At 63.6% G+C, this 55,608-nt stretch carries 54 protein-coding genes (1 of these 54 only partly in view); 30 read left to right on the top strand and 24 right to left on the bottom strand.

Translation table 11 applies throughout. The features are described 5' to 3' along the window. Positions 1 to 130, top strand: the 3' portion of a protein-coding gene (flgM, locus tag ACOQFS_RS12320; RefSeq protein ID WP_421563150.1) for a flagellar biosynthesis anti-sigma factor FlgM. The gene continues 194 nt to the left of window position 1, outside the view; only the last 130 of its 324 coding nucleotides appear in the window; its start codon lies off the left edge, out of view; it ends in the stop codon at positions 128 to 130. A gap of 46 nt (positions 131 to 176) precedes the next feature. Next, the gene (locus tag ACOQFS_RS12315; RefSeq protein WP_421563149.1) at positions 177 to 527 is read left to right on the top strand and encodes a hypothetical protein; all 351 of its coding nucleotides are present in this window, start codon (positions 177 to 179) and stop codon (positions 525 to 527) included. 187 nt (positions 528 to 714) lie between these two features. Here ACOQFS_RS12315 and ACOQFS_RS12310 read toward each other — a convergent pair whose 3' ends face one another. The 9 genes from ACOQFS_RS12310 to motA form a co-directional block, all read right to left on the bottom strand. Beyond that, positions 715 to 1,431, bottom strand: coding sequence for an RNA polymerase sigma factor FliA (locus ACOQFS_RS12310; protein ID WP_421563148.1), 717 nt, complete (start codon positions 1,429 to 1,431; stop codon positions 715 to 717). Between the two features lie 28 nt (positions 1,432 to 1,459). After that, positions 1,460 to 2,257, bottom strand: a complete 798-nt coding sequence (locus ACOQFS_RS12305; RefSeq protein ID WP_421563147.1) for a hypothetical protein — start codon at positions 2,255 to 2,257, stop codon at positions 1,460 to 1,462. Beyond that, positions 2,250 to 3,782, bottom strand: a complete 1,533-nt coding sequence (gene flhF / locus ACOQFS_RS12300) for a flagellar biosynthesis protein FlhF (RefSeq protein ID WP_421563146.1) — start codon at positions 3,780 to 3,782, stop codon at positions 2,250 to 2,252. Before flhF ends, ACOQFS_RS12305 begins: the two co-directional genes overlap by 8 nt. Continuing rightward, positions 3,779 to 5,860, bottom strand: a complete 2,082-nt coding sequence (gene flhA / locus ACOQFS_RS12295) for a flagellar biosynthesis protein FlhA (RefSeq protein WP_421563145.1) — start codon at positions 5,858 to 5,860, stop codon at positions 3,779 to 3,781. The genes flhF and flhA overlap by 4 nt, the downstream gene beginning before the upstream one ends. Beyond that, positions 5,857 to 7,011, bottom strand: a complete 1,155-nt coding sequence (locus tag ACOQFS_RS12290; RefSeq protein WP_421563144.1) for an EscU/YscU/HrcU family type III secretion system export apparatus switch protein — start codon at positions 7,009 to 7,011, stop codon at positions 5,857 to 5,859. The genes flhA and ACOQFS_RS12290 overlap by 4 nt, the downstream gene beginning before the upstream one ends. Positions 7,012 to 7,241: 230 nt before the next feature. Then, positions 7,242 to 7,868 (bottom strand): protein phosphatase CheZ, encoded by a 627-nt coding sequence (locus ACOQFS_RS12285; RefSeq protein WP_421563143.1) that lies wholly within the window; start codon positions 7,866 to 7,868, stop codon positions 7,242 to 7,244. 4 nt (positions 7,869 to 7,872) lie between these two features. Further along, positions 7,873 to 8,259: a chemotaxis response regulator CheY gene (gene cheY / locus ACOQFS_RS12280; protein WP_421563142.1), complete on the bottom strand. Its 387-nt coding sequence runs from the start codon at positions 8,257 to 8,259 to the stop codon at positions 7,873 to 7,875. A gap of 72 nt (positions 8,260 to 8,331) precedes the next feature. Next, complete coding sequence (motB, locus tag ACOQFS_RS12275; protein WP_421563141.1) at positions 8,332 to 9,264, bottom strand: flagellar motor protein MotB; 933 nt, start codon at positions 9,262 to 9,264, stop codon at positions 8,332 to 8,334. Between the two features lie 45 nt (positions 9,265 to 9,309). After that, positions 9,310 to 10,170, bottom strand: coding sequence for a flagellar motor stator protein MotA (gene motA, locus ACOQFS_RS12270; RefSeq protein ID WP_421563140.1), 861 nt, complete (start codon positions 10,168 to 10,170; stop codon positions 9,310 to 9,312). Positions 10,171 to 10,398: 228 nt separating this feature from the next. Between motA and ACOQFS_RS12265 the strand changes: the two genes are divergently transcribed. Together ACOQFS_RS12265 and ACOQFS_RS12260 are read left to right on the top strand one after the other, a co-directional pair. Beyond that, positions 10,399 to 12,048, top strand: a complete 1,650-nt coding sequence (locus ACOQFS_RS12265) for a glycosyltransferase (protein ID WP_421563139.1) — start codon at positions 10,399 to 10,401, stop codon at positions 12,046 to 12,048. Further along, the gene (locus ACOQFS_RS12260) at positions 12,045 to 13,211 is read left to right on the top strand and encodes a DegT/DnrJ/EryC1/StrS family aminotransferase (protein WP_421563138.1); all 1,167 of its coding nucleotides are present in this window, start codon (positions 12,045 to 12,047) and stop codon (positions 13,209 to 13,211) included. The genes ACOQFS_RS12265 and ACOQFS_RS12260 overlap by 4 nt, the downstream gene beginning before the upstream one ends. A 46-nt stretch (positions 13,212 to 13,257) precedes the next feature. Here ACOQFS_RS12260 and ACOQFS_RS12255 read toward each other — a convergent pair whose 3' ends face one another. The 6 genes from ACOQFS_RS12255 to ACOQFS_RS12230 all read right to left on the bottom strand — a co-directional run bounded on the left by ACOQFS_RS12255 (position 13,258) and on the right by ACOQFS_RS12230 (position 19,711). Beyond that, a complete protein-coding gene (locus tag ACOQFS_RS12255; protein ID WP_421563137.1) occupies positions 13,258 to 13,845 on the bottom strand; it encodes a class I SAM-dependent methyltransferase in 588 nt (195 codons plus the stop codon). Positions 13,846 to 13,989: 144 nt separating this feature from the next. After that, positions 13,990 to 14,724, bottom strand: coding sequence for a hypothetical protein (locus ACOQFS_RS12250; protein ID WP_421563136.1), 735 nt, complete (start codon positions 14,722 to 14,724; stop codon positions 13,990 to 13,992). Beyond that, positions 14,721 to 15,485, bottom strand: coding sequence for an FkbM family methyltransferase (locus ACOQFS_RS12245; protein WP_421563135.1), 765 nt, complete (start codon positions 15,483 to 15,485; stop codon positions 14,721 to 14,723). Before ACOQFS_RS12245 ends, ACOQFS_RS12250 begins: the two co-directional genes overlap by 4 nt. After that, on the bottom strand, positions 15,478 to 16,926 hold the full coding sequence (locus tag ACOQFS_RS12240; protein ID WP_421563134.1) for a hypothetical protein: 1,449 nt from the start codon (positions 16,924 to 16,926) through the stop codon (positions 15,478 to 15,480). Before ACOQFS_RS12240 ends, ACOQFS_RS12245 begins: the two co-directional genes overlap by 8 nt. Then, on the bottom strand, positions 16,923 to 17,933 hold the full coding sequence (locus tag ACOQFS_RS12235; protein WP_421563133.1) for a radical SAM protein: 1,011 nt from the start codon (positions 17,931 to 17,933) through the stop codon (positions 16,923 to 16,925). The genes ACOQFS_RS12240 and ACOQFS_RS12235 overlap by 4 nt, the downstream gene beginning before the upstream one ends. Beyond that, positions 17,930 to 19,711, bottom strand: a complete 1,782-nt coding sequence (locus tag ACOQFS_RS12230) for a class I SAM-dependent methyltransferase (protein WP_421563132.1) — start codon at positions 19,709 to 19,711, stop codon at positions 17,930 to 17,932. The genes ACOQFS_RS12235 and ACOQFS_RS12230 overlap by 4 nt, the downstream gene beginning before the upstream one ends. A 351-nt stretch (positions 19,712 to 20,062) precedes the next feature. On the opposite strand from ACOQFS_RS12230, the gene ACOQFS_RS12225 reads away from it, so the two are divergent. Beyond that, entirely contained in the window at positions 20,063 to 20,758 is a 696-nt protein-coding gene (locus ACOQFS_RS12225) for a WbqC family protein (RefSeq protein ID WP_421563131.1), read from the top strand. A gap of 40 nt (positions 20,759 to 20,798) precedes the next feature. Continuing rightward, positions 20,799 to 22,046, top strand: coding sequence for a hypothetical protein (locus tag ACOQFS_RS12220; protein WP_421563130.1), 1,248 nt, complete (start codon positions 20,799 to 20,801; stop codon positions 22,044 to 22,046). Between the two features lie 29 nt (positions 22,047 to 22,075). On the opposite strand, the gene ACOQFS_RS12215 is transcribed toward ACOQFS_RS12220, so the two are convergent. The 5 genes from ACOQFS_RS12215 to ACOQFS_RS12195 all read right to left on the bottom strand — a co-directional run bounded on the left by ACOQFS_RS12215 (position 22,076) and on the right by ACOQFS_RS12195 (position 28,716). Further along, positions 22,076 to 23,074: a radical SAM/SPASM domain-containing protein gene (locus tag ACOQFS_RS12215; RefSeq protein ID WP_409834027.1), complete on the bottom strand. Its 999-nt coding sequence runs from the start codon at positions 23,072 to 23,074 to the stop codon at positions 22,076 to 22,078. 55 nt (positions 23,075 to 23,129) lie between these two features. Then, entirely contained in the window at positions 23,130 to 25,220 is a 2,091-nt protein-coding gene (locus tag ACOQFS_RS12210) for a glycosyltransferase family 2 protein (protein ID WP_421563129.1), read from the bottom strand. 20 nt (positions 25,221 to 25,240) lie between these two features. After that, the gene (locus ACOQFS_RS12205; protein WP_421563128.1) at positions 25,241 to 26,524 is read right to left on the bottom strand and encodes an ATP-grasp domain-containing protein; all 1,284 of its coding nucleotides are present in this window, start codon (positions 26,522 to 26,524) and stop codon (positions 25,241 to 25,243) included. Beyond that, on the bottom strand, positions 26,521 to 27,255 hold the full coding sequence (locus ACOQFS_RS12200) for a class I SAM-dependent methyltransferase (RefSeq protein ID WP_421563127.1): 735 nt from the start codon (positions 27,253 to 27,255) through the stop codon (positions 26,521 to 26,523). The genes ACOQFS_RS12205 and ACOQFS_RS12200 overlap by 4 nt, the downstream gene beginning before the upstream one ends. 237 nt (positions 27,256 to 27,492) lie before the next feature. Beyond that, entirely contained in the window at positions 27,493 to 28,716 is a 1,224-nt protein-coding gene (locus tag ACOQFS_RS12195; RefSeq protein ID WP_421563126.1) for a flagellin, read from the bottom strand. 380 nt (positions 28,717 to 29,096) lie between these two features. On the opposite strand from ACOQFS_RS12195, the gene ACOQFS_RS12190 reads away from it, so the two are divergent. From ACOQFS_RS12190 to ACOQFS_RS12175, 4 genes are all read left to right on the top strand, one after another. Further along, the gene (locus ACOQFS_RS12190; RefSeq protein ID WP_421563125.1) at positions 29,097 to 30,311 is read left to right on the top strand and encodes a flagellin; all 1,215 of its coding nucleotides are present in this window, start codon (positions 29,097 to 29,099) and stop codon (positions 30,309 to 30,311) included. 159 nt (positions 30,312 to 30,470) lie between these two features. Further along, on the top strand, positions 30,471 to 31,901 hold the full coding sequence (fliD, locus tag ACOQFS_RS12185) for a flagellar filament capping protein FliD (RefSeq protein WP_421563124.1): 1,431 nt from the start codon (positions 30,471 to 30,473) through the stop codon (positions 31,899 to 31,901). A 96-nt stretch (positions 31,902 to 31,997) separates the two neighbouring features. Beyond that, complete coding sequence (gene fliS, locus ACOQFS_RS12180; RefSeq protein ID WP_421563123.1) at positions 31,998 to 32,435, top strand: flagellar export chaperone FliS; 438 nt, start codon at positions 31,998 to 32,000, stop codon at positions 32,433 to 32,435. 5 nt (positions 32,436 to 32,440) lie between these two features. Further along, on the top strand, positions 32,441 to 32,740 hold the full coding sequence (locus tag ACOQFS_RS12175) for a flagellar protein FliT (RefSeq protein WP_409834115.1): 300 nt from the start codon (positions 32,441 to 32,443) through the stop codon (positions 32,738 to 32,740). Positions 32,741 to 32,945: 205 nt separating this feature from the next. Here ACOQFS_RS12175 and fliE read toward each other — a convergent pair whose 3' ends face one another. After that, the gene (gene fliE, locus ACOQFS_RS12170) at positions 32,946 to 33,260 is read right to left on the bottom strand and encodes a flagellar hook-basal body complex protein FliE (protein WP_421563122.1); all 315 of its coding nucleotides are present in this window, start codon (positions 33,258 to 33,260) and stop codon (positions 32,946 to 32,948) included. Positions 33,261 to 33,437: 177 nt separating this feature from the next. Here fliE and fliF point away from each other — a divergent pair, with 177 nt between their 5' ends. The 13 genes from fliF (at position 33,438) to fliR (ending at position 44,609) form a co-directional block, all read left to right on the top strand. Beyond that, positions 33,438 to 35,156 carry a flagellar basal-body MS-ring/collar protein FliF gene (gene fliF / locus ACOQFS_RS12165; protein WP_421563121.1) on the top strand — a complete coding sequence of 573 codons (1,719 nt, stop codon included), beginning with the start codon at positions 33,438 to 33,440 and terminating at the stop codon, positions 35,154 to 35,156. A gap of 24 nt (positions 35,157 to 35,180) precedes the next feature. Further along, positions 35,181 to 36,176 carry a flagellar motor switch protein FliG gene (fliG, locus tag ACOQFS_RS12160; RefSeq protein WP_421563120.1) on the top strand — a complete coding sequence of 332 codons (996 nt, stop codon included), beginning with the start codon at positions 35,181 to 35,183 and terminating at the stop codon, positions 36,174 to 36,176. Continuing rightward, positions 36,160 to 36,888, top strand: a complete 729-nt coding sequence (locus ACOQFS_RS12155) for a FliH/SctL family protein (protein WP_421563119.1) — start codon at positions 36,160 to 36,162, stop codon at positions 36,886 to 36,888. Before fliG ends, ACOQFS_RS12155 begins: the two co-directional genes overlap by 17 nt. Next, positions 36,878 to 38,272, top strand: coding sequence for a flagellar protein export ATPase FliI (fliI, locus tag ACOQFS_RS12150; RefSeq protein WP_421563118.1), 1,395 nt, complete (start codon positions 36,878 to 36,880; stop codon positions 38,270 to 38,272). The genes ACOQFS_RS12155 and fliI overlap by 11 nt, the downstream gene beginning before the upstream one ends. A 26-nt stretch (positions 38,273 to 38,298) precedes the next feature. Beyond that, the gene (gene fliJ / locus ACOQFS_RS12145) at positions 38,299 to 38,763 is read left to right on the top strand and encodes a flagellar export protein FliJ (RefSeq protein WP_421563117.1); all 465 of its coding nucleotides are present in this window, start codon (positions 38,299 to 38,301) and stop codon (positions 38,761 to 38,763) included. Positions 38,764 to 38,765: 2 nt separating this feature from the next. After that, entirely contained in the window at positions 38,766 to 40,109 is a 1,344-nt protein-coding gene (locus ACOQFS_RS12140; protein WP_421563116.1) for a flagellar hook-length control protein FliK, read from the top strand. A gap of 201 nt (positions 40,110 to 40,310) precedes the next feature. Further along, positions 40,311 to 40,892 carry a flagellar basal body-associated FliL family protein gene (locus ACOQFS_RS12135; RefSeq protein WP_421563115.1) on the top strand — a complete coding sequence of 194 codons (582 nt, stop codon included), beginning with the start codon at positions 40,311 to 40,313 and terminating at the stop codon, positions 40,890 to 40,892. Positions 40,893 to 40,910: 18 nt separating this feature from the next. Further along, the gene (gene fliM, locus ACOQFS_RS12130; RefSeq protein ID WP_421563114.1) at positions 40,911 to 41,915 is read left to right on the top strand and encodes a flagellar motor switch protein FliM; all 1,005 of its coding nucleotides are present in this window, start codon (positions 40,911 to 40,913) and stop codon (positions 41,913 to 41,915) included. Beyond that, a complete protein-coding gene (gene fliN, locus ACOQFS_RS12125) occupies positions 41,905 to 42,357 on the top strand; it encodes a flagellar motor switch protein FliN (protein ID WP_421563113.1) in 453 nt (150 codons plus the stop codon). The genes fliM and fliN overlap by 11 nt, the downstream gene beginning before the upstream one ends. Positions 42,358 to 42,364: 7 nt before the next feature. Next, positions 42,365 to 42,739 carry a FliO/MopB family protein gene (locus ACOQFS_RS12120; protein ID WP_421563112.1) on the top strand — a complete coding sequence of 125 codons (375 nt, stop codon included), beginning with the start codon at positions 42,365 to 42,367 and terminating at the stop codon, positions 42,737 to 42,739. Then, complete coding sequence (gene fliP / locus ACOQFS_RS12115; protein ID WP_421563111.1) at positions 42,732 to 43,511, top strand: flagellar type III secretion system pore protein FliP; 780 nt, start codon at positions 42,732 to 42,734, stop codon at positions 43,509 to 43,511. Before ACOQFS_RS12120 ends, fliP begins: the two co-directional genes overlap by 8 nt. A 12-nt stretch (positions 43,512 to 43,523) precedes the next feature. After that, positions 43,524 to 43,793, top strand: coding sequence for a flagellar biosynthesis protein FliQ (fliQ, locus tag ACOQFS_RS12110; RefSeq protein WP_421563110.1), 270 nt, complete (start codon positions 43,524 to 43,526; stop codon positions 43,791 to 43,793). A gap of 45 nt (positions 43,794 to 43,838) precedes the next feature. Next, positions 43,839 to 44,609, top strand: coding sequence for a flagellar biosynthetic protein FliR (gene fliR, locus ACOQFS_RS12105; RefSeq protein ID WP_421563109.1), 771 nt, complete (start codon positions 43,839 to 43,841; stop codon positions 44,607 to 44,609). A gap of 103 nt (positions 44,610 to 44,712) precedes the next feature. Here fliR and ACOQFS_RS12100 read toward each other — a convergent pair whose 3' ends face one another. Continuing rightward, a complete protein-coding gene (locus tag ACOQFS_RS12100) occupies positions 44,713 to 45,342 on the bottom strand; it encodes a response regulator (RefSeq protein ID WP_421563108.1) in 630 nt (209 codons plus the stop codon). Then, positions 45,339 to 46,454: an ATP-binding protein gene (locus ACOQFS_RS12095; RefSeq protein ID WP_421563107.1), complete on the bottom strand. Its 1,116-nt coding sequence runs from the start codon at positions 46,452 to 46,454 to the stop codon at positions 45,339 to 45,341. Before ACOQFS_RS12095 ends, ACOQFS_RS12100 begins: the two co-directional genes overlap by 4 nt. A gap of 185 nt (positions 46,455 to 46,639) precedes the next feature. On the opposite strand from ACOQFS_RS12095, the gene ACOQFS_RS12090 reads away from it, so the two are divergent. The 7 genes from ACOQFS_RS12090 (at position 46,640) to ACOQFS_RS12060 (ending at position 53,154) form a co-directional block, all read left to right on the top strand. Beyond that, positions 46,640 to 47,086 (top strand): hypothetical protein, encoded by a 447-nt coding sequence (locus ACOQFS_RS12090; protein ID WP_421563106.1) that lies wholly within the window; start codon positions 46,640 to 46,642, stop codon positions 47,084 to 47,086. A 50-nt stretch (positions 47,087 to 47,136) separates the two neighbouring features. Beyond that, positions 47,137 to 47,499 (top strand): response regulator, encoded by a 363-nt coding sequence (locus ACOQFS_RS12085; RefSeq protein WP_421563105.1) that lies wholly within the window; start codon positions 47,137 to 47,139, stop codon positions 47,497 to 47,499. A gap of 40 nt (positions 47,500 to 47,539) precedes the next feature. Continuing rightward, positions 47,540 to 49,696: a chemotaxis protein CheW gene (locus tag ACOQFS_RS12080; protein ID WP_421563104.1), complete on the top strand. Its 2,157-nt coding sequence runs from the start codon at positions 47,540 to 47,542 to the stop codon at positions 49,694 to 49,696. Between the two features lie 54 nt (positions 49,697 to 49,750). Next, positions 49,751 to 50,239, top strand: a complete 489-nt coding sequence (locus ACOQFS_RS12075) for a chemotaxis protein CheW (protein ID WP_421563103.1) — start codon at positions 49,751 to 49,753, stop codon at positions 50,237 to 50,239. 113 nt (positions 50,240 to 50,352) lie between these two features. Beyond that, the gene (locus ACOQFS_RS12070; protein WP_421563102.1) at positions 50,353 to 51,261 is read left to right on the top strand and encodes a CheR family methyltransferase; all 909 of its coding nucleotides are present in this window, start codon (positions 50,353 to 50,355) and stop codon (positions 51,259 to 51,261) included. Between the two features lie 30 nt (positions 51,262 to 51,291). Then, positions 51,292 to 52,041, top strand: coding sequence for a chemoreceptor glutamine deamidase CheD (gene cheD / locus ACOQFS_RS12065; RefSeq protein ID WP_421563101.1), 750 nt, complete (start codon positions 51,292 to 51,294; stop codon positions 52,039 to 52,041). Positions 52,042 to 52,056: 15 nt separating this feature from the next. Continuing rightward, positions 52,057 to 53,154, top strand: coding sequence for a protein-glutamate methylesterase/protein-glutamine glutaminase (locus ACOQFS_RS12060; protein ID WP_421563100.1), 1,098 nt, complete (start codon positions 52,057 to 52,059; stop codon positions 53,152 to 53,154). Between the two features lie 109 nt (positions 53,155 to 53,263). Here the strand turns inward: ACOQFS_RS12060 and ACOQFS_RS12055 are convergent, their stop codons facing one another. Beyond that, positions 53,264 to 55,162, bottom strand: coding sequence for an ATP-binding cassette domain-containing protein (locus ACOQFS_RS12055; RefSeq protein ID WP_421563099.1), 1,899 nt, complete (start codon positions 55,160 to 55,162; stop codon positions 53,264 to 53,266). Positions 55,163 to 55,608: the final 446 nt, after the last annotated feature.

Raw genomic sequence — 55,608 nt, 5'->3', positions numbered from 1 at the left:
CTTCGATGCCGGCAAAGTGAAGGCCGTGCGCTCGGCCATTGAAAACGGCACGTTCTCGGTCAACGCCGACGCCATCGCCGACAAGATGCTGTCCAACGCCCAGGAAATCCTGGCGCGCGCTCGCGGCTGAGCCCGCTTTGTATTTCGGCCCCTTCCCCCATTTCTGAAACCCCCGCATGGATCTGGAAACTGCGCTGAGCCATGTCGAAGAGCAGGTGCAGGCCGTCTCGGCCGCTCTTCTGGCCACGGATGCGCCGGCGCTCGAGCGCAGCGGCACCGCGCTGCGCCATGCGGCGTCCGATCTTGCCCAGGTGCTGTCACGCACCGACCCCGCCTCGCTGCCCCCATCGCTCGCCCAGCGCCTGCAGGCCGTGAGCAGCAGCGTCGCCATGCAGCGCGACAATCTGGCGCGTGTGGCCGCCCTGACCGACCGCCAGGTGGCCACCGTGCTGCCGCCCACGGACGCCAGCACCTATGGCGCCCGCCCCGGCAACGGCGCGGCCCGCATCTACAAGGCAGCGGGCTGACCCGCCGCATTCCTTCAGTGTTTTGGGGTTTTTGCTCCTGAAAACAGAGCTGCCAGCGCTTGTCAGGCAACGGTTTCAGGTGAAAAACATCTGAATCCATTGCACAGCAAGCGCTGGCAGCTCTGTTTTGTATAGCAAACGGTGTGGGTGCCCGCCATCTTCGGGCTTGCCGCGCGGCGGCGCGGTTTCAATGCGCGCGCATCTTGGCGCGCAGCCGCGCGATGGACTGGCTGTGCAGCTGGCACACGCGCGATTCGGTCACGCCCAGCACCGCGGCAATCTCCTTGAGGTTCATGTCATGTTCGTAGTACATGCCCATGATGTGCTGCTCGCGTTCGGGCAGGCTCTTGATGGCGCTCACGAGCGACATCTTCAGCCGCTGGTCCCGCAGCAGCTCCAGCGGGTCGGCGTCGGCATCGGCCACATGGCGGTCCAGAAAACCGTCGTCATCGTCGTTGCCGTGGGTCATGTCCTCCAGGTACACCAGCTGCGTGCCGCGCACCTTGCCCAGCAGGCTCTGGTAGTCGGCCAGGCTCAGGCCCATCTCGTTGGCAATCTCTGATTCGAGCGGGCTGCGGCCGAGCTTCTGTTCCAGGCGCTGCACGGCGTGCTCGATGTCCTTCTGGCTCTTGCGCGAGCTGCGGCTCATCCAGTCGCCTTCGCGCAGTTCGTCGAGCATGGCGCCGCGGATGCGCTGGGTGGCAAAGGTTTCGAACTGCACGCCCTGGGCCACTTCGTAGCGCGAGAGGGCTTCTGCCAGGCCCATCATGCCGACCTGGATGAGGTCATCCAGCTCCACATTGGGCGGCAGCTTGGCGATCATGTGGTGCGCGATCCGGCGGACCAGCGGCACATGCTGGCGGATCATCGCGTCACGATCAAGCTGGCCTTTGGCGGTGTACATAGAGAGCGTGTGATGCACCGGGTGAACGTCAGTGGCTCCGGACAAGGTGTGCGGAACTGCCCTTGGGGGCGTAGGAGTGCAGCGCGGGCAGCGATTCGGCGATGGTGCCCGCATTTTCCAGCAGTTGCAAGGCCAGGCGCTGAAGCTCCTGGGGGTTCTGCGTGGCGATGGTGGTGGTGCTCAGCGCGCTGCCCAGATGGCGTTGCACACAGCCTTGCAGCGTGTGCAATGCTGCCTGGGTCTTGCGCCGCTCGGCCGCTCCGGTGCCGCGCAGCAGGGCGGCCACCATGCAGGGCAGGCCGGTGTCCACGGCGATCTGTTTCAGGCTCTTGTAGCTGCCCATCACCCCGGCGGCGCCTTCGCCCATCACCACCAGTGGCACCGTGGCTGTGTGGGTGAGCAAGGGGCCCAGCGTGGCTGCCGGGGCATGCAGCACCACGATGCCGTAGGTCCTGAAGTACGGCAGCAGGCCGTGCAGCGGCGGCGCATCGCTGCGCTCGGCGGCGCGGCACATGCGCAGCATGCCCTGCGCGGCCGGAATCACGGCCAGCGATGCGGAGGAGGCGCCCAGGTTCAGCTGGACGTCGTCGCGCCACGAGGCCTGCTGCAGCAGGTGCAGCAGCCCCGGGCTGTGGTCGGTTTCGTGGGCCGTGCCGTCCAGCACCACCACCGGGTAGCCCAGGCGCTGCAGGCTGGCGCAGATCTGCCACAGGGCTTCCAGCCCGGTGGGGCTGTTGCCCTGGCTGGCCACGGCCACGACGCGCAGGTCGGCCTGGGGGGTGAAGCTGTGCAGGCCTGCGGCCTGGTGGAATCCGATATCAAGCATCGACCAGCCCCCTGTCTGCCACGGTGTCGGGCGAGTGTGAGAAGAAGAAGTTCAGGTCGGCCGCCTTGGGGTCGAACGCCGACTTGACGGGCGAGCGCATGGAGGTCGAGATCAGCCGGTGCGCGTCGGCGCGCTCCCAGTCTTCGGGCACGCGCTGGCCATTGGTCACGCCGCGCAGCACCATCTGGTGGCGGATCAGCGCGTCGATGGCCGGGCCGAGCTTCACGGCCTCGTCCACCTTGGAGAGGATGGCCTGCGGCCCCGTTCCCTGCGTGCCGGTGGTCTTGAAGGCGGTGAGCACGTCGTCCAGCGTGTCGCCATGGCAGCCCGCATTGAGCACCAGCAGGCGGTTCACATGGGGCAGGTCCAGCACATCCAGCATGTCGCGCTTGCGCGGGTCGCGCGGGGCGATGCCGGTGGTGTCGATGAGCACCATCTTCTTGCCGCTGAGCAGGCCCAGCAGGTCCTGCAGTGCGGCGCGGTCATGCGCCAGGTGGGCGACGATGCCCAGCATGCGGCCGTAGGTGCGCAGCTGCTCGTGCGCGCCCACGCGGTAGGTGTCCAGCGTGATCAGGCCGACGCTGCCGGGGCCGTGGATGCGCGCGCACATGGCGGCCAGCTTGGCTGTGGTGGTGGTCTTGCCGACCCCGGTGGAGCCCACCAGGGCGAAGATGCCGCCTTGCTCGTACAGCGGGGGCTCGGCCTGGTCGGTCTTGAGGTTGCGCTCCAGCACCTCCATCAGCCAGCGCACCGATTCGCCCGCCGACAGGTCTTCGGGCATGCGCTCCAGCACGGCGCGGGCGAGCGAGGGCGAGTAGCCCGCGCGGATCATCTTGAGCATCAGATTGGACTGGATCGGGTCCTGCCGCGCCTGGCCCAGCCAGGCCAGGGTGTTGAAGCGGTCCTCGATCAGCTCCTTCATGGCGTGCAGCTCGTTCATCACGCTTTGCTGGCCCGCGGACTGGGCGAGGCTGCTGCTGGCACCGGCTGCGGCGTCCTGGCGGCGGCGTGGTGGCTCGGGCGGAATGTCCATGGGGATGGTGCGCAGCGGGTTGTGCCGCACTACGGCGGGGGCGGGCATGCGCTCACGGTCGCGTTCGCGATGGCGCTCGGGTTCCTGGTCGCGGCTGCGCTCGGCCAGCGTCTGGGGCTCGGCCGCACCGTGCAGCGCCTCGTGGCGGCGGCGCAGCATGCGCTCGCGCACATAGTCCTGGAACGACAGCGTGCTCATGGCCAGCTGCTCCGTGTCCTCTTCCACCGCATTGCGGGCCTGGGGCGCCGATGCCGGCTGGCTGGCGCGCGGCGCAGCGCTGCGCGCCGGCGTGGGCGCCAGCAGGGGCGGGTTGGCCGAGGCACCGGCGCCGCCGCCGTCCAGGGACGACAGCGTGTCCTCGGCCGTGGCCATCACCTCGACGCCGTTGGCCGTGGGGCGGTTGGACAGGATCAATGTGCCGTCGCCAAAGGCCATGCGCGCCTTGGCCAGAGCCTCCCGGGAGGTGGGGGCGGTAAAGCGTTTGATGTTCATGCTGATGCACCTTTAAGGATCGGCCCAATGCGGATGGTGTGGGTCTCGGGGATTTCACTGTGCGCAAGCACCTGCAGGCGGGGCGCGACGCGGCGCACCAGGCGGGAGATGGCGTTGCGGATCTGGTCGGGCACAAGCAGGCAGGCGGGCAGGCCCATTTCTTCCTGCTTCATGGCCACTTCGGCGGCTTTTTGCGTGAGGATGTCGGCCACGCCCGGGTCCAGCGCGGGGCCTGCGGCGTTGCCCAGGGCCTGCACCAGCAGGCGCTCCAGGCCCGGCTCGATGGCGATGACGTTGAGTTCGCGCGAGGGGCCGTAGATCTGCTGCACGATGGCCGGCGACAGGGCGATGCGCACGCGGCGGGCCAGCTCGACGGGGTCGGACACGCTGCCCGCGTGCTCGGCCAGGGTTTCGATGATGGTGCGGATATCGCGGATGTGCACAGACTCTTCCAGCAGCAGCTGCAGGACCTTCTGGAACGTTGCGATGGAGACCATTTTCGGAACCACTTCTTCGATGAGCTTGGGGGCCAGCTTGGCCACGTGTTCCACCAGCTGCTGGGTCTCTGTGCGGCTGAGGAGCTTGGCGGCTTGCACTTGCATCAAGTGTGACAAATGGGTGGCCATCACGGTTTCGGAATCAACGACGGTAAAACCGGCCATTTGTGCGGCTTCCTTCTGCCGGTCGTCGATCCAGTGTGCTGGGAGCCCGAACGCGGGGTCGGTGGTGGGCGTGCCGATCAGCGGCGTGCTGATGCCGCCGGGGTTGATGGCCAGGAACATGCCGGGGAAGGCCTCGCCTTCGCCCACCACCACGCCGCGCAGCGTGATGCGGTAGCCGCTGGGCTTGAGTTCGAGGTTGTCGCGCACGTGCACGGCCGGGGGCAGGAAGCCCACCTCCTGCGCAAACTTGCGGCGCACGCCCTTGATGCGGGTGAGCAGGTCGCCCTGGCGGCTCTTGTCCACCAGGCTGATGAGGCGGTAGCCCAGCTCCAGGCCCAGCAGGTCCACGGGCTGCAGGTCGTCCCAGGTGGCTTCGCCGTCGCTGACCGGGGCCGGGGGCGCTTCCACGGGCGGCGGCACCTTCTGCCGTTCGTGCATCAGCCAGGCGCCATAGGCCAGCAGCGCGCCCATGCTCAAAAACACCAGGTTGGGCATGCCCGGGATGAGGCCCAGCAGCAGCAGGATGCCGGCCGTCACGCCCAGCACGCGCGGCGAGGTGAACAGCTGCTGCACGATCTGGCGCCCCATGTCGTGTTCCTTGCCCACGCGCGAGATCACCATGGCCGCCGCCACCGAGATCAACAGGCCCGGAATCTGCGCCACCAGCGCATCGCCGATGGCCAGCAGGATGTAGCTGTTGGCGGCCTGGCTGACCGACAGGTTGTGCTGCAGGATGCCGATGGCAAAGCCGCCCACGATGTTGATGATCAGGATCAGGATGCCCGCGATGGCGTCGCCGCGCACGAACTTGGAGGCGCCGTCCATGGAGCCGAAGAAGTTCGCTTCTTCCTGCACCTCGGCACGGCGGCGCTTGGCTTCCTTCTCGTCGATCAGGCCCGCGTTCAGGTCGGCGTCCACCGCCATCTGCTTGCCGGGCATGGCGTCCAGGGTGAAGCGCGCAGACACCTCGGCGATGCGCTCGGCCCCCTTGGTGATCACCACGAAGTTGATGACCACCAGGATCGCAAATACGATCAGGCCCACGGCGAAGTTGCCGCCGATCAGGAAGTGGCCGAAGGCCTCGATCACCGCGCCCGCAGCGCCGGGGCCCTGGTGACCTTCGAGCAGCACCACCCGGGTGGAGGCCACGTTCAGCGACAGCCGCATCAGCGTGGTGAGCAGCAGCACCGACGGAAACGCGGCAAAGTCCAGCGGGCGGATCATGTAGGCCGCCACCATCATCACCATCAGCGCCACGGCGATGTTGAGCGTGAAGAACGCGTCCAGCATCCACGGCGGGATGGGCAGCACCATGAGCGCCAGGATGGCCACCACCAGCAGCGGGGCCGACATCCCCTGCAGGGCGCCGGCGTTGGACCCCGCCCATTGCTGCAAAGACTTTACGGAGTTGTTCATGCTTCTACACCTTGCACCGTCGTGCGGTTCAGCGGATCAAGTTCGGGCGGCACATACGGGTCGACCATGGCCTCCGGCATGCGGCCTTCGCCCCGCATGGCCGCCTTGAGGCGGTACACATACGCCAGCACCTGGGCCACGGCGGTGTAGAGCGTGGCGGGAATGGCCTGGTCCAGCTCGGCATGGGCGTACAGCGCGCGCGCCAGCATGGGCGACTGCAGCACGGGCACGCCGTGTTCCTTGGCCAGGTCGCGGATGCGGAACGCCGTGAGGTCCGTGCCCCGCGAAATCACCTGCGGCGCGCTCATGGTCTTGTCGTCGTATTTCAGCGCCACCGCATAGTGGGTGGGGTTCATCACCACGAAGTCGGCCTTGGGCACGGCGCCCACGCTGGCGCGGTCGGCAATCTCGCGCTGCTTCTGGCGGATGCGGCCCTTGGTGTGCGGGTTGCCGTCGGCTTCCTTGTGCTCCTGCTTCACTTCCTCGTGCGACATCTTGAGCCGCGACTTGAAGAAGAAGGCCTGCAGCGGCACGTCGATGAGCGCCGCCATGAACACCACCAGCAGCATCAGGCTCACGCCGGCCGTGAGCCATTCGGCCACCTGGCTGAGGGCGAGCGGCGAGGGCTGCAGCACCAGCATGGCCACCTGTTCGAGGCTGCTGCCCAGGAACTTCCAGGCCACAAAGGTGATGATGGCCGTGAGCAGCACCATCTTGGCCACGTTGGCCATCTGCTGCTTGGAAAACAGGTTGGCAAAGCCCGAGATCGGATTGAGCCGGCTGAACTGCGGCGTGACGGGCTTGAAGCTGAAGATCCAGCCGCCGGCGCCAATCGCGGCCACCATGGCCGCCGCACCAGTGAGGACGGCAAACACCGCGCTGGCGATCACCCCGATGGTCACCATGTCCGACAGGCGCGTGAGCATGCTGGCCGGCGACATCACCACGGCGGCGTTGAACGCCAGCTGCTGGCTCATCGCCAGCTTCATGCGTGCCATCAGCTCGGGCGCCAGGAGCAGCATGCACACCGCACCGGCACCCAGGATGGCCAGGTGGGACAGGTCCCGCGAGCGCGCGCCCTGGCCGTCTTCGCGTGCTTTTTGCAGCTTGCGCTCTGACGCGGGGAGGCTTTTTTCTTGGCTGGATTCCATGGTGGCATGACGGCGGCTGGTGCCATGCCATTGTCGTGAGCGACCCGGAAATCTAAAGCGGGATAAGGGGGCTGCGGCCCCCCCTTTTCAAGGCCGACCTTGCGGGGTGGCCGCAACGCTGCGCTCGCCGCAGAAAGACTGGGGAGGCGAAGCGATTGCTTCAAAAATGATAGCTGCCAGCGCTTGATGGTAAAGCGCTGGCGGCTGTTTTGGCTGAAATTCTGCCTTGATCAGAAGCCGAGGCTGGCCAGGAGGTCGTCCACCTGCGACTGGTCGGTCACCACGTCGGGCGTGTTTTCGGGGTCCACCACGGGGCCCTGCAGGTGGGCGGGCTTCGCCTCCACGGCTGCGACCTGCGCGTTGGCCGGGGCGGTCTGGATCAGCAACTGCACCAGCTGCTCCTCGATGGTGGCGGCCAGGTTGACCACGCGGGCGATCACCTGGCCGGTCAGGTCGTGAAAATCCTGCGCCATCATGATTTCGGTCAGGTGCGTGTCCGCCTCCTGCGTCACGCGCTCCACGTCGGTGAGGAAATTCATGATCTCGCCCTTGGCCACGGCAGCCACCGGGTCTTTGACCAGTGAGGTCACCACGCGGCGGGTCTCCGACGCGATGAAGTCGTGCTGCGCCTTGGCCTGCTCGACCCGGTTGAGCACCTTTTCGGCCGCCTCGCCCGTGAGGCGGGCGATGTACGAGAGGCGGCTTTGGGCATCCGGCAGCTCACCCATGGAGCCGCGCAGCTTGTCGGCATAGCCCAGCTCGTTCAGGGAGTCGTGAAGCTGGCGGGTCAGCAGCCCGATCTTGTGGTGCACATCGGCTTCAGCGCCGGGCTGGCTGGTGTCCGGAGTGGCGTCCATGGTGTCATAGCCCCATCTTCTTCAGGATCAGCGTCACCTTCTCTTCCAGGGTGGCCTTGGTGAAAGGTTTGACGATGTAGCCCGCAGCGCCACCCTGGGCCGCGGCCACGATGTCTTCCTTGCGCGCTTCGGCGGTCACCATCAGGACGGGCAAGTGCTTGAGCTTGTCGTCCTTCTTGATTTCGGCCAGCAGCTGAAAGCCGTTCATGTTGGGCATGTTGATGTCGGTCACCACGAAGTCGAACTTGCTGGTGCGCAGCTTGTTCAGTGCGGCGACGCCGTCTTCCGCCTCGTCCGCATCCGAAAAACCGCTCTCCTTGAGCAGGTTGCGCACGATGCGGCGCATGGTGGAGAAGTCGTCAACGATCAAAAAACGAAGGGCTGTGGTCACTTGTGACCCTTTCGGTCGAGAGGTTCTGTAAGTATTGTCATGGGCGACAGGGGCGGTGACAAGTCGTAACCGTCATCTGCTTGGGGGGGGATTTTCCCGCTTTTCGTTCAACAGTTCCGTGGATGTAATTTCGGGGATCCCCTTGCCGAGGAGCCGCTCTTCGGCTTCGCGGGTCAGCACCGTGATGGTGATGCGCCGGTTGGCCGGGGAGCGGGGGTTTTGAGGTTCCAGCAAATCGCTGGCCGCCAGGCCCACGACACGGCCCAGTTTAGCGTCTGGCATGCCGGCCGACACCAGTTCGCGGCGCGAGGCGTTGGCGCGGTCGGCCGACAGCTCCCAGTTGCTGTATCCGCGCTCGCTGTTGCCATACGGCACGGCATCGGTGTGGCCTGCCAGGCTGATGCGGTTCTCCACCCCGCCCAGCGCCGCGCCAATCTCGCGCAGGATGTCGCGCATGTAGGGTTTTACCAACGCACTGCCACTGTCAAACATGGGGCGGGCCTGGTCGTCGATGATCTGGATCTGCAGCCCGTCGGGCGTGATGTCGATGCGGATCTGCGACTTGTATTCGTTGAGGCGCGGGTTCTGCGTGATGAGCGCGTCGATCTTGGCCTCCAGGGCCTTGATGCGTTCCTGGTCCTGCTTGGCCCGCTCCGCGCGCGCGGCGTCGATGCTCATGCGGCGCTGCTTGGCCTCCTCCATGTCCGAGCGCCGCACCTGGCCATGCACCTTCGACAGGTCGTTGCCGCCCCCCGGAATCACGCTGGAGCTGTTGCCTGCGCCGTCACCCCCAGTCATGGCCACCTTGAGCGGCGAGGAAAAGTGCGCTGCGATGCCCTGCAGTTCTCCCTTGGCTGTGGAGCCCAGCAGCCACATCAGCAGGAAGAACGCCATCATCGCCGTCACGAAGTCGGCATAGGCAATCTTCCAGGCACCGCCATGCGCTGCATGGCCGCCCTTCTTGACACGCTTGATGATGATGGGTTGGAGCTTTTTCTCAGCCATGGCGCTGCACAGTGGTCGCAGTCGGGCTCATCCCCGCCTGCCTGCTCACTTCTTGCCTTTCACGTGTCCCTCCAGCTCCGAGAAGCTGGGTCGGTCGCCAGAGAACAGCACCTTGCGGCCGAACTCGATGGCTGTGGCGGGGTTGTAGCCCTGCATGCTGGCCAGCAGCGTGGCCTTGATGCACTGCAGCTCTTTGGCCGCGTCTTCCATCTTCTGCTCCACCAGCCCGCCCAGCGGCTCCACCACGCCATAGGCCAGCAGAATGCCCAGGAAGGTTCCCACCAGGGCCGAGCCGATCATCCCGCCCAGCACCGACGGCGGCTGGCCCACCGAGCCCATGGTGTTCACCACCCCCAGCACGGCCGCGATGATCCCGAAGGCCGGCAGCGCGCCAGCCAGCCGGGCAATGGCGGCCACGGGCGCGTGTGCCTCCTGGTGGTGTGTTTCGATCTCGCTGTCCATCAGCGCCTCGATCTCGTGCGAGTTGAGGTTGCCCGACACCATCATGCGCAGGTAGTCGGTGGTGAATTCGATCACATGGTGGTCGCTGCCCACCGCGGGGTACTTCTTGAAGATCTCCGATTCGTGCGGCGCTTCCACGTCCTTTTCAATCGCCATCAGACCTTCCTTGCGGGCCTTCTGCAGGATGTCGTAGAGCATGGCCATCAGCTCCATGTACCGTGCCTTGGTGTACTTGGAGCCCTTGAACGCCATCGGCACCGCCGCCATGGTCGCCTTGAGCACCTTGGGCTGGTTGTTGACCACGAAGGCCCCGATGGCCGCCCCCAGAATGGTCACCGTCTCGAACGGCAGCGCCTTCAGGATCACCTGGATGTTTCCGCCGTGCAGGATGTACACCCCGAAGATGCAGCCAAAAACTAGGATGTAACCAATGATGACGAACATGATGGCGGTATTCTGTCAGAGGCCTCGGTGGATGGAGGCAGGATGAGGCGGGATCTCGCCAGTTGAACGCATTGTGCGGTGCTTCGCGCGACTCGCAAATGGGCAATAGACCATTAAACGGGGCTTTTATATCGGGATGTCGATAGCTTGCCGCGCCTACCATGTGAGCAGACACTCCTCGCGCGCCTTTTGAGTGTTTATACACAGGATCCAATCAGACACATATTCATGATTGACAAAAGCAACACGTTGGAGTCGGGGGAAGAAGTGGATCTGCTGGTCAATCTGATCCAGGCGGAGCAGAGCGAGCGGGATCAGGATCTGGTGGGCGCAATGACAAGGCTTACCGCGGCTTTGGCCATCGAACCGCGGCGCGCGGACCTCTGGGTGCAGGTGGGGCGCATTTTTGCCAAGATGTCCAATTGGGGCCAGGCCGTGCCAGCGCTGGAAACCGCCTTGCAAATTCGCCCGGGGCTGCCGGAGGCGCAACACCTGCTGGCCCTTGCGCTGTACAGCACGGGGCGGCAGGAAGAAGCCTGCACCATGATCGATTCGGCGTGCCGCAAACGCAACGAGTCGGCCCTTTGGGCGATGCGCGCCTTCATCCACAGCCATTCGCACCGCGACCCGATCAAAGCGCTGGAGGCCTACCAGGACTGGGGCAGGCGCTTTGCCGATCCTCTGACGCGCAAAGCAGCACCGCTGGTCGTGAAGGACCGTGGTCCGCGAAAGCGCCTCAAGGTGGGCTATGTCACGGCCGATTTCCGGGAGCATTCCGTCGCCTTCTTCATGCTGCCGATCCTTCGCCATCATGATCCCGACGCCGTTGAGGTGCATGTGTACTCCAGCGGCCGCGCCGATGGCGTCACCGAACTGATCCGGCAGTGCGTGCCCCACTGGCACGACGTGATGCACGAGTCCGATGAGGCGTTGCTGGCGCGCATCCGCGCGGATGGCATCGACGTGCTGGTGGACCTGTCGGGTCACACGTCAGGGCACCGGCTGCTGGTGTTCGCACGCCGCGCTGCTCCAGTGCAAGTGACGTGGCTGGGTTTCATGCTGCCTTTGGGCATGAAGGCGATGGATTACCGCCTGATCGGATTCGACAGCGCCCCCCGAGGCCATGAAAAGTACTACAGCGAAACACTGTTCCGCCTGCGCGGGATGGCAAGCTACGCGCCACCCGAATATGCGCCGCTGAGCGAAGAGCAGCCCATGGTCCGCAATGGCTATCCCACACTGATCTCGCTGAACAGCTCAGCCAAGATCACCGATGCCATGCTGGCAGTGTGGGCGCGCATTCTGCATCTGCGGCCCGATGCGCGGCTCGTCATCCTGGTCAAGGAGTTCACCGCCGACGCTGCGCAGGCCAACATGCAGCCGCGCGTGGAGGCGGCCGGCATGCCGCTGGACCGCGTTTTCGTCCTGCACCAGCAGCCGCTCAACCAGTTCATGGAACTAGGGCACATCGCCGACGTGATGCTGGACACCTCGCCCATCTCCGGCGGCACCACGACGCTGCACGCGCTGTGGATGGGGCTTTCCATCGTGGCCATGGACGCGGAGCGCAGCGTGGACGCATCGACGGCGCTGACCCTGCGTGCGCTGGGGGGCGGGGGGGAGATTGCGCAGGACGCAGAGAGCTATGTGCAGGCCGCACTGCGCCTGATGGACGACCCGCAGCGGCTGCAGCGACAACGCCTGGGCGCGCGCGAGTTGATGCGCAACAGCTTTTTCATGGACTACGCCGGGCGCACCGCCGAGCTGGAGAGGGCGTACCGGCTCATGTGGCTCAATTGGCTGCGCGGTGACCTCCAAGCCCGCAGCGTCGGCTCCAACGTCGACCACTGGCTGGCCCTGGCCGAGGCACCCGCATGAAGTCCCCGCGAACCTGTCCCCCACAGGATTGGGTGCCGCTGCTGGTGCCCGACATGCCCTCGCCCCAGGCGCTGCTGCCGTGGCTGGAGCGCATGCACGCCGCGCGCCACTATTCCAACTTCGGCCCGCTGGTCAAAGAGCTGGAAAGCGCCTTTGCCGAGGGCTTCCAACTGCCCATCGGTCAGGTCACCACGGTGACCAACGCCACCTTGGGGCTGGAGCTGGTCCTGCAGGCCCTGGATCTTCCCCCGGGCTCCCGGGTGCTTGTGCCCGCATTCACCTTCGTTGCAACGGCAACGGCGGTCTTGCGCGCCGGCCATGTGCCGGTGCTGGCCGACGTGGATGCGCATTCGTGGATGCTGACGCCCGATATTGCTCGCGCTGCCTGCGCCGTAGCCCGCGTGGATGCCGTGTTGCCTGTCGCGACGTTCGGCATGCCCCATCACATGCCGGCCTGGCAGCAGTTCGAGCATGACACCGGGCTGCCGGTGGTGATCGACGCCGCAGCCGCCTACGGCAGCCAGTGGCTGGCCGGCGCCGAGGGCACGCTGGTTTTCAGCCTGCACACCACCAAGAGCCTGCCCGCGGGCGAGGGAGGGCTCATCGTCTCCACGCGCCCTGGCCTGGCCGCGCGGGTGCGCGAGCTGTCCAATTTCGGCATCAATCTGGACCCGGCGGCCGATGTCCCTCTGGGCGCACTGGCCGGTGTCGGGACGAACGCCAAGATGAGCGAATACCATGCCGCAATCGGTTTGATTTCGCTTCAAAATTGGGAGCATAATTCTCAATGCAGAAGAGCGCTGAGGGCAGATTTAATGCAAGATATTGCGCAGGCAAGCCCGGGACCGCTGGTATGGCAGCAGCAGGGCCACGGGGGCGAGCTCATGGCGCCCACCCTGCTGTGCGCCCGTCTGCCCAGCGAAGCGGCGCGCGCGGCGCTTGAAAAGGCCTGCCACCGCGGGCGCATCATGACGCGGCGCTGGTACCAGCCGCTGCTGACGAACATGGGCGTGCTGCGGCATTGCTGCACGCCTCTGGACACGCCGAACGCGCAGGCCCTGGCTGCCACGCTACTGGGCCTGCCGTTTTTTCTGGGCATCACGCACGAACAGCGCCAGCGGGTGTGCACAACACTTGCACATGCGCTGGCCAAGTTCGCCTAGGAGTCTGCGCGGCAGAAGGCATCAAAGCGAAACGCGCGGCGGATGCTCAGTTGGCCTCGGGCTTTGTCGTCACCCAGGTGGGGTAGCGCGACCACGGATCGTCGGTCTTCTGAAAATTCAGGATGGCGATCTCCAGCTGCAGATCTGCCGCAAAGCGGTCAACAGCCTGAATGACCAGCGGCCATTGGGGCGAATAGTCGTCACCGGCCATGACGCCGCCCGGCTTGAGCTTGGGCCACCAGTGGCGGAATGTCCGCCCTTCTTCTTCACCCGTGTGCGCGTACCCATCAACGTAGATGAAGTCGAAATACGCGTCCGGAAACAGGTCCAGCGCTTCGTCAAAGGTCATGCGCAAGGTGGTGTTCTGCTCCTTGAAGGGCAGCAAGCGCCGCAGGGCCATCTTGTATTGTGCGGTGTCGTGGTTCCGGTCGCCCGCCCACATGTCGATGCTGAAGAGATGGGCGAAGCGTCCTGTGTGCAAAAGGCTTTCCGAAAACCTGCCCTCCGCCACCCCCAGCTCGACCCCCACGGAGCCGGGCGCGAGCAGCTTCACCACGTCCGTTCTGAGCTGAAAGTGGGGGACGTCTGCCAGGGTGTTGCGCATGTTGCTTGTGCCTGCTGCTTGTGGTTGCATGGGATGTGTCGATGGAGGGCCCGGCCGGGCTAAGAGCGGCAAACAAAAATCTTCTGGCGCCGTTGCCGCGTCTTGTCGTACTACCCGTACTGCCTGCGACGCTGCGCCTGGCCAGAACCGCTGCGCTGAGTTCTGTTAGCCGCTCTAAGCCTTCTGGTAGCCAAGGGTGTTCTTGTATTGCGAACCCTTCACGTAGATCGTGATGGCGACGGAGTTTCGCTCGTTTTCGTCGGGGCCCATCGGGTCCACTCCGTGCCAGCTGTCGTCGGTGCGGACAAAGGCATACCCGGAATTGGGCTTGAATGCGTTGCGCTTGAGCCTGGCAAAACCGTCGCCGTCCTTGCGGTAGAAGCAGGTTCCCAGATGGGTCTGGGAATCGTCCCGGGGCAGGTAGATCTGCAGCGTCGCAACCTTGATCGGATGGTCCTGGTGGATGCGGATGAAATAGCCGGGGAAGTCCTTGTAGAAAATGGGAATCGCCTCCGTTTCAGGCATCTCCTCGCCGAATCTCGCGTGGATCCGGTTTTGGAATTTTTCAAGGATCGCATCCTTCAACGCATCGGACGAGAAGACCCGGGCCATCTCGGTCCAGAAGACGCGATCGGCCCCCTCCAGCCGCTCCAGCGTCGCCTCGGTGAGATCGAGCATGAGGCGCGTGTACCTTCCGTCGGGGAGCCTGGCATCCGCGTGGTTGAGTATCTCGTAGGCCTCCTTGGGCGGCAGCCGCTTCTGGATCTCGCCGTAGAGCTGCGGCTCCAGCAAATCTTCCATGTAGATATTCTCGGAGGGTGCAGGGTCTATGTCGGCGGCCCGGATTTTCTCCACCAGCCTGCTCACCGTTTGCGCGGCGTCGAGTTGATAGGTCTGAGCTTCAGTCACAGCGGCCTCTGATAAAGATAGTTGAGAACACCTTCGATCTGGTGATAGGGGTAGATGGTGCTTTGCTTCTTGTGCATGAATTCCAGGCCGCCATCACGCATGATCTCGTGCACACCGTCCACCTGTGCGGGCAGCCGCTCGACAAGTTCAACGGACACAGACCTGAGGCGGGGATCGCCCAGGGTCTTGCGGGCGCCTTTGACGATGTCGAGCTCGATCCCGTCGACATCAATCTTGATGTGCTCTGGCACCTGCATGCCAAACAGCTCCACGGCCTGGTCGATGCTGCAGCCCATCATTCCCTGCCGGAACACCGGGCGGTAGGGGTTGCCGAGATAGTCGAGATCGCAGTTGAATGAGCTCATGGCGGTGCCCATGCCGACCGAGGACAGGTTGATGGTGCCCGCCGCCATGTGCTCTGACAGCGCAAAACAGTAGGCCTTGATTTTGTCCTGCAATCCGTTCATGTGGATGTTGGCGCAGAGCTGGAAGTAGTTTCCAAAATGCGGCTCGAAGGCGATCACGTTCACCCCGCGTAACGCCGCGTAGATGGAATACATCCCGATGTTGGCGCCTATGTCCCACAGGGTGGCGTTCTCTGCAAAGCCGTCGATCCACTCCAGTGTTTCGGGCTCCTTGGTGTACAGGGTGTCGAAGCGCCAGGCGTTCTTGCCCTGGTGGCTGAGCAGGTAGCGGATGTCCGTGTTGCCGATGCGGCACACGCCGACGCCGTCGCACAAGAAGGGTTGGGCTTCATTCATCATCGGTAGTCTCGGCAGAAGTGTTCTCGGGACGGATGTATTCGAGCGGAAGGTTGGGAGAGGGGGTGATTTTTGCCAACAGCCGGCCGTGCCGCTCGAAAAACTGCCTGGCGATGCCGAAAGACGCCGCGGCGCGGTCCACGGGCATGTCTCCCGCAGACCGTTCGCCAAAGAAGTACGGCTGCGAGTAATCCAGATCCACTCCGCCGATCAGCACCTTTCGGTAGCCCATGTAGAACGCGAACTGCACCGCATTGAGCACCACGGTGAAGCCCCGAAAGATAGCGTGCGCAGGATCGTGGGAAAAATAGCCTTCATCCATATACGGCGACTCCGTGAGCGGGAACGTGATGACGTTCTGCCGGTCCAGCATTTTTGGGTGCGACGCCCGGGCCTTCTGCTCGACATCGGAGCGCAGGAACTTGATATCGGCATGGACCCCCATGATTTCGTCGGGGTATTGATCAAATGCCTGCGGGTCGGCCACGAAATAGTATTTGGGTGTGAAGCGAAGGCCGGGATACCTCCGGGTGATCTCCCAGGCCCGGTTGCACCAGAAGGACTCCTTGTGCAACAGCGCCTTGGCGTCAAGCCCGTTCAGCGAAGGCCCGTTTCCGAGGATGTAGGCCGTCTCTCCCTGCTTGCTGTCTTTGAGGCTGCGGATCTTTTCCTGCATCGCCGCATGAACGGCCACGTGGACGCGGGACGCAGGGGGCGGCGAGCGAAGTGTGTTCGCATCGATCGTGGCAGGGGCGAACGGCTGGAGCGAGCCTTCAGCAACCCGTGCTTCGATTTTTTCCAGCGTGGCGTGGATGTTGGAGAAATCCACAGCGCCAAAGTCCGGGAGCGCGTAGCGCCACCACTCGACCGCAAGCAGCCGCTTGATGATGTCTGGAGGGAAGCGCATTCTGATCAGCCGTGCGGGGTTTCCCGCCACGATGGCATAGGGGGCGACGTCACGCGTCACCACGCTGCGAGCGCCCACGATAGCCCCATGGCCGATATGCACCCCATCCTGCACGAAGACGCCGTTGCCAATCCAGACGTCTGAACCCACCGTGGTGTGACTTGCCCATTCGAAGGGGCTGGTACTGGGCACCGGCGGCAGCCCTGCCGCATGCTGCCAGCCGCGGTAACCCTGGCTGTACTGAAGGGGAGAAACGGACAGCCAGTCCACCGGGTGGCGGCCATGGCCTATCTGCACGTCCCGGGCGAACGAGCAGTAGCGGCCGATGGTCGCGTTCTGGATGAAGCCGCCGTTGAGGTGGCTGAAGGCTCCGATGCGCAGCGGGTAGTCCAGCCCGAGGAGGGCATTGGTGCTGGAGGGCGTTTCGATGCACAGATCGGCCGACACCGCGGCACCGGCGAAGTTGCCGTCCATGAAAAATCCGCGCTTGCGCAGAGCTTCGCGCAGCGCGGGGGTGAGCTGGACCATGCTCATCGAAGGCTCCTGGTGGCGAGCAGTCCGGCGAGCTGGACGGCCTGCTCCGCCGTGGGGCGCTCTTCGGCAAAGTGGCAGTTGCTGCACAGGCCTTGCTTGACGCCCTCCTGGATGAGGCTGGCGCGAAAGTCTGCGGCGAAGCGGCTTGCGTACTGCAGGAAGAGGTCAGGCTGCCTAGCCAGATTGCCGATCACATACTCCGCATGGGCCGGGATGTCGGAGCGGAAGTTGCAACACGGTACGGTGGAGCCATCGTGATCGATGTACACGGCCCAGAAAGGGATGAGGCAAGGCGAGGTGCGGCGGTATCCCAGGTGAATGGGCACCTCGCCCGCGCGGCTGGTGCCGCCGGTTTCAAAGTTGCGGCCATACAGCCGGATCGCCATGTCTTGGTAGTGCAGGCGGTGCTCATACCATTCGCCCGGAATGTCGCTGACCAGCGTGTGGGGAAGCTGCACACGCCGCAGCGTCCTGTCTCCCGCCGCCTTGATCTTGGCGTGGTCATAGCGCTCGTTGTTCCCCAGATAGATCTGGATGTTCAGGTTGCGCAATCCAGCGGCATACAGCTGTTCGACATACTCGTGATTGAGGTAGTCGCCATTGGTGTTGCTGTGCAGCTGCGCCCGCGGCAGCATGCGGCTGGCCTGCGCGATGCGCTCCAGGATGACCTTGTCCGCCAGTGGCTCGTTGTAGCGGCTGTAGGTGATGCCGCCGTCATAGTCGATGGACGCCAGTTGCGCGAGGATGGACGAGTACATTTCAGCCGGCATCAAGGTGTTGCCGGAGATGCGGTCATGGGTGGCGTTGGGGCAGAACCAGCACTTGCGATTGCAGTACGAGAACACCTCGATCTCCACGAGCCTGACACTGCGCTTGAACAGCTCGGCCGCACGTTCTGGGCTCGGCTGCTCGACCAGATGCTCTGGGACGAGATTGGCCCAGCGCTGCGAACCCACTGCAGCGGGCGCATTCGTGGAGCCTCCGGGGATGCTGGTCGGTGTGGTCATAGTGCGGCAGAAGGCTTGTAAGCCAGGATGTTGAGGTGCCACGGCTCACTGTCGGCACCGGACGTGCGGCGCCGCACGGTGGTGAACCCTGCCGCGAACAGCGTCTCGCTCAGGCTGCGCTCGGTGTAGCCCCACCTGTGGGCGTCTTCCCGGTTTCCTCCTCGTGCTTCATCCCGCCACCCCCAAAGGCTGGCGAAGGCGTGATCCATCTGGTTCTCGAAACTGCTGGTCGCGAGTCCGAGAATCTGGCGCGCGTGGAACTCCACATCCGGCACGATGAGGTGCAGCACGCCCCCAGGCGCCAGCAGGTCGTGCCAGTGGCGCAGGGTCGCGCGCGCCTCCTGGGGGTCCTGGTGCTCCAGCATGTGGCGCGAGTAGATCTCTGTGACGGTTCCGGGCGCTGCAATCTGGATGTCGCCGGCTTGGCACACATGGTCGGTCGCTTCGGTCGCGCGGCAATCGATGTTGATGTAGCCCTCCAGCCGTGTGCTTGCGCAGCCCACGTGCAGCCTCAAAGGCTCGATCGATGAAGCAACGCCTGCCCGCAGCGGCAGCACCGGCCGTGTGGTGTGGATCTCTTGCGGCTTCTTGTGCCATGTGTCGAGCCGCTGGCGCAGCTGGCTCCCGCCGCCGCGTTCGAAGGCCTCCCGGGTGATGCTGCGCTCCCAGGTGGCCACCTTGGCGTAATCCCCCCAGCGGTCCAGCGTTGTCCTGGCATGGTGGTGTGCCAGATCCGGCAGGGCCGCCACGCTCGGCGCCGGGCGCTCCGGCGCCAGCACCTGGTGCCAGAACGCGGGGGAGAGCACTGTCCTGAAGTGCAGCTGATGGAAGGCTGCGGCAGACGGCGCAGACTCATGCGCCAGCGGAACGGCGGGGGCGTGCAGCATGTGCGCCTTCTTGCCGAACCAGACAGCCTCCTGGAGCAGTGCCGAAGACATTCCCGCGAGTTCGAAATCCTCAGGCGCGCTGAGCAGCTGGTAGGCGCTCTGGTGGCAGGGCTCCACCGGCTGGCCGATGATGCGGGCCAGTTCCGCGCATTCCAGCGCGGTCATCCCGGTGGCCATGGGGTGGCTCTTGAAGAACACGCGCCGCCCGGCACTCAGCGCGCGCAAGGGTTCGGCGAAATTCGCCCAGCGCAGTCGCTGACCGTCGGGAGTCAGCAGCGAGGTGTCGCCGGGCGCCTGGCCCACAAGAACCAGGCTGCCCGCCAGATCCTGAAACACATGTCGGCCTGCGACTTCCAGCTGCGTTCGGTGCATCCGCACGTTGGCGGCAAGCGTGGCGGCTTCGAGCCGGACTTCATCGGGCGGCACGGCGCGGGCGGCAATCCTCTCGGACAGGGTGTCGTCCGAGCTGCGCATGGCGACGTAAAGGTCGCTGCCGAAGCGCAGCGGAGACAGGCGCACATCGAGAAAGGGCGTTCCGCGCTGCTCGCTCACCTGTCTGAGCCATGGCGGCATCTCATACGACAGCACCGTGCCCCGCGTCGGCCAATGTTGCGCTAGCTCGTCGAGGGCAGCTGCGGGGAGGTGGTGAAAGCACGCTGCCGATTGCGCCCCGTGCTGGGCACTGGCGCTGTCGACATCGGCCAGCGCGCGAAAGCGTGCGAGGTCGAAGCCGGCGGCAAGCCCGTAGCCGGACTGAACCGCATGGGCGCTGGGCAGTTCCACGCCGCAGCCCTGGCGTATGGGTTCGCGCACCAGGTCGAGAAACCCCTGGCACAGCGCCTGGGGCTGCTGAAGAAGATCGGGCAGGCAGATGATGGGCAAGGAGGCCATGGTCTTACCGTGCGGCAGGGCTGCGCAGGTTCGCGCTCGCAAGGGACGGACGTCGGTCCACCCAGCCGGGCCCCGTACGGACGTCCGTTGCTTCAAAAATGAGAGCGGCCAGCGCTTGCCATGTAATCATTTCAGGTGCTTTCTTTTGGAAGTCCAATGTGATCCAGCGTGAGGCGCTATCTTTTTCGTAGCTTTCGGGTGTTGCGCGTGCGGGGGGCGGTGCGGTGCAGGGCGGTGAAAGCCGGTGTGGCCGAGGAATCCCGTGCCAGAATATTCCGCAGACCGTCCCCATGTCCTCGTGCTCAAGCCAATGAGCGATCCCGAACAATTTGCTTGTTGCACCACGGAAATATGACTAAAACAGTCGCCATCATGCAGCCGTATCTTTTTCCCTATTTGGGATATTTTCAGCTGCTGGGGATGGTGGATGAGTATGTGGTCTACGACGACGTCCATTTCATTCAGCGGGGATGGATTGCGAGAAACAATATCTTGTTGGGCGGGCAGCGAAGGCGTTTCAGCATATCGCTTTCGCAAGCCAGCCAGAACCGGCTGATCAACGAGATCGTGATTGCAGATGATTTCAGAAAATTTCTCAAGACGGTCGAACAAGCCTACCGCAGGGCACCCCATTTTTCGCGGGTGATGCCGCTGCTGACGCGGATATGCGATTTTCCCGATAGAAACCTCGCCCGGTTTGCAACCCACGCCCTTGGGCAGATCGCTGCCGAGCTGGAGATTGAAACTCGCATCGTGGTGTCCTCGCTCCTCGCAAAGGACAACACCCTTCGCGCCCAGGAAAAAATACTTTCCATCTGCAAGACGTTGGAGGCCGACGTTTATGTCAACCCGGAAGGAGGGCAGACGCTCTATGACCGTGAGGCCTTTCGATCGCATGGGATTGAACTGCGGTTTTTGCATTCGGATACGAAGGACTACTTGCAGTTTGGGGAAACCTTTGTGCCGCATTTGTCGATTATTGACGTCATGATGTTCAACGAGATTGGTGCGATCCGGAAAATGCTTGGAAACTACCGGTTGGTTTGAGAATCGGATCGCGATCGCCAGTCCACATCATGTTTATTAAATGAAACCATACGACAAGATCGTTTGCCTGCCCGATCTTCTGCGTGGCACACGGGCCTTTCCTGAGGCGTGTTTTGACCTTGCCCGCGAGCCCATCCTGCAAGGTTGCGGGGTGGACATCGGTTACTCGCCCGAGGTCAGGACAAGGAATTCGGCGTGGACCGATGGCGGTTTCGATCCGGACGAGTTTCGCAGGCTGGCTGGCATGGACGGCGAGAGCGCCGAAGCCCGGAAAGCGCTGTGGGCCGCCCTGTACCACGCGGTCCCTTCGCGTGCGGTGGATTACCTGTTTACCTTCATCTCTGCGGACACATTGCTGCTGACGTGTGAAATCCCTCCATGGCTGAGAGATGCCTGCCGGGACCGTGGAATCCATTACGTGGATCTGCGCCTGTCTCCCTTGCGTTTCGGGCGCGACTTCTATGTCTGCGTGCGCAGCTCGGACGCCGACATAGGCCGCCGGGTCGCTGAATTCGCCGTGGCCACCGAGGAAATCCGCATGGAGGCGGCGATGCTGGCAGCGAATGTGCGCATGCACCAACGTGAACTCCAGGACTATGGGCGCTACCACTTCGACGACCTGAACGGAGCCCTGCTTTTCGTGGGCCAGACACCCCTGGACGCTTCGCTGCTGGGTCCGGAGGGGCGGTCGCTGCGCTGCAGTGACTTTGCCGACCGCCTGCGCTTGCTGTGCCAGGGGCGCCGTCTTCTCTACAAAGGGCATCCTCTGGCGACCGAGTTTGCCGAGGAAGAGCGGGCGCAGCTTGAACGTATCACGGGGCAGGCTGCCGCGCCCTGCCCCCTCAATGCCTACCAGATTCTCAGCACGCATGACGATGTGGAGCTGGTGGGCATTTCCTCGGGCATGCTGCAGGAGGCACCCTGGTTCGGCAAGACGGCCCATGTGCTGTTTCGCCCGTTTGTTCCTGTGGACGTCCCTGGCACCCCAGAGGCCCCAGGGGCGCCAGCCGATTGCGAGGGCTACCAGCAGGTGCATTTCCAGACCTTCCTGGCGCCGGCATTCTGGTGCCAGTCCATCACGCCCGGCCGCCCCCTGCCGCGCCCTGTTGCAGCGCTGACGCCGGTGCCCCACCACCATGGGCGGGAAATTTTCAACCAGTACTGGGACTACGCCAAAGTCATGATCTGGCAGCGCAACCTGTGGATGGAAGGCTTCGAGCGGTCGGGCGGCGGACTGCTGCGCCAGCGCATCGAGGCCCTTGAGCAGGGCGCTGCCCGCGGGCAATGACCGGCACGGTGCGCGCTGCACGGGCAACCTCATCGGGAGAACGTCTTTCCAGACCAATGAAAGACCTTCGGGTGCTGGCACACAGGATGGTTCATGACGCTCACAAACTCCGCATGGTCAGGGTGCTTGGGGTTGGTAAGGTCTTGCTGGCTGAAATTGACATCGTGGAACAACGTGAACCAGGGCAGCAGAGGCCGTAGCTGAATCTTGTCTGCCTTGAATCGGTCCAGGCAGGTTTGAACGAATGAGGGAACCTCCCGGAAGTTCGCAGGCTGTACCACCATCGTGATGATGAGGTTCTTGAGCCGCTTGGCCTGCCGGAGGCTGCAAAGAAAGTCCAGGCTTTCGAGCGTCACATCCAGGTTGTCAAAACCCCCGCTCAGTTGTGTGTAGGTGGCCCGCTCGAAGCTGTTGGGCGTCACGATGACGGTGAGCTGGTATTCCTCCAGATGCTGAACCTTGTCCCAGTTTCTCTTGACGAGCACTCCGTTCGTCTCCAGCGAGATCTCGCAGTTCCTGTCGGAAGGTTTGACCTTGGACAGCATGCTCATCATGTACTTGCTGGAGAACACGTCTCCGTTCCCGCAGGCCTCCATGAACTTCGCGTTTCCGAGATAGGGAAGAAGTTTTTCTTCCATGACACCCATCAGATCGCGATAGCTGGAGTCTGTCTTGAACAGACCGTTGCGGCAGCTGGGGCAGGCGTGGTTGCAGGTGTAGTCGTAGGCAATGTTGAAGTTGGTGGGCGGCTTGCCCGCGCGGGATTCAACTTCCTTGCGAAAGTCCTCGGGCGACAGGTCTGGCAGGGTGTCGTTGCTGAGGAAGGGGCATGAGGTCTTCAGGCAATACTCAAAACTCTGGTTCTCGATGGATTCCCGCAACGCCTGGGCGTCGGGGCTTTCGCAAATTTCCTGCACGGACTGGCGCGAGAGGTTGCCAATCTCGCGCTTGGACGCCCAGCTGCAGCAGTAGGTTTTGCCGCCGTGTGTGAGATGCAGATGATCGTAGGGGCGGTTGCAAAATCGCATGATGGTTTCCTTGCGGGGGCGTTCTGAGCGGTAGGGGTGAGCCGGGAGAAGGACTTCAGACAGGCGCAGGGCGTGCACCCGGCGTGCCGAAATCGGATTCGCCTTGCAGGATGGCGAGAACCTCCTGGGCGACGCGATGCGTTTCTTGCTCGCTGTACCGGTGGTCGCAGGGCAGAAGAAGCAATCGTTTGAGAAGTTCAGTCTCTTGTCCCAGCGTGGGGTCGTACTTGTCGTCCAAAGCGAGGGCGGGGACCGTGCACAGGACGCCTTTTCGGTTCAGGGCCGTTCGGAGAAAAACGGGCGGAATCGATGCGGGCAGCACCAGCGGAAAGGCGGACGGTGCGAAGTCCACCGTTGAGGACTGAGGCCACAGCGCCCACTGGCGCAACAGGCCGTGCAGCACCGCCCAGTTCGCTCGACACCGCGCTGCAACCAGCGGCATCGGTATGCGCGCCAGCATCTCCGTGGACAGGCGGCTCATCGCGCCTGCGGGCGAGGGATGGCCGAACCGGACTGCCTTTTCGCGCGCCACGAGGTCGCTGCTGACGATCGGGTGTTCAAGGCGCTCCAGCAGGAGGTCCCTGCGCTGGGTCGCGAACGTGTTTTCCTGGGTGGAGCGGGGCTTCAGCGTGCCGACGCCGGCGCCGACCAGAATTCCCCCGTCTGGCACGCCCAGCACATCGGAGGGGCTGTAAAGCGTGGCATCGGCTTCCAGGGGTGTTCCAGGCCAGAGTGCGTCGCTGCGATCATCGATCCAGAGAACATCTGTGCGCTGGCGCAGCGCTTGTCGCAGGGCAGAGGCGGGCGGTCGCCCCATCCATGAAACCGTCAGTACCGCATCGCCCGGCAGCGTATGCGCAACGAAATCGGCAGAGGGCGTGAAGTCGCTGCCTACGGGATAGAACTGGTGGGGAAACCACAGGTTCTGCAGCTCGTCCCGCAGAGTTTGCGAAATGATTGCCGGCAGCCACAGCCGCCGAACACGGCGGTGGTAGACCCATGCCAGAAGCGCTGCCAGCGGGGTGGCGAAGCAAGCAAACTCCTGATCGGCGGTCCAGTGGTGCCAGACGCTGTCGGGCGTCGGCGGAATGCTCTGCAGTTCAAACTCTTTGAAGCCGCCCATGGATGGCGCCGGGGCTGTCTCACCGTCCTGACCTGGTCTGCCTGTCCACGGAGGCACGCGGTCCACTTGCTCCGGCATGGCCAGCCTGACTGCGTCCAGCAGCGGCGCATTGTCTTTGACGAGCTTCAAGAACCATTGCTGATGGTCCGCGATGATCTTGCGCGCTTGGTCAAGGTCTCCGGTTTCCAAGCAGTTGGTGATCATGCCGCGCAAGGCAAGCAGAACACGTTCTCTGATCTGCAGGTGAAACCGGCCCGCGAAGAAGGTATCCATTTCCTCATAGAAGCGAATCCAGCCGTCGCCTTCCTTCTGGAAGAAAACGCCTTTGTCCACGTTCTGCAGCCATGAATAGCCGCTTTCGTTACGCCGCCACACGCTCATCGCGTCGTCGAAATACTTGATCTTGCCCTCCACCGCATGCAGCATCATCAGTGCATGGTCGTAGAGCATCCACTTGCGGAACCAGGGTGGAAGACCTTCTCGGAACCGCCAGCGGAACACGAAGGAACTCGTTTGAAAGTAGTAGTTGGCGATGGCCTCGTCGGCGTGAAAGATGCCTTGCCGGATCCGCTCGTCGTCGGCTGAGCAGTCCTTGTAGATGTACTGCTTCTTCTCGTCGCCCGGCCGGTTGTCGAACTGCATTTCCACGCGGTGGCAGCAAACGGAAAAATCCGGGTGGTCTTCCAGGAAGCTCACCTGCTTTTCGAGCTTATGGGGCGTTTTCCAGTAGTCGTCGCCTTCACAGAATGCGATGTACTTGCTGCGAACGTAGCGAAGCCCGTCCATGCAGTTGTTGAGGCCACGCCCGTTCACCGGCTGCCTCAGAAGAACGAGGTTGGCATGTTCGCGCGACCATCGTTCCACAATTTCAGCGGTGCCGTCGGTCGAAGCGTCGTCGCACACGACCAGCTCGAAGGGAAACGAAGTCTGCTGCGCGAGGCAGCTGTGCATCGCCTGTTCGATGTACGGCGCGTGGTTGTAGGTGAGCATGAAGATGCTGACCAGCGGTGTTTCGGTGCTCATGGTGGGGCGTGCATCGGAACTCAAAGCAGTCCTTCTACGGCATCGACGTCAAACACGGGGATTCGCGTGCGAGCAAGGACTTCTTCCCGCTCGACGAATAGGTTGTCGATCAGGATTGCACTGGATTCGGTCACGTAGTCCGACTTTTTCTCGGTATCTGCAATGTGGTGAATCTGATCGAAAAGCTCCGGAAACACCCTGAACGCGCGCATATGGGCCTTGAGGTCCCCCGCATGGCGGCTGATCAGCACCAGTTTCTTCTTCCGGTTGCGGCAGGTGTAAAGAAACTGCATCAGCGCGGCGTTCACCTCGCCATCCACGATGACGGTATCGTCATAGTCGACATACACGGTGTGAAAGCTGTGCTCGATTTTGTAGCTGCTGAGCAGCCGGCGGCGCAACGCGACCGGAAACTCGTTCTTCATCACACGAACATCCAGGCCCAAGGCGTCATACGCTGCAAGCAGCGGCAGGTTGACGCCTTGCTGCCGGTATACGCCCATGGTCCCGGCAGCGCGGCACGATACTTCCAGCAGCTTCAGCGCGCCGGTGTCGCTGCGCTTGGTCTGGAAGAACCAGAGGCCCCGGGGCTTGAGCTTTGCGTTGAGGATCTCAGCGATATGCTGCGTTGCAGCATCGAGTGCCACCGTGTGTGACTCGAACGCAATCCCCATTTTGACGACATCACGGGACCGAGGGCCAGCAAACAGGAGACGCCCGTGGCGGTCGGAAAAGCAGTCGATCGTGAACTCTTCGCCGGGCAGGTATTCGCTGATGACCGGCTCGGATGTTTGAGACCACAGGTGCAACAGTGTCTGAAGGTCGTTTGCACGTGCGCCTCCTACGCCACCCTGGCCCCGGCTCGGCTTGATGAACACCGGCCACTGTTCCACTGCCTGCGGGTGCGTATAGGTGCGTGGGCAAAAGGCTTCCTCTGCGAGCGTGGCATACAACAGACTCTTGTCACGGCATAGCCGTGCGCACTCGACGCCGGAACCCACCAACGTGGCTTTCAATGCACTGCCTTGTTCCGCCAGAAACAGCGCGACCTGATCGTGCGTGGCGAACACCAGGGAAATCTGGTGGGTTTGCACGAAGAGGTTGAATTCCGTCAGGAAGTTCTCTTCGTCAATATTGGGCAGGTCGTCGCGATAGCGCGGGAACAACCAGCTTCCGTAGCCAGGCCGGCTGGACGCTCCCCACACTTCGAAACGGGTGGAGTAGCGCAGCGCCTGGAAGAGCTCGAAGGCGTTTTCCGCTTCCCCCGGGAAAACGAGCACCCGTGTTTTCGAATGGGGCGTCATGACTGGGCTTCCGGTTCAGCCGCCGCAATGCGGTACACCCCTGCCCAGCTTGCGAGAGGCCCGAGCCTGCCCGCTGAAACGACATGCAGGCCGGCCAACGCGGTATTGGCCGCGGAAATCAGTTTGCTGTTCCACCGCGCGCCGGGCGCATGGTCTTGTCGCAGGGTGCTGGGGTAGTAGTGGCGGCTATGGCGGATTCGCCAACTGTCGCGAAAGAACCGGATCTCCTGCAGTTGCATCCGAACCTTTGGCCTGAACGCCGCTGGCGCACCAAGAATGCCGAACATCATGCCCAGACTCTGCGGCGTGTAGGGGCGGACATGGGTGTAGTCGTGCCAGAAGCGAAGGCCGGGCAGGGGGGTGAGCACGATCAGCTTGCCATCGTCTGCCAGGAGGGGGAGATAGCGATCCATGAACGCTACGAGGTCAGGCGCCGACATGTGCTCGATCACATGGGACATCAGAATGACGTCGTAGCGCTGGCGCGGAAGGCTTTCGGGCAGAAACGCCTCGAATCCCTCGCGTTGCAACCCATCTACCTGGTCTCGATTGGCATCGATGCCCACGATTCTGGAGCACCTGCCACCCAGCAGGCGCATGTATTTGCCCTCGCCACAGCCAACATCCAGAACGCTCTTGCCGCTCAGGTCCGAGGCAAACAGCTGCAATAGATACTGTTCTTCAAGGCGTTGATAGTGCGCCCTCAAAAGCAGCGTTGGGCTTCTGTTCATGCAAGAGGCTCCCCGGGGCAAAAATTCTGAATCCCCATGCCGGGGCGAGCCAGGAGTCTAGTCCAGCGTGCCTGTGAATTCGGCGATCAGTGAGTGCCTTTCCTGCCGGCAAAGAAGCGGCCTTCGCCTCTTCAGTTCACCGGAGCGCGCCGGCACCCCGCAGAGCGCTTGGAGTTGCCGGACCAAGCCACACCCGCTTTGGCGAATTCGGTTCGATTTGCGCGGGGCTGTGCGCTTTTAGCCTTGCAGCAGCTGCAGTACCTGCTGCGGCAACTGGTTTGCCTGCGCCACCATCGCAGTGCCCGCTTGCTGCAGGATCTGCGTGCGCGAGAGGTTTGCGGTTTCCTTGGCAAAGTCGGCATCGACGATACGGCCCCGGGAGGCTGCCAGGTTTTCCACCTGAATGTCGATGTTGGCCACAGCGCTCTCGAATCGACTCTGAAGGGCGCCCAGGTCGGCGCGGGCAGAGTTCACCTGGTCGATGGCGCTGTCAATCTTCTTGAGTGCCACCCACGCGTCGCGCTGGGTCGCCACCGTCACGTTGTCGATACCGGTCTTCTCGGTCCCCGCTGCGTCTGTAAAGGTGATGGCCGACCCGTCAAAGCCTGTTGTTGCTACGTCAAAGCCGGTCATCGTCACCGGTTCGGGGGTGACGCCATCGGCCCCGATCTTTGCGGACATCAGCTCCATGGCATAGGTGCCATCGTCGTTTTTGGTCAGATACGCGGTGACCCCGGTGTCCGCGGACTTGGCATTGATTGCCGAGATCACCTGGCCGAGACGCTCCACGCCCGACAAAGCACCCTTGATCGATCCCAGATCGACGGCCGAAGCACTGGCGCCGACCTGGATGGTGAGCGTGCCGGCAGGCACGGCGGTGGCATAGCCCGTGATCGTCGTATTGGCGGTGTCTATGGATGGCACCGAACTGGTGGAATAGCTGATGTTCGCCAGGCCTGAACCCCGGGTGTCGGCCAGGGCGCCCAATGTGACGTTGTCCCCCGAGTTGGCGCCGACCTGGAAGACGGCACCCACAAACGAGCCGTCCAGAATTTTTTGCCCGTTGAAAGTGGTTTGTTTCGCAACGCGGTCGATTTCGTCCGACAGCTGCTTGACCTCCGCCTGCAGGGCTTCGCGGTCGGCCTTGCTGTTGGTCGCGTTGCTGGCCTGCACCGCCAGTTCGCGCATGCGCTGGAGCATGTCACCCACCTTGCCCAGCGCGCCTTCGGCGGTTTGCGCCAGCGAAATGCCGTCGTTGGCGTTGCGCGCAGCCACCGTCAGCCCCTTGATCTGCGTGTTCATGCGCTCGGCGATGGCCAGACCGGCCGCGTCGTCCTTGGCGCTGTTCACGCGCAGCCCCGAAGAAAGGCGTTGCATGGAGGTGGCCAGGGAACTGGCCGAGAGCCCCAGGTTGCGCTGGGCATTGATCGAGGCAATGTTGGTGTTGATGGTTGAGGCCATTGCGGAACTCCTTCAAAAAGCTAGGGCATTGCTGCCGTGACCAAGGACACCACCCGCAGTTGGTAGCCCTAGCGTTGATGGAATTCTTCTACAAGCCCCCATGGCATAGAGGGTGGAAAAAAAGGTGGAATGCCCCCCAAATCGGTGTTCCGGGTGCCCCGTTGCTGAGGCGCGCACAGGGAAATGCAAATATTTTTGTTACATGTGCTCAAGTTTCCCGCAGGGCCGCCCGATAACCCAACCAACAGGTTCGAGCGAATTTGTTGACCGGCAAGCGATGGATGGGTTCACGTTACTGCCGCCCCGGTCTTGGCTGCTGGCATTGGCCGGCGTTCTGATCGGCGGTTTAGCCGGAATTTAGTTACCAAGGAGCATTTCAAATGGCCTCTACCATCAATACCAACCTTCCCTCGATGAATGCGCAGCGCAATCTGGGGCTCTCGGCCGGCTCGCTGGCTACCTCCATGCAACGCCTGTCGTCGGGTCTGCGCGTGAACAGCGCCAAGGATGACGCTGCCGGCCTGGCGATTGCAGAGCGCATGAATACCCAGGTGCGTGGCCTGGGTGTGGCGGCCCGCAATGCCAATGACGGCATCTCGCTGGCGCAAACCGCCGAAGGCGCGCTGGGCAAGGTGGGTGACATGCTCCAGCGCATGCGCGAACTGGCTGTGCAGGCCAGCAATGCCACCAACAGCAAGAGCGACCGTGAAGCCCTGCAGGCTGAAGTCAAGCAGCTCACCGACGAAATCGACCGTGTGGCCAAGCAGACCAGCTTCAACGGCACCAAGATTCTCGATGGTTCGTTCGCAGGTGCCTTGTTCCAGGTGGGCGCCAACGCTGGCGACAACATCACCGTGGGCGCCTTGACGGATTCGCGTGCTAGCGGTCTGGCCAGCATCAACTATTCCACGGGTTCCGTCGCTTCGGTGAATGCCAGTGACGCGACCGTGACCAGCTTCGCCACCAAGATTGATGCTGGCACGTTGACCATTCAAGTGGGTTCTGGTTCGGCCATCGACCTGGGCGCGATCCGTGCAGCCAGCTCCGGCGTCCAGCGGCTGGGTGACGTGGTTTCGGCCATCAACAACAAGTCTGCGGACACGGGTGTTACGGCCTTCATGTCGAAAAACGATGATGGTACGTACAAGCTGGAATTCATGTCGTCCAAGCTCCAGGCCGACGGCGTAACGCCTGAAACGGTGACGATGACGGGCTTTACCGCTGCCAGTACCGCGTTTGACGGTACGACCAACTTGGCTGCAGCGACGGGTGACGACATCAAGGGAATTCAAACGCTCAAGGTGGACACTCAGAAGGACGCGTGGGTGGCACTGAAGAAGATCGACAATGCGATCGACCAGGTGAACTCCGCACGTGCCGACCTCGGCGCGCTGCAAAGCCGGTTCGAGAACTCGGTGAACAACATCGATATCCAGGCTGAAAACCTGTCAGCCTCCCGTGGCCGTATCGTGGACGCTGACTTCGCGAAGGAAACTGCGAACCTGTCTCGCACCCAGATCCTGCAGCAAGCCGGTGTGGCCATGGTGGCGCAGAGCAATCAGCTGCCCCAGCAAGTGCTGTCGCTGCTGCGGTAATCGGAGCAGGAAGTCCAGGCCCGGCGAGCTGCGGGCCTGTCAAAGCGGCGATGGGGTGGCTCCCCTCGCCGCTTTTCCGGCTTTTACACGGAGCCGGTTTTTGCAAGAATCGTGTAGTTTTTGCAATGCCCAGTTTCTGGGCGCGCCAAGGAGAGCGATATGGCCATTTCATCGATCGGTATCGGCAGCGGGCTGGACGTCAACAGCATCGTTTCGCAAATGGTCGCACTGGAAAAGCGCCCGCTTGCGCAGTTGCAGACCCAGGCCTCGTCCATTCAGACGCGCGTCTCTACCTATTCGCAGATCAAATCGCTCATGTCGACCCTTGGCGACGCTGCCGCCAAGCTCACGCGCGATGGCTCCTGGAACGGGATGGCGATCACATCGTCCAACAGTGAGGCGGTATCAGCGACTGTCACTGGAATCGCCAGCGCCACTACCATGGGGATCAGCGTGCAGCAGCTGGCGCGGGCACAGTCGGTTGCTTCGACGGCCGTTCCCAAGGACACGGCAGTGGGGGGCGGAACGCTGACCATACAGCTGGGCTCGTGGCTTCACACCACGCCGCCACCGCAGTTCACGCCGGGCACGGATTCGCCCCTGGCCATCACCGTGGGCGCCACGGATTCTCTGACCACGATTGCAGCGAAGATCAACGACGCCAACGGCGGGGTGACCGCAACCGTCATGCGTGACGCCACGGGCGAGCGGCTCCTCGTTCGCTCGTCCAAAACTGGCGAAGAGTCGGGATTTCGAATTCAGGTGGCCGAAGACCCCGGCTCGCCCGGCTTGTCGGCACTGAGCTTTGACCCCCAGAATGCACCGGGCGCCGGAATGGCGGGCAACACCGTGCAGTACGGCCAGAACGCCCAGGCCAAGCTCAACGGCATCGATATTTCATCGCCAACCAACACGTTTGCAGAGACCATTCCCGGGCTGAGCATTACCGTGTCGAAGGTCACTGCGGACGAGGTCAACATGCGGGTGGCGCCCGACACCGCCGCCATGAAGAAGAACATCCAGGACTTCGTTGCGGCCTATAACGCCGTGAACGATCTGCTCAGCACTTCCACGAGCTACGACGCGGAGACCAAGGTGGCGGGTGTTCTGCAGGGGGACAGCACGGCTGTGGGGCTGCAGGGTGCCTTGCGCATGCTGACCATGGGTTCGGCCGGCGGCACGGGGGCTTTGCAGCGTCTCGCGGATGCCGGAATCGCCATGGAACGCGGCGGCAAGCTGGCGGTGGACAACACCAAGCTCGACGCCGCTCTCAAGGACCCCGCGTCTCTCAAGGCGCTGTTTGCCAATCCGGCCACGGCGGGAGAGGGCGGTGGCCTCGCCGTGCAGTTCAAGAGCTTTACATCCGGGTTGCTGGCGCTCGATGGCTTGATGAACAACAAAGCAGACGCGCTCAGCGCTGCCGCCAAACGCAACACCGCAGAGCAGGACAAGGTCAATGACCGCGCAGCGCTGGTGGAGAAGCGGCTTCGGGCGCAATACACGGCGCTGGACACGAAGATGGCATCATTGACGTCGCTCAGCAGCTATATCAGCCAGCAGGTCGCATCATGGAACAAGTCGAGTGGCTGATGCCCCGGGAGTGAATGAAATTTCGTTGGAATTCCGCTTGAGTTTGTGCCGCTACTGCCGAAAACAAAAGGTAAGTAGTCAGAAGGAATGAAGGCCATGTACACCCCCGTCAGTTCCCGTGCAGCCAATGCCTACCGCCAGGTGGGCGTGCAATCTGGTGTTGATGGTGCCAATCCCCATCAGCTCATACAAATGCTCTTCGACGGCCTGCTTCAGTCGCTCAACGAGGCCCGAGGCGCCATGCAGCGCGGCGAGATGGATGCGAAGGGGCGTCTCATCGGCAAATCGGTGCGGATTCTCGAAGAGGGCCTCAAAGGGGCGCTCAATCCCGCGCAGGGCGGCGAGATCGCCGTCAACTTGCGGGCGCTCTATGAATATTGCGTGACCCGCCTGACTCTCGCCAATTTGCGCAATGACGTGGCACCGCTGGAGGAGGTCGTGGCGCTGATCGAGCCCGTCGCCCAGAGCTGGGCAGCGATCGGTGGTTCGGCGAACGCAGGCGGCTCTGGTCCTTCTGCCAAGGTGGGGGGGTGATTGTCATGGAGAGCCAATTGATAGATTTCTACAAGGCCATTGAAGACAGCAGCGCAAAGATGCTGGAGGCTGCGCGCCTGAAGGACTGGGATGGCGTGGTGCGCTACGAGGGGGCTTGTGCCGTGCTCATCGAGCAGCTGCGGTACAAGTCGCAAGAGCAGGAGCTGCTGCCCGAACACCGTCGCGAGAAAACTCGCATCATGCAGCGCATCCTGCGCAATGACGCCCAGATCCGTTGCCTGGCAGAGCCGTGGTTGACCCAGTTCGAGCATATGTTTGACGGCCAGCCGCAGATGATGCATTGAGGCCTTCGGCGGAGAGTGTGGTGGCTCGCGGCAGTGCCGCACCAACCCGAAGAAACAACAAAGCCCCGCAATGCGGGGCTTTGTTGTTGGTGCTTCAAAATTAATAGCTGGCAGCGCTTGCTGGCATTCGCCTGTAGTGCAATATTGCTTGGATTTCTTTTGATGGCAAGCGCCAAGCGCTATCAAACTTGAAGCGTGACAGCTGTCACACCTGCATGTTCATGATGTCGGTGTATGCCTGCACCATGCGGTTGCGCACATGCAGCGTCGCCTGAAAACCGATCTGGGCCTTTTGCATGGCCACCATGGTTTCTTCCAGGCTCACAGCGGGGTTCTCCATCTGAACTTCCTTTTGCAGGTCCGAAGAGCGATTCTGGGCGGCGCTCACAGACTGCAGGGCGCCCTTGAGCGCGCTCGAAAATCCCACTTCGCTGGCGTCGTTTTGGGGTGCCGCCATCGCGCGGCGCGCCAAGCCGGCGCCCTGCAGGGGGGCGGTTGCGCTTGAGATGCGGAGGTCCATGGCTGTGTCCGTCGGGGAATGGGGGTATGCTGCGTATCCTAGCCAGCCCGCCCGGGTCCATCACGGCGAAATGATGGTCAAACGCGCGGCTTATCCAGCGAACATTTTGCAAGCGTGACCGAATAATCGACCCCACGCTTTGGTCTGTCGCCAGGCCCGTCCTTTCTGGAAAGCACGATGTCTGCAGTTGCTGAAATTCCTGTTGCCCCCATCCCCCCCGCCGGCCCAGGCTGGCTGCAGCGGCTGTCGTCCCTGGACCGCGCACGGCGCATGCGTCTGGGCGTCGGCGTGGCGCTGCTGGTGGCCGTGGCCATCGCGGCCGTCGTGATGGGCCGACAGTCCGACTATCGGGTTCTGTTCGCCAACCTGAGCGACAAGGATGGCGGCGCCATTGTGGGGCAGCTGTCGCAGATGAACGTGCCCTATAAATATGCCGATGGTGGCGGGGCGATCCTGATCCCTTCCGACCGGGTGCACGACGTGCGTCTGCGCCTGGCGACTCAGGGCCTGCCCAAGGGCTCGGTCACCGGTTTCGAGCTGATGGAGAACAGCAAGTTCGGCATGACGCAGTTCCAGGAGCGGCTGAACTTTCAACGCGGGCTGGAGGGCGAGCTGACCCGTTCCATCCAGGCGCTGTCCTCCGTGCAGGGGGCGCGGGTGCATTTGGCACTGCCCAATCAGAACGGTTTCTTCCGCGAGCAGCAAAAGCCCTCGGCGTCGGTGCTGGTGAGCCTGCACCCCGGCCGCATTCTCGATCGCGCCCAGCTGGCGGGCATCGTGCACCTCGTTGCATCCAGCGTGCCGGAACTGGCACCTTCGGCGGTGAGCGTGCTGGACGACACGGGCAAGCTGCTGTCCCAGGCGCCCGACAGCGCTTCGGGCGCCGAGGTCAACGCGCAGCAGCTTTTGTATGTGCAGCAGATCGAGCAGCAGTACACCCGCCGGATCATGGAAATCCTGGAGCCCGTCGTGGGCCGGGACAACGTCAAGGCACAGGTGACGGCCGAGGTGGACTTTACGAAGACCGACTCCACTTCCGAGCAGTTCCGCCCCAACCAGACACCGGATGCCGGCGCCATCCGCAGCCAGCAGGTGCTGGAAAGCCGTGGCAGTGCCAACAAAACCGCCACCGGCGTGCCGGGCGCTGTGGCCAACCAGCCCCCGGCGCCCTCTGCCGCGCCCATCAACGGCGCCAATCCCGCTCCCAATGCCGGCGGCACCCAGGGGAGCACCGAGGAGGAGAACAGCAAGCGCGAGTCCACCACCAATTACGAAGTGGACAAGACCGTGCGTGTGACCCGGGGCAGCACAGGCGCCGTCAAGCGCTTGAGCGCCGCCGTGGTGGTCAACTACCAGTCCACGGAGGAAAAGGGCAAGCTGGTTCCCAAGGCGCTCACACCACAGCAAATCGAACAGATGACCGCACTGGTGCGCGAGACGATCGGCTTCAACCGCGAGCGTGGGGACTCTGTGAACCTCATGAACACGCCGTTCCAGGTGACGGCAGCCGCCGTGAGCGATGTCCCGGTCTGGAAGCAGCCCGAGACGGTGGATCTGGTCAAGACCCTGGCATGGCCGGTGGGCGCCGTGGTGTTTGCTGCCCTCGTGCTGCTGGGGCTGGTGCGCCCCGCCCTCAAGTCGCCGAGCCCCGCGAAATCCGCCAAGGCCACCAAGGCCGACGGCGCTGTTGCTGCAGCGGCAGGCGGCCAGGTGGACGCCCTGGAGGCCGAAGCGCTGGAGCGCCCGGCACTGCCCGGGCCCGGTGGCAAGAAAGACGAGGCCCTGCCCGCGACACCGGAGCAATTGCGTCTGGAAGAGGCGCGCGTGCTCGCCAAGGAGAATCCGGTGGCCGTGGCCAACATTCTGAAGACCTGGCTCAACGGCGAACCCGCCTGATCACCGATTTCCGGAACCCTAGCCATGGATGACCAAGGACTCAATGACGCAGCCATCATGCTGATGTCACTCGGCGAGGAAGAGGCTGCCGAGGTCTTCAAGCATTTCTCGCCCAAGGAGGTGCAGAAGCTGGGCGAAACCATCGCGCGCATGCGATCGGTCTCGCGCGAGAAGGTGGACCAGGTCATCAACAAGTTCTCCGACGCGGCTGCCGCGCAAAGCCTGCTGGTGTCCGACACGGGCAACTACGTGCGCGCCGTTCTCAAGCGTGCTCTGGGTGAGGACAAGGCGGGGCTGCTGATCGACCGCATTCTGCAGGGTGGCGACGTCTCGGGAATCGAAAGCCTGAAGTGGATGGACCCCCTGTCGGTGGCCGAACTGCTGCGCAACGAGCATCCACAGATCGTGGCCGCGATCCTCGTGCACCTCGATAGCGACCAGGCGTCGGGCATCCTGATGCACCTCACGGACCGCCAGCGCAGCGAGATCCTGCTGCGCGTGGCCACCCTGGAAGGCATTCAGCCCACGGCGCTCAAGGACCTCAACGAGGTTCTGTTCAAGGTGCTGGCGGGTGGCGACAAGATCCGCAAAAGCTCGCTGGGCGGTGTCAAGGCGGCGGCCGAAATCATCAACCTGCTGGGCGGCAACATGGATGCGGTGGTGCTCGAGTCGATCCGCGGTTACGACCCCGACCTGGCCCAGAAGATCATGGACAAGATGTTCGTGTTCGAAGACGTGCTCAAGCTCGACGACAAGGCCATCCAGACCGTGCTCAAGGAAGTGGCGTCCGAAACGCTCATCGTGGCGCTCAAGGGCGCAGTGCCCGATCTACGGGAAAAGTTTCTCTCGAACATGTCCTCCCGTGCGGCAGATGCGCTGCGCGAAGACCTGGAATCGCGCGGTCCCATGCGCCTGTCCGAGGTGGAAGCGCAGCAGAAGGAAATCCTCAAGACGGTGCGCCGCCTGTCCGACGAGGGCCAGATCGTGATCGGAGGCGGCGGTGATGATGCCTTCGTCTAACCAGCGCTCGTACTCGCGCTTCATTCCCAGCGAAGAGGTCGGCGACTTTACCCAGTGGAAGTTCCGCGCCGTGGATGGCTCCGAGCCCGAGCCAGACCCCGAGCCGGAGCCTGCCGAAGAGGCGCTGCCCATCGAGGTGGACGAGGCTGCCCAGCAGGCGCTGTTGCAGCAGGCGTGCGACGACGCCTATGCCGAGGGCTTTGCCCAGGGGCAGGCCGAGACCGCGCTGGAGTGGCAGCGCCGCATGGATGAATACATCGCCCGGCAGGGCCGTGAAGCCGCAGACCGCATGCAACAGCTGTTTCAGACGCTGGATGCCAGCCTGAACGACATGCAGCAGCAGATGGCCCAGCAGGTGCTGGAGCTGGCCTGTGACATCGCGCGGGATGTGGTGCGCCAGGAGCTGTCGGTCAACCCCAATGCGCTGCAGCCGGTGGTGCGCGAGGCCGTCGGCATGGTGGTGTCGGAGGGGCGGCCTGCCACCGTGCGGCTCCACCCCGCAGACCTGGAAGTGATGGAGCAGCCCCTGCGCGAGGACATGGACAACCCCTCGATTCAGTGGGTGGCCGATCCTTCGGTGCCCGAAGGCGGCTGTCTGGTCGACTCCGCAGGGATGGTGGTGGACGGAAGCCTCGACAAGCGGTGGCAGCGTGCCATTGCCGCCCTGGGCCTCCAGTCACCCTGGGACGTGGAGGACGGCGATGAGCGTTGAAGCCCCCACGGCGTGGAGCCGGTTCATGGAGGATGCGCGCGAGCGGATGGCCGAGCGCGCGCCCCTGGAGACCCGTGGCACGCTGACCCGCCTGACAGGGCTGGTGCTGGAGGCGGCGGGCATCCGCGTGCCCGTGGGCTCGCAGTGCCTGGTGCAAATGCCGGGGCACGACCCCGTCTTGTCCGAGGTGGTGGGATTCTCAGGGGACAAGGCTTTCCTGATGCCCGCTGGCGACATCCATGGCTTGTCCAGCGGCGCCAGCGTGGTCCCCGCTGCGCCCTATGTGCCGGTGCCCCGGCTTGGGGAAGAATCACGCCCTGTGCAGCGTGCCGGCGTGCTGCGGCTGCCGATGGGGGACGGACTCCTGGGTCGGGTGGTCGATGCGCAGGGGCTTGCGCTGGACCACGGAGGTCCGGTGCAGGATGTGGCTGCCGAGCCCATGGACCGTCGCCAGATCAACGCCATGGATCGCGACCCCGTGCGCGAGTCGCTGGACACCGGGGTGCGGGCGATCAACGCGCTGCTGACCGTGGGCCGCGGACAGCGCCTGGGGCTTTTTGCGGGCTCCGGCGTGGGCAAGAGCGTGCTGCTGGGCATGATGGCCCGATACACCCGTGCCGACGTGATCGTGGTGGGGCTCATTGGCGAACGGGGCCGCGAAGTCAAGGAGTTCGTGGAAGACATCCTGGGTGCCGAAGGGCGTGCCCGCTCGGTGGTGGTGGCCGCGCCGGCGGACGCGCCGCCCCTGCTGCGCATGCAGGGGGCGGCCTACGCCACCGCAGTGGCCGAGCATTTTCGCGACAAGGGCAAGCATGTGCTGCTGCTCATGGACTCGCTCACCCGCTACGCGATGGCGCAGCGCGAGATTGCGCTGGCCATCGGTGAGCCGCCGGCCACCAAGGGCTACCCGCCATCGTGCTTTGCCAAGTTGCCGCAACTGGTAGAGCGCAGTGGCAATGGTCTGCATGGCGTGGGCTCCATCACGGCTTTCTACACGGTGCTGTCGGAGGGCGACGACCAGCAGGACCCCATCGCGGACGCCGCGCGGGCCATTCTGGACGGGCACATCGTGCTGTCGCGCGCTTTGGCGGAAACCGGGCACTTCCCGGCGATCGACATCGAGCAGTCCGCCTCCCGGGTCATGCACAACGTGGTTCCACGGGCGCATTTCGAGCTTGCGCGACGCTTTCGCGCGGTGTACTCGCGGTATCAGAAGAGCCGAGACCTGGTGCAGGTTGGCGCGTACATGAGTGGCTCCGATCCCGCGCTGGACGAGGCCATCCGCCTGCAGCCGCAAATGGCCGAGTTTCTTCAGCAGGACATGTTCGAAGCCGCCACCATGGACCAGAGCGTTGCCGCCATGGGGGCAGCACTGTCGCATTAGCGGGTCACTGAATCGGAAGCAGCAACATGTCCAACCTCAACGCTCTCATGGTGGCCGTCGAAGTCGCCAGTCGCAAGCGCGATGACGCTCGCCGGGCCTTGCAAGACACGCAGGCGGCGCAGCAGGCCGCCCGCGACCAGCTCGACCAGTTGGAGGGCTATGCGCGCGAGACGGAAGGTCGATGGGGCACGCGGCCCGATACGGTGCGGCAGCCCGAGGTGATGTACCACCACTACCAGTTCATGGACCGGCTGGCCCACGCCGCCAGCCTGCAGGGGAACGTGGTGGGCGACCACGCCCACAGGGTGGAAGTGGCCCGACAGGCCTTGCTCGACGCCGAACTGCGCCTGGCCAGCCTGCGCAAGGTGCTGGAACGGCGGCGCCTGGAGCTGGCGCTGCAGCAACTGCGCAGAGAGCAAAAACAAACCGATGAACGGGCAGCCTTGCAGTACCGCAACACCCTGCAAAGCGCCGCCAGCCAGGAGCATTGAGCATGGAAAACACCAGAATATCCCCTTCCAACGGCCATGCACAGGCGCAGCAGACCGCTCGCAGTGCGCGGCCGGGCAGCGAAACATCGGCTGCAGGTGCAACGGCGGCGCCCGGCAGTTTTCTCGCGCTGCTGGCGGCGCTGGATGGCGCTGCCACTGGCGGTGTGGGCGAAGCCGTGGAGCAGCCCGGTGCGGCGCAGGTCATCACCGATGCGCCGACAGGCCTTGCCGCCCTTGCACCCGTCGACGAAGACCCGATGGGGCTGGATGCGGCCACCATGGCAGCCTTGCAAGGCCTGATGGCGCCGGCCGATGCGACCGTTCCCCAGCCTGTGTCTGCCGGCAACAGCCTCGCCGATGAGGGCGCGTCAGTTTCCCGGTGGTCCGGCGCGTTGGTGGGGGGGAATGGCCAGCAGCAGGGGCTGGTGGCCGAAACCGCGCAGCTGGACGGCGCTGCTGACGTGAAGGGCTTGGGCCCGTCAGCACCTGCGGCGGGCTATGGCCGCATTCTGTCTCGCATGCAGGCGGCGCTGGCGCCGCGTGCAGCGGGCGCTGTCGCGGGCCTGACCGATCCATCCACCATGCGTTCGGCATCGCCTGCATCCAGCCACCTGGGCGCTCTGTCCGCCCCTGCACTATCGCCTGCGAACATGGCGGGCGTCGTCGTCGATGGTTCCTCGTCGGCGGCGGTCCAGGCAGCAAGCGCCCATCCGGACCGCGCCCTCGGCACCGCACCCGGCACCATGCTGCCCGGAGACCTGGCGGCTGCACCCACCTCTGGCGTGGCAACAGCGCAGGGGAGCAGGCCACAGTCCGGGGGCGCGTTTGCTGACAACGGGGCGGGTGCAGGCGGCAGTGCCGCAGGCATGGAGCTGACCCGCACTCCCGAAGTGGAAGGCGTGGACGCAGCGGCCATGTTTGCCGACCCGTCCCAGGCCGCCGCAGAAGAGTCGGTGGCAGAGCAGGTGACGTACTGGGTCAACCAGAAAACGCAGAACGCTGAACTGACACTGCAGGAAGGCGGGCAGCCCGTGGAGGTGTCGGTGTCGTTGCAGGGTCATGAAGCCCATGTCTCCTTCCGCAGCGATCAGGCAGAAACGCGCGCGATGCTGGACCGGAGCATGGCCCAGCTGAGTGACCTGCTGCGCAGCGAAGGGCTGGTGCTGTCGGGCATGTCGGTGGGCACCTCCGCGCGCGATGCATCGGGGGCTGGGGATTCGGGGCAGCAGCGGCCCCGCGATGGGGGGCGTCAGGCCCGCGTCGCTGCGGCGGCGACAGACGGCGGCACGGCGCCTGCCCGTCGCGCCGGCGCCGTGCGGGACGGTGCGGTCGACATCTTTGTGTAGGGCCGTGGCCTGACGTGGTGCCCCCACCTTGACAGGGGTAATCGGCCTTGCAGGGAGGTTGCAAGCGCACGGAATGCCGTGGTTTAGGGCTTTTATTCTGGCTATTATTGGTTGCAACCGCGCCCAATAATGGAGCAACCGTCCTGGCCTGCGTGCTGTTCGCGCTAGCGGGACTGCTCTCTACTGCAAGGAATCCGCACCGTGTCAGCCAATACTCCCGCAGCGGCTCCGGCCAAAAGCAAAAAAATGCTTGTGATCATCATCGGCGTGGTGCTTTTGCTGGTGGTGGGGGGCGGCGGCGCGGCGTTTTTCATGATGCGCTCGCAGGGCGGCGATGAAGAAGGCGGCGCGCCGGCCGCTCGCAAGGAAGAGCCCAAGGTTGCACCCACGTTCCTGGCCATGGAAAACATGGTGGTCAACCTGGCGGATCCCGGGGGCGACCGCTTTGCGCAGATCGGCATCACGCTAGAACTGGCCGATGCAAAAACCTCCGAACAAGTCAAGCTGTACCTGCCCACCATTCGCAGCGGCATCCTGCTGCTGGTGTCGCAGCGCACTTCCGCCGAGTTGCTGCAGCGCGAAGGCAAGGAAAAACTGGCCAACGACATCCTGCGAGAGGTGTCGCGCCCACTGGGCTATTCGGTGCCGTCCGAACGTGCTCGGGCGCGCTCCCGCGCGGCCGCCGAGGAGGACGGGGAAGACGAAGATCGGCCTGCTCGCCGACGCGCGGAGCCGCGCAACCCGGTGTATCGCGTGCTCTTTTCCAGCTTCATCATCCAGTGACCCGGGCAAGGACCAGTCATGAGTGATTCATTTCTTTCGCAGGAAGAAGTTGATGCCCTTCTGGAGGGCGTCACGGGCGAGAGCCAGAAATCCGTCGAAGAAGTCGCTGAGGCGGGTTCGGTACGCGACTACGACATCTCTAGCCAGGAGCGCATCGTCCGCGGCCGCATGCCGACGATGGAGATCGTCAACGAGCGGTTTGCGCGCAATTTCCGCATCGGCCTGTTCAACTTCATCCGGCGCAGTCCCGAGATATCGGTAGGGACGGTGTCGGTCCAGCGCTACAGCGCCTTTCTGCGCGAGCTGGCAGTGCCGACCAATTTCAACATCGTGGCCATTCGCCCCCTGCGTGGCAGCGGCTTGATCGTGTGCGAGCCGTCGCTGGTCTTCGGCATCATCGATACCCTGTATGGTGGGGTTGGCAAGTTCCAGACCCGCATCGAGGGGCGGGATTTTTCACCCACCGAGCAGCGGGTGATCAACCGGCTGGTGGATGTGATCTGCTTTGAATACCGCAAGGCCTGGCAAGGCATCTATCCGCTGGAGCTGGAATACCAGCGCTCGGAAATGCAGCCGCAGTTCGCCAACATCGCGACGCCCAGCGAAATCGTGGTGTCAACCGCTTTCCAGCTGGAGATCGGCGACCTTTCGGGGGCCATCCACATCTGCATGCCCTACGCCACGCTGGAGCCGATTCGCGATGTCCTGTATTCGTCCACGCAGGGCGATTCCATCGAGGTGGACCGCCGCTGGGTGCGGGTGCTGACCCGCGAAATCCAGGCGGCCGAGGTGACGCTGGTCGCAGAGCTTGCACGCGCCGATGCCACGGTGGAGCAATTGCTGGCCATGAAGCCCGGTGATTTCATCGAGCTGGACCGAGAGCCGCGCATCAAGGCATCCATCGGAGGGGTTCCCATCTTCGAGTGCCAGTACGGAACCCACAATTCAAAATACGCCATTCGCATTGAAGAGTGCCTGCGCAACGCAGACATGAGCTGGCTTGGAGAGAAAGATGTCAACTGAAGAAGACAACAAGGACGCTGGCGCAGAGGACCCGTTTGCAGGCTGGGCCGAAGCGCTGGAAGAGCAGAAACGCACGGACGACAAGCCCGAATCGGCCGAGCAGGGCGGGCCGTTGTCCGGGGAGTCCGTGCGTCCCTTCTCCGCAGGGGGCGGCGGCGGTGGTGGCGATGGCACGGCCAACGACATCAACATGGTGCTCGACATCCCGGTTCAGCTTTCCGTGGAACTGGGGCGCACCAAGGTGCCGATCAAATACATCCTCCAGCTTGCGCAGGGCTCCGTCGTGGAACTCGACGCCCTGGCGGGCGAGCCCATGGACGTTCTGGTGAACGGCTACCTCATCGCGCAGGGCGAGGTGGTGGTGGTGAACGACAAGTTCGGTATTCGCCTCACTGACGTGGTGACACCCTCGGAACGATTGCGCCGGGTCAGCCGTGGATAACGGCAGCATGACCCAGACCCTGCTGGTGGTGGTGCTCTTTGTGGGCGCCATGGCCATGCTGCCGTGGCTGGTGCGAAGGCTGCAGCAGCGGCAGGGTGCTGCCGGCACCGCCGCGGCAGGTGCATCGCGCGTGCTCTCGGCGGTGGCCGTGGGGCCGCACCAGCGGGTGGTGACTGTGGAGGTGGGGCCCGAACATGCCCGCACCTTGCTGGTTTTGGGAGTGACGGCGCAGAACGTGAGCTGCCTGCACACCATGCCCGTTTCGTCAGCGCAGGGCAGCGGCAGTCCGGTGTCGGCGGGTGATTTGCCGCACCAGCCCTCGTCGTTCGCCCAAGAGATTGCGGCGGCCGTGGGCGGCCCCGGAAAGACACCCCATGGCTGAAGCGGTGCTGCGGCTGCGCTGGCCGCGAGCCAAGGCGTTCGCGCTCTGCCTTCTGGGCGTCTGGCTGGTGCCGCTGGCGGCCCTGGCGCAGCAGTCGGGTGCGACGCTGCCCCTGGTGGTGGGCAGTGGCCCGTCGGGCACGAGCTATTCGGTGCCCATCCAGACCTTGCTGTTCTTCACGGCGCTGTCATTTCTGCCCGCCGTGCTCCTCATGATGACCGGGTTCACGCGCATCGTCATCGTGCTGGCCCTGCTGCGGCAGGCACTGGGCACGCAGTCCGCGCCGCCCAACCAGGTCATCATCGGCTTGTCGCTGTTTCTCACGTTCTTCGTGATGGGCCCCACGCTGGACCGCGTGTACCAGGACGCGTACGTGCCCTACACCACCAACGCCATCACCTTTGAACAGGCGCTGGACCGGGCGGAGGCACCCATGCGCACCTTCATGCTCAAGCAGACGCGGCAGTCGGACTTTGCACTGTTCTCCCGCCTCGCCCGGCTCGACCCGGCCGTGACTGCCGAGACCGCGCCCCTGCGCGTCATCGTGCCGGCCTTTGTCACCAGCGAGCTGAAGTCTGCGTTTCAGATCGGCTTCATGATCTTCATTCCGTTTCTGGTCATCGACATGGTGGTGTCCAGCATCCTGATGTCGCTGGGCATGATGATGTTGTCGCCCGTGCTGGTGGCGCTGCCCTTCAAGCTGATGCTGTTTGTGCTGGCGGACGGCTGGAATCTGCTGATCGGCTCGTTGGCCGCCAGTTTTGTCCCCTGAAGGAGAACGCGCATGACCTCCCAGATGGTGCTGACGATGGGGCGCGATGCCCTGACGCTCTTGCTGATGATTGCCATGCCCGTGCTGGGCGTGGTGATGGCCGTGGGTTTGCTGGTGAGCATTTTTCAGGCGGTGACGCAGATTCATGAGGCCACGCTGGCCTTTGTGCCCAAGCTGATTGCAGCCATGGTGGTGTTTGCGATTGCCGGGCCCTGGATGCTGAGCACGCTGGTCGATTTCATCCGCCGAACCATCGAGTCCATTCCGTCGATGATGGGCTAGCCGCGTGCTCCTGCACCCCTCCTTCCTGCGCGTGGGACCGCCGGCGTGATCACGTTCTCCGAAGCCCAGCTCGTGGCCTGGATCTCGCCCATCCTCTGGCCGTTCCTGCGGGTGCTCGCCATGTTCTCGGTGGCGCCCATCTTCTCCATGCGGGTGGTGCCCATGCGGGTCAAGGTCGGCCTGGCGTTTCTGGTCGCGGTGTGCGCCCAGGGTGTGCTGGGCGAGCTGCCGGTGATCAGTGTGAACGACCGCGCGGCGCTGGCGGCAGTGACGCAGCAGGTGGTGGTGGGGCTCGCCATCGGGTTTTCGGTGCGCATCGTGTTCGCGGCTGTCGAAATGGCCGGCGAAGTGATCGGCCTGCAGATGGGGCTGAGCTTTGCGTCCTTCTTCGACCCCGCATCCAATGCCCAGCTCAGCGCCGTGGGGCGCTTCTTCGGTCACATGGCCCTGCTGCTCTTCGTCGTCATCAACGGCCACCTGATGATCCTGATGGCCGTGGTCAGGAGCTTTGACCGGTTTCCCGTGAACGGCAATTTCTTGGAGGCGCTGGGGCAGATGCGCCTGTACGAACTGGGGGCGTCGATCTTCTCCAGCGCGCTGTGGATCGCGCTGCCCATGATCGCGCTCCTGCTGTTCGTGAATCTGACCATGGGCATCATTTCCCGTGTCGCGCCGCAGATGAACATCTACGCCGTGGGCTTTCCCGTCACGCTCACCGTGGGCCTGCTGGGCATCGCCGCCACCTTGCCGATGCTGGAGCAGCCCGTGCTGGCCCTCATGCAGCGCTCCATCGACCTGTTTGGCGGAGGCCGGTGAGCCATTTGCTCTTAATTTGATAGTGGCTACCGCTTGATGGACAATCCCTGCAAGCATTTTTTCTTTGAAATCATTGGCAGATAACGGCTGTCTGCTATCAATTTCATACCAGCTGGTTGCGGATGGCGTAAACGGTCAACTCCGCGTTGTTCGAGAGCTTGAGCTTTTCGAGCACGCGCGCGCGGTAGACGCTCACGGTCTTGGGGCTCAGCATCAGTTCTTCGGCAATGTCGGAAAGTCTTCGGCCCGACGCGATCTTCACCAGTGTCTGGAGCTCGCGCTCCGACAGCGCTGCGTGTGGCGCCTCCGGCGTGGGTTGCGCCAGGCTGTCCGCCAGCATCTGGGCCACCTCGGCGGTCAGGTATTTCTTGCCTTGCATCACCGTGCGCACGGCCGAGACCAGCTCCACCGGATCCCCTGCCTTGTTGGCATAGCCCTGGGCCCCGGCCTTCAGGCAGCGCAGCGCGTACTGGTCCTCGGGGTACATGGACACGATCAGCACCTTGATGCTGGAGTGGGTTTCGCGCAGGCTCGTCAGCACCTCGATGCCGCTGCGGCCTGGCATGTTCAGGTCCAGCAGCAGCACGTCGCAGGCGGCTGTGCGCAGCACGGTGCGCAGCTCCGAGTAGCCGCCGGCCTCGCCCGTGACCTGGATGTCCGGGGCCTCCGCGAGGGTGTCGCGGATGCCGCGCCTCAGAACGGCGTGGTCGTCGCACAGGACCACATAAATCACTGAACATCTCCCGATGGGGTTGGCGATGGGGACGATGTTAGCGGCACCGACAGGATGACCGACGTGCCGTGGCCCGGTCGGCTGCTGATGTCCAGCCAGCCCCCTACGGTGCGGGCCCGTTCGTGCAGCCCCTTCAGTCCAAAGGCCTTGGGCTTGTCGCGCGCCTGCTGAAGGTCCATGCCCCGCCCGTTGTCGGTCACCTCCAGGGTCAGCACCTCCTCCTTGTCGGACAGGTCGATCTCCACTTTCGAGCATTGGGCATATTTGGAGATGTTCGTGAGCGCCTCCTGCGCGGTGCGATAGGCCACCAGCTGCACGTCCGCCGGTGTGTGCAGGGAGTCGCTGCTGGAGCGCACGCGGGCGGGCACGCCGGTGCGCCGCTCGAAACCGGCGGCCAGCCATTGCACGGCTGCCACCAGTCCCTGTTCCAGAATCGGCGGCCGCAGGTTCATCATGATGCGCTGGCTTGCGCCAATGGCGTGCTGCAGCATCTCGGCGGCCGACGCGGCGTGCGCCTGCATCTCGGGGTCACCGCTATGCCGCCCGATCCAGGCCACGTCGAAACGCACGGCGGTCAGTGCGCCGCCGATGTCGTCATGGATTTCCCGCGCGATGGAGGCGCGCTCCTGCTCGATCGACAGCTGCAGATGCTCGGTCAACTCGGCCAGCCGACGCTGCGAGGCCGCAAGCTCTGCGACGGCCTGATCGTGCGCGCGGCGCGCCTCGTGCACCTCGAGGGCCCGTGCCACCACATGGGGCAGCCTGGCCATGTCGTCCTTGAGCAGGTAGTCGGCGATGCCAAGGCGCATGACATCCACCGCAGCGGCTTCGCCGATGGCGCCCGACAACAGAATGAAGGGCGGGTGCTGCGGTTTTTGCGCCACATACGCCCACGCATCCAGTGCGGTAAAGCCGGGGAGCCGGTAATCTGCCAGGATGACGTCGAACGGTTGGGAGTCGGCCAGATGCTGGAACTTGGTCACCGAGTCGACCTGAACGATCTGGAAAACAAGCCCTGAGCGGCGCAGGGTTCGAGCCGCCAGATCATGGTCGGCCAGTGAATCTTCCAGATGCAGGATGTTCAGGGTCTGGTCCGGTGCCGTGGTGACCATAGGAGCGCTATCATAGGATACAAATTGGAACAAACAAGGGTGTTTTTCCGGTAGGGTTGGATTCAGCGTCGGGGTCCAATGAGCCTGGGCGCCCTGTTTCGCGCGATGGTTCGGGTGCTTTGGTGCAGGTGTCGTAGTCCTGTGTATTTGCGTGCTTTGCTGCTGTGTGCTGCGATGGAGAAACGATGCAATCTACGCTAACAACGTCTGGAGGGCCTGCTGTCCAGGTTCCCGTCATGGTGGCGGCGGAATTGCAGGACTCGCTGCTGGTGGTCATGCACGATCTTCACCGGCTCGAAGGATTGCTCAATCATGCAACAGACAATCTTCTGGAGCGTTTCGGCGAGGCCAATGCCGTCTTGACCGATGCGGTGGTGGCAGACACGCCGGAGCTTGTCGCCGCACGCGCAGCGCTGCGCAGCGCCGTGACGGAGCTGCAGTTCCAGGACATGGCCTCCCAGCTCATCTGGCACACCACCAAGGTTCTTCAAGGATGCGCGTTCCGGCTGGCCTCCGAAGCCATGGGCCAGGAGGAGGGTGAAGAGGCGGCGCCTTTTGCAGAAATGGCGCCAGACCGTCCCAATCCGGTGACGCAAAGCGAGATGGATGCAGGTTCGGTGGACCTGTTTTGACGATAAGACCCCTGGGTTAACCTATATATTCAAGTCAGTTGGAGCCTTACATGCAATCGATCCTTGCCGTAGATGATTCACCATCCATGCGAAAAATGGTGTCGTTCACCCTCACGGGTGCTGGCTACCACGTGGTGGAAGCTGTCGACGGCCAGGACGCCCTGGAAAAGGCGGAAACCCATGACATCGATCTGGTGCTCGCCGACCAGAATATGCCGCGCCTCGACGGCATCGGGCTGACCCGCAAGCTGCGCGAACATCCCAAATTCAAGACGGTTCCCATCCTGATTCTGACCACGGAATCCAGCGACCAGATGAAGCAGGCAGGGCGCACTGCGGGCGCCACAGGCTGGCTGGTCAAGCCTTTCGACCCCAATCGCCTGATCGAAGTCATCCAGAAAGTGATCCGTTAGGCCCGACGGACGCGCATCAGCCAGTACACAGGAGCCCACCATGGCGGAAACCTACCAAGAAGGATCAGGGGCCGGCGCAGACTTTGACCTGAGCCAGTTCTATCAGATCTTTTTCGAAGAAGCGGGCGAGAATCTCGACCAGATGGAGCAGATGCTGCTCGATCTGGATCTGACCAGTGCCGACGATGAAGAGCTCAATGGCATCTTCCGCTGCGCCCACTCGATCAAGGGTGGCTCCGCCACCTTCGGCTTCTCGGACGTGGCCGAGCTGACCCACCAGATGGAGTCGCTGCTGGACCGCCTGCGCCGCCACGAACTGCAGCCGATCCCGCAGATGGTGGATGTCCTGCTGGAGTCGGCGGACGCATCCCGCAGCCTGCTGGCGCGCCACCAGGCCGGCGGGCACGGAGAGGCCGTTTCCACCACGTCGCTGGTCCACCGCATCAGCGAGCTCGCCGCCGGGCGGGTGCCGAGCGAAGCGCCTGCCGCTGCGCCGCCTCCCCCGCCGCCCCCTGCTGCTGCGCCCGCGCAAGCGCCGGCAGCCGCCGCACCGGCACCAGCGCCGGCAGGCAAGCCGGCAGCCGCAGGGCAGCCGCGTCAGATCGAGATACAGGTCGGCCCGCTGGAGCGACTGGAGCAGGCGGACGCCATCAAGGAGCTGTTCCGCGACATTCCCGGTCTGGGCTCCATCCGCGACCTGCCGGCCAGCCAGCCGAACACCCGCCTCTTTGCGGTGGAGACTTCCTCCACCCAGGACGATCTTCTGGACCTGTTTGCCTTCCACGTCGCCAAGGAGCAAGTCCAGTTCCGCGACCCTTCCGCATCCGCCCCTCCCGATGACGTGCTGGCCGATGACGAGCCGACGCTGGTGGCCGAGGGTGGCAGCACCGAGACGCCCTACGGCTTCTTCAACGGCGCGCCTGGCGCACCCAACGCCGAAGGATCGCCCGGTGCCGCCACCGCACCGCAGCCCGTCAAGGCAGCCGCCAAGGCTGCTTCCGCCGAATCCAAGGGGGCTGTGCAGGCGCAGATGGAGTCCACCACCATCCGGGTGGACGTGAAGAAGGTCGACCAGCTGATCAACCTGGTGGGCGAGCTCGTCATCACCCAGGCCATGCTGGCGCAGAACAGCCGCGGGCTGGACGCGGGCGCTTACCAGCAACTGCTGGCGGGCCTCACCGACCTGGACCGCAACACGCGTGACTTGCAGGAATCGGTCATGTCGATCCGCATGATCCCGATGTCCATCGTGTTCAGCCGTTTCCCCCGCATGCTGCGCGATCTGGCCAACAAGCTCGGCAAGAAGGTCGAGTTGGTCACATTGGGCGAAGCCACGGAGCTGGACAAGGGGCTGGTGGAAAAGATCACCGACCCCCTCACCCACCTGGTGCGCAACAGCTGCGATCACGGTATCGAAATGCCTGCCGACCGCCTGGCCAAAGGCAAGTCCGAACAGGGCACCATCACGCTGTCTGCGTCGCACCAGGGCGGCTCCATCGTGATCGAAGTGCGCGATGACGGCCGTGGTCTTTCTCGCGAGAAGATTCTGAAGAAGGCACAGGAGCGTGGGCTCGATGTGTCCGAGCAGATGAGCGACGCCGACGTCTGGCAGCTGATCTTTGCTCCCGGTTTCTCCACGGCCGATGAGGTGACGGACGTCTCGGGCCGAGGCGTAGGCATGGACGTGGTCAAGCGCAACATCGCGGCTCTGAACGGCTCGGTGGAAATCGACTCCGCCGAGGGCTATGGCATGAAGGTGTCCGTGCGCCTGCCGCTCACGCTGGCCATCATGGACGGCATGTCGGTGGGCGTGGGCGATGAGGTCTACATCCTCCCGCTGTCGTCGGTGGTGGAGTCCTTCCAGGTCAACGCCAACGATGTCAGCACCGTCGCCCAGGGCTCACAGCTGGTCAAGGTGCGCGAAGAGTACATGCCGGTCATCGCGCTCGAGAAGATATTCCAGGTTCCGCGCTTCGACCTCAACAAGTCCAGCAACATCATGGTGGTGGTCGAGGCGGACGGCAGCCGCGTGGCACTGCTGGTTGACGAACTGCTGGGCCAGCACCAGGTGGTCGTGAAGAACCTGGAAACCAACTACCGCAAGGTGCCGAACGTGTCTGGCGCCACCATCCTGGGCGATGGAACGGTGGCGCTGATTCTGGACACGGGCGGCCTGGTGCGCCGAGCCCGCCACTAGAGCCAAGCACCGGCGCCCTGAAAGCGCCGCGTGGTCAAGAAAGGAGAATGCACCATGAGTGTGATGGGAAAAGCAACAGAAGCCGCACCGGCCGGCGCGCGTGAATACCTCACGTTCCGCCTCGACCAGGAAGAGTACGGCATTGATATCCTGAAGGTGCAGGAAATTCGCGGCTATGAGCCGCCCACCCGCATCGCCAATGCGCCTGAATTCATCAAGGGTGTGGTCAATCTGCGCGGCACCATCGTCCCGATCGTGGACATGCGCATCAAGTTCAACTGTGCGCAGGCCGACTACAACAGCTTCACGGTGGTGATCATCCTCAACCTGCGCAACCGGGTGGTGGGCATCGTGGTGGATTCCGTGAGCGACGTGATGGAGCTGACGCCGGAGAGCATTCGTCCCTCGCCGGATATCGAGAGCGCCATCGACAACAGCTGCATCCTGGGGCTCGGTTCGGTGGGTGAGCGCATGCTGATCTTGCTGGACATCGAGAGTCTCATGTCGAGCCTGGACATGGGGCTGGTGACCGCCAGCGAGTGAGGCGCTGGCGCACCCCGAGGCCTGCCGCAAAGGCCTGGTGCACCAGCGTGGATCGCAAATCGCAAGCTTGAAGGCCTCCAGGAGCGAACAGGATTCCCTTTCGGACGATCAATATGGCCCTATCCCCCAGCGTCTCCTCTCCTGCCCGGCCTGCGGCGCCCCGGGTAGACCCGGCGTACAACGCGGCGGCGGCCGCGCCCTCGGGGCCGCTCGCACAGGGGCGGGAGTTCGTCTGGACCAACGCCGACTTCGCGCGCGTGCAAGCGCTGATCTACCAGCGGGCGGGCATAAGCCTGCACGATGGCAAGCACGCCATGGTTTACAGCCGGCTGTCGCGGCGGCTGCGCGACACGGGCCACACCAGCTTTCACGACTATCTGGGATGGCTGGAAACGCACGATGGCCCCGAATGGCAGGAGTTCGTGAATGCGCTGACGACGAACCTCACGGCGTTTTTTCGCGAACAACACCATTTCGAGATCTTCGCCTCGCACCTGCGCTCAAAACCATCTGCCAACTGGCGTGTCTGGTGTAACGCCGCGTCCACGGGGGAAGAGCCCTACTCCATCGTGATGACGGCCTTTGAAGCGCTCGGCGCCAATGCGTCGTTCAAGCTGACGGCAAGCGACATCGATTCACGCGTGCTGGCCACCGCATCGCAGGGGGTCTATCGGCTGGACAGCCTCAAGGGCCTGAGTCCGGAACGCCTGCAGAAATTCTTTTTGCGCGGCAAGGGTGGCAATGTGGGCATGGTGCGCGCCAAGCCCGAATTGCGGCGCGTGATCGATTTCATGAGCGTCAATCTGATCCGTGACGACTGGCCCTTCAAGGAGCCCTTTGACGTGGTGTTCTGCCGCAACGTCATGATCTACTTCGACGCGCCCACGCAGAGGCGGGTGCTGGAAAGAATCCACCGTGTGCTCAAGCCCGGGGGCATGCTTTTTGTGGGACATGCCGAGAATTTCAGCGAGTCCCGCGACCTCTTCACCTTGCGCGGCAAGACGGTGTACGAGCGCCGTTGACCTGTCCATGTTGTCCAGCCGTACGCATCCATGACCAACATCCCAACAGGCGCATCCCCTTCCACGTTTGCCGGTGCACCCGGAGCGCCCGAGCGCCGCAGGGCGCCCCGCATCGCCCCGCTGAGTGCAGACATTTACGCCGCAGGGGCAGGCCCGGCGCGCGAGTCTTCGCTGCAGGAATTGAAAGCGCGCACCCGCAAGCCGGGGGAAGCGTCGTTCTTCTACATGGACCACCACTTCCAGCACAACTCCGTCAAGGTTTTGCCGGGGGAGTATTTCGTGGCGGATGAAAGCCTGGTGATCATGACCGTGCTGGGTTCGTGCATCGCCGCCTGCCTGTGGGACAGCCGCGCGCGCGTGGGGGGCATGAATCACTTCATGCTGCCCGATGGAGATCTGGCCGATGCGTCCGGGCGCTATGGCTCGTACGCCATGGAGTTGCTCATCAATGAGATGCTCAAGCTTGGCGCCCGGCGCGAAACCATGCAGGCCAAGATCTTTGGCGGTGCGCAGGTCATGCACAACTTCACGACCATGAACGTGGGCGAGCGCAACACCAATTTCGTGCTGAACTACCTCCATACGGAGCGTATTCCCATCGTCTCCGAAGATGTGCTGGACATCTATCCGCGCAAGGTGGTGTTCTTCCCCGTCACGGGCAAGGCCATGGTCAAGCGACTGGCCCACGCCCACCCCGAGGCGCTGGTCGCCCAGGAAGTTCGTGGCAATGCCGCCACCGTGGCGAAGAGCACGGCCGGTGGTTCTGTGGATCTGTTTTGAGGAAGGTTTGAGTTGATGAGCAGGAAGATCCGGGTGATCGTGGTGGACGATTCGGCATTGGTCCGAAGTCTGCTGTCAGAGATCATCAACCGGCAACGGGACATGGAGTGCATCGGCACGGCCAATGATCCCCTGGTGGCGCGCGAGATGATTCGCGAGCTCAACCCCGACGTCATCACCCTGGACGTGGAGATGCCACGCATGGACGGCATCGATTTCTTGGGGCGGCTCATGCGCCTGCGCCCCATGCCCGTGCTCATGATCTCCACGCTGACCGAACGCGGCGCCGAGGTGACCATGAAAGCCCTGGAGCTTGGCGCCGTGGATTTTGTGGCGAAGCCGCGCGTGGGCCTGGCCAGCGGCCTGAATGAACTGGCTTCGCACATCGTCGACAAGATCCGGGTGGCCGCGGTGGCGCAAGTGCGTCGGGCGCCTGCCCGCGATGCGGCGCCCTCCGGCCATGCTGGCGCTGGCGGATCTGCCGCGCCCGCGACCACGCTGCTCGGTCGGCTCTCCACGGAAAAGCTGATCTGCATCGGTGCCTCGACCGGTGGCACGGAAGCCATCAAGGAAGTGCTGGTGCAGATGCCAGCAGATTCTCCGGCCATCGTCATCACGCAGCACATGCCGCCAGGGTTCACCACCAGCTTCGCGGCTCGGCTCAACGGGTTGTGCCAGATCACGGTGAAGGAGGCCGCCAACGGCGAGCGCATCCTGCCCGGCCATGCCTATATTGCACCGGGGGGCACCCAGTTCCACGTGGCGCGCAGTGGTGCCAACTATGTCGCGGTGGTGGATGACGGCCCACCCGTGAACCGTCACAAGCCCTCGGTCGAGGTGCTGTTCAAGTCGGCTGCCGCAGTAGTGGGCCGCAACGCGTTCGGCATCATGCTCACAGGCATGGGCAACGATGGCGCCGCCGCCATGCGCGAAATGAAGGATGCCGGCAGCTACAACTATGTGCAGGACGAGGCCACCTGCATCGTGTTCGGCATGCCGCGCGAGGCCATTGCCCATGGCGCCGCCGACGAGGTGTTGCCGCTCGGACAAATTGCTCCGGCGCTCATCAACCGGCTGCGCAGCTCCACCGACCGGCTGCACCACCGCATCTGAGCCCGCCGCACCCGGTCGCTGATGCGGCTGCACAGCGCAGCCTTGCCGCTCGTCGCTGTGAAGCATTTCTGCAGTGGGCGGCAGCCAGCGTGCCGCATGCATCGCGCGCTCAGGCTGACAGGGCGGTCCACCGCTCCAGCGCCGACATCAGTTCGTCTTCAATGGAGGCACTGCGCGTGCTCATGGCTGCGGCGCGGGCGGGGTCGGTGCTGTACAGGGTGCCGTCCGCGAGCGCCGCCTGTAGTTCCTGCTGTTCGGCCTCCAGGCCTGCGATCAGATCCGGAAGCTGCTCCAGTTCCCGTTGTTCCTTGTAGCTAAGCTTCTTTTTTGATAGCTGCTCAGGCTTGCTGGATAAGCGCTGAGTGGCATTTTCATTCAAATTTTCTGACGCTGCCTTCGCGGGTGCGGCGTTGGACGCTGCCAATGACCGGCTGCGTTTGGACTGCACAAGCCAATCCAGCACGCCGCCTTCGTATTCACGCCACAGCCCCTCGCCCTCGAACGCAATGGTGCTGGTGACCACGTTGTCGAGAAAGGTGCGGTCGTGGCTGACCAGGAAGACCGAGCCTTCGTAGTTTTCAAGCAGCTCTTCCAGCAGATCCAGCGTATCGATGTCCAGGTCGTTCGTGGGCTCGTCCAGCACTAGAACGTTTGCCGGGCGAGCAAACAACCGCGCAAGCAGCAGTCGATTGCGTTCGCCCCCCGAGAGCGAGCGCACCGGCGAGTGGGCGCGCGCCGGTGAAAAGAGAAAGTCGCTGAGATAGCTCTTCACGTGCTTGCGCTGCGTGCCGATCTCGATCCATTCGCTGCCCGGACTGATGAAGTCCTCCAGCGTGGCGTCCAGATCGACCGCGTGCCGCATCTGATCAAAATAGGCCACCTGCAGATTGGCGCCCTGCCGAATGGTCCCGCTGTCCGGTGGCAGCTCACCCAGAATCATTTTCAGCAAGGTGGTCTTGCCGGCGCCGTTCGGACCGATGAGCCCCACCTTGTCGCCGCGAAGGATGGTTCCGGTGAAGTTGCGGACGATGGTCTTGCCGCCAAAGGCTTTGCTCACGCCTTCCAACTCGGCCACGATCTTTCCCTGATAGCCGTTCGACCCACCCGTGGCCACGTCCATGCGCACGCTGCCCACAACGTCGCGCCGGGCTGCCCGCCGTGCCCGCAACTGCTCCAGCCGCGTGATGCGGCTCTGGCTGCGTGTGCGCCGTGCCTCCACGCCCTTGCGAATCCAGATTTCTTCCTGCGCAAGCAGTTTGTCGGCCTTGGCCGCGATGACCGCCTCCTGGGCGAGCTGCTCCTCCTTTTGCAGAAGGTACTGCGCAAAGTTACCCGGGTAGGAGCGCAGCTTCCCCCGATCCAGCTCGACGATGCGGGTGGCAATGCGGTCCAGAAAGGCGCGGTCGTGCGTGATGGTGACGACGCTGCCGGGAAAGTCGATCAGCAGCTCTTCCAGCCATTCGATCGAATCCAGATCCAGATGGTTGGTGGGCTCGTCAAGCAGCAGCACATCGGGCCGTGCCACCAGTGCCTGGGCCAGCGCCACCCGCTTCTTGGTACCGCCCGACAGTGTGCCCACCGTGGCGTCAGGATTCAGGTGGAGGCGCTGAAGGGTCTCCTCGACGCGCTGCTCCCAGTTCCAGGCATCGTAGGCTTCAATTTCAGACTGAAGGGCGTCGAGATCCAGCCCCTCCGCTCCGGACAGGTATTGGTCACGGATGGCGATCACATGCTGCAGACCTTCAGAGGCGGCCTTGAAGATGGTGGCAGACGCATCCAGCGCGGGCTCCTGGGCCACGAACGCAATCCGCACTCCCTGCTGAACCTGCAGCGAGCCGTCGTCTGGCTTCGCCAGACCGCCCAGTATCTTCAACAACGAAGACTTGCCTGCTCCATTGCGCCCGATCAGGCCAACGCGCTCGGATGCCTCAAGAGAAAAGCCTGCGTGATCCAGCAGTGCGACATGCCCGAAAGCGAGTTGGGCGTCCAGTAAGGTGATAAGTGCCATGGGTGCGAATTATCGGCGCCGATGTTGCACCGACTGGGGCGGGGGAGGGGAAGATGTGATGCTGGAGTGTGGGCGGCAGACGGTACCGCAGCGAAACATGCGAAACCCGAGGAATGGGGCCGCTGCCGACAAGCGGAAGGTGGCCCCTGCCTGCAGTTGAAGGCAATGCGCAGGACGCCTTGCCGTTCGTAGCTGTAGATGCTCTTGCAGCGGCCCAAGCTCGTGCAAGCCCCTCACCGTTGCGTCCCCTGCATAGCGGCCCGCTGAAATTTCTCACATCTTCTTGATCCCGCTCTCAAAACGGTGCTATAGTCGAGGGCTTCGCTACACGGAGCGGCTCTTTCGGAGGGGTTGGCGGATAAGACTGCCGGCCATTGATGAATGGGTTGTGATGAGGTGTGGTGAGGGTTGAGAAGTTGGCGGGTTTGAGAAAGCGCAAAAACTTC

The organism is Paracidovorax sp. MALMAid1276 (assembly GCF_049198005.1).
Taxonomy (GTDB): domain Bacteria; phylum Pseudomonadota; class Gammaproteobacteria; order Burkholderiales; family Burkholderiaceae_C; genus Acidovorax.
Note: the sequence above shows the minus strand (reverse complement) of the source record. Positions and strands in the feature narration are given on the sequence as shown.

Coding starts and splice junctions, on each gene's coding strand:
- ACOQFS_RS12095 (WP_421563107.1), bottom strand. CDS start 46,454: ATGGTCACCACGGCACCGGACCAGACCCTGAACATCCTGCATCTGGAA.
- ACOQFS_RS12310 (WP_421563148.1), bottom strand. CDS start 1,431: ATGTACACCGCCAAAGGCCAGCTTGATCGTGACGCGATGATCCGCCAG.
- ACOQFS_RS12200 (WP_421563127.1), bottom strand. CDS start 27,255: ATGAACAGAAGCCCAACGCTGCTTTTGAGGGCGCACTATCAACGCCTT.
- fliN (WP_421563113.1), top strand. CDS start 41,905: ATGTCAACTGAAGAAGACAACAAGGACGCTGGCGCAGAGGACCCGTTT.
- fliS (WP_421563123.1), top strand. CDS start 31,998: ATGTACACCCCCGTCAGTTCCCGTGCAGCCAATGCCTACCGCCAGGTG.
- ACOQFS_RS12305 (WP_421563147.1), bottom strand. CDS start 2,257: ATGCTTGATATCGGATTCCACCAGGCCGCAGGCCTGCACAGCTTCACC.
- ACOQFS_RS12190 (WP_421563125.1), top strand. CDS start 29,097: ATGGCCTCTACCATCAATACCAACCTTCCCTCGATGAATGCGCAGCGC.
- fliG (WP_421563120.1), top strand. CDS start 35,181: ATGGATGACCAAGGACTCAATGACGCAGCCATCATGCTGATGTCACTC.
- ACOQFS_RS12120 (WP_421563112.1), top strand. CDS start 42,365: ATGACCCAGACCCTGCTGGTGGTGGTGCTCTTTGTGGGCGCCATGGCC.
- ACOQFS_RS12080 (WP_421563104.1), top strand. CDS start 47,540: ATGGCGGAAACCTACCAAGAAGGATCAGGGGCCGGCGCAGACTTTGAC.
- fliP (WP_421563111.1), top strand. CDS start 42,732: ATGGCTGAAGCGGTGCTGCGGCTGCGCTGGCCGCGAGCCAAGGCGTTC.
- fliJ (WP_421563117.1), top strand. CDS start 38,299: ATGTCCAACCTCAACGCTCTCATGGTGGCCGTCGAAGTCGCCAGTCGC.
- ACOQFS_RS12205 (WP_421563128.1), bottom strand. CDS start 26,524: ATGACGCCCCATTCGAAAACACGGGTGCTCGTTTTCCCGGGGGAAGCG.
- ACOQFS_RS12260 (WP_421563138.1), top strand. CDS start 12,045: ATGAAGTCCCCGCGAACCTGTCCCCCACAGGATTGGGTGCCGCTGCTG.
- ACOQFS_RS12055 (WP_421563099.1), bottom strand. CDS start 55,162: ATGGCACTTATCACCTTACTGGACGCCCAACTCGCTTTCGGGCATGTC.
- ACOQFS_RS12225 (WP_421563131.1), top strand. CDS start 20,063: ATGACTAAAACAGTCGCCATCATGCAGCCGTATCTTTTTCCCTATTTG.
- fliE (WP_421563122.1), bottom strand. CDS start 33,260: ATGGACCTCCGCATCTCAAGCGCAACCGCCCCCCTGCAGGGCGCCGGC.
- ACOQFS_RS12090 (WP_421563106.1), top strand. CDS start 46,640: ATGCAATCTACGCTAACAACGTCTGGAGGGCCTGCTGTCCAGGTTCCC.
- fliM (WP_421563114.1), top strand. CDS start 40,911: ATGAGTGATTCATTTCTTTCGCAGGAAGAAGTTGATGCCCTTCTGGAG.
- fliI (WP_421563118.1), top strand. CDS start 36,878: ATGAGCGTTGAAGCCCCCACGGCGTGGAGCCGGTTCATGGAGGATGCG.
- ACOQFS_RS12215 (WP_409834027.1), bottom strand. CDS start 23,074: ATGCGATTTTGCAACCGCCCCTACGATCATCTGCATCTCACACACGGC.
- cheD (WP_421563101.1), top strand. CDS start 51,292: ATGACCAACATCCCAACAGGCGCATCCCCTTCCACGTTTGCCGGTGCA.
- ACOQFS_RS12315 (WP_421563149.1), top strand. CDS start 177: ATGGATCTGGAAACTGCGCTGAGCCATGTCGAAGAGCAGGTGCAGGCC.
- ACOQFS_RS12220 (WP_421563130.1), top strand. CDS start 20,799: ATGAAACCATACGACAAGATCGTTTGCCTGCCCGATCTTCTGCGTGGC.
- ACOQFS_RS12290 (WP_421563144.1), bottom strand. CDS start 7,011: ATGGAATCCAGCCAAGAAAAAAGCCTCCCCGCGTCAGAGCGCAAGCTG.
- fliD (WP_421563124.1), top strand. CDS start 30,471: ATGGCCATTTCATCGATCGGTATCGGCAGCGGGCTGGACGTCAACAGC.
- ACOQFS_RS12235 (WP_421563133.1), bottom strand. CDS start 17,933: ATGACCACACCGACCAGCATCCCCGGAGGCTCCACGAATGCGCCCGCT.
- ACOQFS_RS12070 (WP_421563102.1), top strand. CDS start 50,353: ATGGCCCTATCCCCCAGCGTCTCCTCTCCTGCCCGGCCTGCGGCGCCC.
- flhA (WP_421563145.1), bottom strand. CDS start 5,860: ATGAACAACTCCGTAAAGTCTTTGCAGCAATGGGCGGGGTCCAACGCC.
- ACOQFS_RS12210 (WP_421563129.1), bottom strand. CDS start 25,220: ATGAGCACCGAAACACCGCTGGTCAGCATCTTCATGCTCACCTACAAC.
- ACOQFS_RS12265 (WP_421563139.1), top strand. CDS start 10,399: ATGATTGACAAAAGCAACACGTTGGAGTCGGGGGAAGAAGTGGATCTG.
- ACOQFS_RS12060 (WP_421563100.1), top strand. CDS start 52,057: ATGAGCAGGAAGATCCGGGTGATCGTGGTGGACGATTCGGCATTGGTC.
- ACOQFS_RS12240 (WP_421563134.1), bottom strand. CDS start 16,926: ATGAGCATGGTCCAGCTCACCCCCGCGCTGCGCGAAGCTCTGCGCAAG.
- ACOQFS_RS12195 (WP_421563126.1), bottom strand. CDS start 28,716: ATGGCCTCAACCATCAACACCAACATTGCCTCGATCAATGCCCAGCGC.
- fliQ (WP_421563110.1), top strand. CDS start 43,524: ATGACCTCCCAGATGGTGCTGACGATGGGGCGCGATGCCCTGACGCTC.
- ACOQFS_RS12140 (WP_421563116.1), top strand. CDS start 38,766: ATGGAAAACACCAGAATATCCCCTTCCAACGGCCATGCACAGGCGCAG.
- fliF (WP_421563121.1), top strand. CDS start 33,438: ATGTCTGCAGTTGCTGAAATTCCTGTTGCCCCCATCCCCCCCGCCGGC.
- ACOQFS_RS12075 (WP_421563103.1), top strand. CDS start 49,751: ATGAGTGTGATGGGAAAAGCAACAGAAGCCGCACCGGCCGGCGCGCGT.
- ACOQFS_RS12230 (WP_421563132.1), bottom strand. CDS start 19,711: ATGGCCTCCTTGCCCATCATCTGCCTGCCCGATCTTCTTCAGCAGCCC.
- motB (WP_421563141.1), bottom strand. CDS start 9,264: ATGGCTGAGAAAAAGCTCCAACCCATCATCATCAAGCGTGTCAAGAAG.
- ACOQFS_RS12255 (WP_421563137.1), bottom strand. CDS start 13,845: ATGCAACCACAAGCAGCAGGCACAAGCAACATGCGCAACACCCTGGCA.
- ACOQFS_RS12085 (WP_421563105.1), top strand. CDS start 47,137: ATGCAATCGATCCTTGCCGTAGATGATTCACCATCCATGCGAAAAATG.
- flhF (WP_421563146.1), bottom strand. CDS start 3,782: ATGAACATCAAACGCTTTACCGCCCCCACCTCCCGGGAGGCTCTGGCC.
- ACOQFS_RS12155 (WP_421563119.1), top strand. CDS start 36,160: ATGATGCCTTCGTCTAACCAGCGCTCGTACTCGCGCTTCATTCCCAGC.
- motA (WP_421563140.1), bottom strand. CDS start 10,170: ATGTTCGTCATCATTGGTTACATCCTAGTTTTTGGCTGCATCTTCGGG.
- ACOQFS_RS12285 (WP_421563143.1), bottom strand. CDS start 7,868: ATGGACGCCACTCCGGACACCAGCCAGCCCGGCGCTGAAGCCGATGTG.
- ACOQFS_RS12245 (WP_421563135.1), bottom strand. CDS start 15,485: ATGAATGAAGCCCAACCCTTCTTGTGCGACGGCGTCGGCGTGTGCCGC.
- ACOQFS_RS12175 (WP_409834115.1), top strand. CDS start 32,441: ATGGAGAGCCAATTGATAGATTTCTACAAGGCCATTGAAGACAGCAGC.